The 55177-nt window shown below is 62.0% G+C and carries 57 protein-coding genes and 1 pseudogene (1 of these 58 cut by a window edge); 32 read left to right on the top strand and 26 right to left on the bottom strand.

Translation table 11 applies throughout. From position 1 onward, the window contains the following. Positions 1-747, bottom strand: the 5' portion of a protein-coding gene (locus tag C4S73_RS18560; protein ID WP_103874024.1) for an MFS transporter. Its footprint begins 483 nt before the window's first position; 747 of the gene's 1230 nt are visible here — the first part of the coding sequence; its start codon is at positions 745-747; the stop codon falls past the left edge of the window. Between the two features lie 374 nt (positions 748-1121). Between C4S73_RS18560 and C4S73_RS18555 the strand changes: the two genes are divergently transcribed. Next, positions 1122-1796: a spermidine synthase gene (locus C4S73_RS18555; RefSeq protein WP_103874023.1), complete on the top strand. Its 675-nt coding sequence runs from the start codon at positions 1122-1124 to the stop codon at positions 1794-1796. Between the two features lie 162 nt (positions 1797-1958). Here C4S73_RS18555 and C4S73_RS18550 read toward each other — a convergent pair whose 3' ends face one another. After that, positions 1959-2810, bottom strand: a complete 852-nt coding sequence (locus tag C4S73_RS18550) for a hypothetical protein (protein WP_146071410.1) — start codon at positions 2808-2810, stop codon at positions 1959-1961. After that, complete coding sequence (speB, locus tag C4S73_RS18545) at positions 2735-3787, bottom strand: agmatinase (RefSeq protein ID WP_103874250.1); 1053 nt, start codon at positions 3785-3787, stop codon at positions 2735-2737. The genes C4S73_RS18550 and speB overlap by 76 nt, the downstream gene beginning before the upstream one ends. Positions 3788-4131: 344 nt before the next feature. Here speB and C4S73_RS18540 point away from each other — a divergent pair, with 344 nt between their 5' ends. Together C4S73_RS18540 and C4S73_RS28475 are read left to right on the top strand one after the other, a co-directional pair. After that, complete coding sequence (locus C4S73_RS18540; protein WP_103874021.1) at positions 4132-5220, top strand: TRAP transporter substrate-binding protein; 1089 nt, start codon at positions 4132-4134, stop codon at positions 5218-5220. A 494-nt stretch (positions 5221-5714) separates the two neighbouring features. Then, the gene (locus C4S73_RS28475) at positions 5715-6110 is read left to right on the top strand and encodes a porin (RefSeq protein WP_200828048.1); all 396 of its coding nucleotides are present in this window, start codon (positions 5715-5717) and stop codon (positions 6108-6110) included. Positions 6111-6123: 13 nt separating this feature from the next. On the opposite strand, the gene C4S73_RS18530 is transcribed toward C4S73_RS28475, so the two are convergent. From C4S73_RS18530 to C4S73_RS18510, 5 genes are read right to left on the bottom strand one after another with little or no spacing between them, the layout of a single operon-like run. Further along, the gene (locus C4S73_RS18530; protein WP_103874020.1) at positions 6124-6765 is read right to left on the bottom strand and encodes a uracil-DNA glycosylase family protein; all 642 of its coding nucleotides are present in this window, start codon (positions 6763-6765) and stop codon (positions 6124-6126) included. Beyond that, a complete protein-coding gene (locus C4S73_RS18525) occupies positions 6762-7226 on the bottom strand; it encodes a hypothetical protein (protein ID WP_103874019.1) in 465 nt (154 codons plus the stop codon). The genes C4S73_RS18530 and C4S73_RS18525 overlap by 4 nt, the downstream gene beginning before the upstream one ends. Continuing rightward, entirely contained in the window at positions 7226-7696 is a 471-nt protein-coding gene (locus C4S73_RS18520; protein ID WP_103874018.1) for a hypothetical protein, read from the bottom strand. The genes C4S73_RS18525 and C4S73_RS18520 overlap by 1 nt, the downstream gene beginning before the upstream one ends. Further along, positions 7696-8364, bottom strand: a complete 669-nt coding sequence (locus tag C4S73_RS18515) for a glutathione S-transferase family protein (protein WP_342210581.1) — start codon at positions 8362-8364, stop codon at positions 7696-7698. Before C4S73_RS18515 ends, C4S73_RS18520 begins: the two co-directional genes overlap by 1 nt. 44 nt (positions 8365-8408) lie before the next feature. After that, positions 8409-8960 carry a thermonuclease family protein gene (locus C4S73_RS18510; RefSeq protein WP_160115830.1) on the bottom strand — a complete coding sequence of 184 codons (552 nt, stop codon included), beginning with the start codon at positions 8958-8960 and terminating at the stop codon, positions 8409-8411. Positions 8961-9045: 85 nt separating this feature from the next. Here C4S73_RS18510 and C4S73_RS18505 point away from each other — a divergent pair, with 85 nt between their 5' ends. The 3 genes from C4S73_RS18505 to C4S73_RS18495 all read left to right on the top strand — a co-directional run bounded on the left by C4S73_RS18505 (position 9046) and on the right by C4S73_RS18495 (position 12824). Continuing rightward, complete coding sequence (locus C4S73_RS18505; RefSeq protein WP_103874017.1) at positions 9046-10563, top strand: sensor histidine kinase; 1518 nt, start codon at positions 9046-9048, stop codon at positions 10561-10563. A gap of 143 nt (positions 10564-10706) precedes the next feature. Beyond that, positions 10707-12302, top strand: a complete 1596-nt coding sequence (locus C4S73_RS18500) for an SUMF1/EgtB/PvdO family nonheme iron enzyme (RefSeq protein WP_103874016.1) — start codon at positions 10707-10709, stop codon at positions 12300-12302. 12 nt (positions 12303-12314) lie between these two features. Continuing rightward, positions 12315-12824, top strand: a complete 510-nt coding sequence (locus tag C4S73_RS18495; protein ID WP_244595668.1) for a DUF4399 domain-containing protein — start codon at positions 12315-12317, stop codon at positions 12822-12824. A 102-nt stretch (positions 12825-12926) separates the two neighbouring features. Here the strand turns inward: C4S73_RS18495 and cobT are convergent, their stop codons facing one another. Then, on the bottom strand, positions 12927-13946 hold the full coding sequence (gene cobT / locus C4S73_RS18490; RefSeq protein WP_103874014.1) for a nicotinate-nucleotide--dimethylbenzimidazole phosphoribosyltransferase: 1020 nt from the start codon (positions 13944-13946) through the stop codon (positions 12927-12929). A 116-nt stretch (positions 13947-14062) separates the two neighbouring features. On the opposite strand from cobT, the gene C4S73_RS18485 reads away from it, so the two are divergent. Further along, positions 14063-14929: an adenosylcobinamide-GDP ribazoletransferase gene (locus C4S73_RS18485; RefSeq protein WP_103874013.1), complete on the top strand. Its 867-nt coding sequence runs from the start codon at positions 14063-14065 to the stop codon at positions 14927-14929. Next, the gene (locus tag C4S73_RS18480) at positions 14926-15102 is read left to right on the top strand and encodes a DUF1289 domain-containing protein (RefSeq protein ID WP_103874012.1); all 177 of its coding nucleotides are present in this window, start codon (positions 14926-14928) and stop codon (positions 15100-15102) included. The genes C4S73_RS18485 and C4S73_RS18480 overlap by 4 nt, the downstream gene beginning before the upstream one ends. Before the next feature lie 21 nt (positions 15103-15123). Here C4S73_RS18480 and C4S73_RS18475 read toward each other — a convergent pair whose 3' ends face one another. Beyond that, positions 15124-15957: a sulfite exporter TauE/SafE family protein gene (locus C4S73_RS18475; RefSeq protein ID WP_103874011.1), complete on the bottom strand. Its 834-nt coding sequence runs from the start codon at positions 15955-15957 to the stop codon at positions 15124-15126. 286 nt (positions 15958-16243) lie between these two features. Here C4S73_RS18475 and C4S73_RS18470 point away from each other — a divergent pair, with 286 nt between their 5' ends. Further along, positions 16244-17470 carry an SMP-30/gluconolactonase/LRE family protein gene (locus C4S73_RS18470; RefSeq protein WP_244595667.1) on the top strand — a complete coding sequence of 409 codons (1227 nt, stop codon included), beginning with the start codon at positions 16244-16246 and terminating at the stop codon, positions 17468-17470. Positions 17471-17755: 285 nt separating this feature from the next. Here C4S73_RS18470 and C4S73_RS18465 read toward each other — a convergent pair whose 3' ends face one another. The 5 genes from C4S73_RS18465 to C4S73_RS18445 form a co-directional block, all read right to left on the bottom strand. Beyond that, positions 17756-18469 (bottom strand): DUF1428 domain-containing protein, encoded by a 714-nt coding sequence (locus C4S73_RS18465; RefSeq protein ID WP_103874009.1) that lies wholly within the window; start codon positions 18467-18469, stop codon positions 17756-17758. A gap of 154 nt (positions 18470-18623) precedes the next feature. Beyond that, entirely contained in the window at positions 18624-19064 is a 441-nt protein-coding gene (locus C4S73_RS18460; protein ID WP_103874008.1) for an SRPBCC family protein, read from the bottom strand. Positions 19065-19093: 29 nt separating this feature from the next. Next, on the bottom strand, positions 19094-19438 hold the full coding sequence (locus C4S73_RS18455) for an ArsR/SmtB family transcription factor (RefSeq protein WP_103874007.1): 345 nt from the start codon (positions 19436-19438) through the stop codon (positions 19094-19096). Between the two features lie 337 nt (positions 19439-19775). Beyond that, on the bottom strand, positions 19776-20018 hold the full coding sequence (locus tag C4S73_RS18450) for a DUF3072 domain-containing protein (RefSeq protein WP_103874006.1): 243 nt from the start codon (positions 20016-20018) through the stop codon (positions 19776-19778). 495 nt (positions 20019-20513) lie between these two features. Beyond that, entirely contained in the window at positions 20514-21476 is a 963-nt protein-coding gene (locus tag C4S73_RS18445; RefSeq protein ID WP_425290356.1) for a S1C family serine protease, read from the bottom strand. Between the two features lie 569 nt (positions 21477-22045). Between C4S73_RS18445 and C4S73_RS18435 the strand changes: the two genes are divergently transcribed. From C4S73_RS18435 to C4S73_RS27965, 4 genes are all read left to right on the top strand, one after another. Continuing rightward, on the top strand, positions 22046-22525 hold the full coding sequence (locus C4S73_RS18435) for a hypothetical protein (protein ID WP_103874004.1): 480 nt from the start codon (positions 22046-22048) through the stop codon (positions 22523-22525). Between the two features lie 25 nt (positions 22526-22550). After that, positions 22551-23735: a DUF6161 domain-containing protein gene (locus C4S73_RS18430; protein WP_103874003.1), complete on the top strand. Its 1185-nt coding sequence runs from the start codon at positions 22551-22553 to the stop codon at positions 23733-23735. Positions 23736-23764: 29 nt separating this feature from the next. Then, positions 23765-24700: a hypothetical protein gene (locus C4S73_RS18425; RefSeq protein WP_146071409.1), complete on the top strand. Its 936-nt coding sequence runs from the start codon at positions 23765-23767 to the stop codon at positions 24698-24700. Between the two features lie 132 nt (positions 24701-24832). Continuing rightward, positions 24833-25582, top strand: a complete 750-nt coding sequence (locus C4S73_RS27965; RefSeq protein ID WP_146071408.1) for a hypothetical protein — start codon at positions 24833-24835, stop codon at positions 25580-25582. Between the two features lie 454 nt (positions 25583-26036). Here C4S73_RS27965 and C4S73_RS18415 read toward each other — a convergent pair whose 3' ends face one another. The 4 genes from C4S73_RS18415 to C4S73_RS18400 form a co-directional block, all read right to left on the bottom strand. Then, positions 26037-27560 carry a helix-turn-helix domain-containing protein gene (locus C4S73_RS18415; protein ID WP_146071407.1) on the bottom strand — a complete coding sequence of 508 codons (1524 nt, stop codon included), beginning with the start codon at positions 27558-27560 and terminating at the stop codon, positions 26037-26039. A gap of 43 nt (positions 27561-27603) precedes the next feature. Then, positions 27604-28887 carry a carbon-nitrogen hydrolase family protein gene (locus tag C4S73_RS18410; RefSeq protein WP_160115829.1) on the bottom strand — a complete coding sequence of 428 codons (1284 nt, stop codon included), beginning with the start codon at positions 28885-28887 and terminating at the stop codon, positions 27604-27606. A gap of 195 nt (positions 28888-29082) precedes the next feature. Then, the gene (locus C4S73_RS18405) at positions 29083-29310 is read right to left on the bottom strand and encodes a hypothetical protein (RefSeq protein WP_103873998.1); all 228 of its coding nucleotides are present in this window, start codon (positions 29308-29310) and stop codon (positions 29083-29085) included. Between the two features lie 104 nt (positions 29311-29414). After that, on the bottom strand, positions 29415-29804 hold the full coding sequence (locus C4S73_RS18400; protein WP_146071406.1) for a hypothetical protein: 390 nt from the start codon (positions 29802-29804) through the stop codon (positions 29415-29417). Between the two features lie 343 nt (positions 29805-30147). On the opposite strand from C4S73_RS18400, the gene C4S73_RS18395 reads away from it, so the two are divergent. The 4 genes and pseudogenes from C4S73_RS18395 (at position 30148) to C4S73_RS18385 (ending at position 31660) form a co-directional block, all read left to right on the top strand. Then, positions 30148-30375, top strand: coding sequence for a sensor histidine kinase (locus tag C4S73_RS18395; RefSeq protein ID WP_103873996.1), 228 nt, complete (start codon positions 30148-30150; stop codon positions 30373-30375). After that, positions 30318-30476, top strand: a pseudogene (locus tag C4S73_RS29080) (hypothetical protein); the annotation flags it as partial. The gene C4S73_RS18395 and the pseudogene C4S73_RS29080, both read left to right, overlap by 58 nt. A gap of 3 nt (positions 30477-30479) precedes the next feature. Then, a complete protein-coding gene (locus C4S73_RS18390; RefSeq protein ID WP_103873995.1) occupies positions 30480-30851 on the top strand; it encodes a sensor histidine kinase in 372 nt (123 codons plus the stop codon). 347 nt (positions 30852-31198) lie between these two features. Next, a complete protein-coding gene (locus C4S73_RS18385) occupies positions 31199-31660 on the top strand; it encodes a hypothetical protein (protein ID WP_244595666.1) in 462 nt (153 codons plus the stop codon). 163 nt (positions 31661-31823) lie between these two features. Here C4S73_RS18385 and C4S73_RS18380 read toward each other — a convergent pair whose 3' ends face one another. Next, positions 31824-32879, bottom strand: coding sequence for a LacI family DNA-binding transcriptional regulator (locus C4S73_RS18380; protein ID WP_103873993.1), 1056 nt, complete (start codon positions 32877-32879; stop codon positions 31824-31826). A 283-nt stretch (positions 32880-33162) separates the two neighbouring features. On the opposite strand from C4S73_RS18380, the gene C4S73_RS18375 reads away from it, so the two are divergent. From C4S73_RS18375 to C4S73_RS18350, 6 genes are all read left to right on the top strand, one after another. Beyond that, positions 33163-33918, top strand: coding sequence for an SDR family NAD(P)-dependent oxidoreductase (locus C4S73_RS18375; protein ID WP_103873992.1), 756 nt, complete (start codon positions 33163-33165; stop codon positions 33916-33918). Positions 33919-34119: 201 nt separating this feature from the next. Continuing rightward, positions 34120-35736 carry an ABC transporter permease gene (locus C4S73_RS18370; RefSeq protein WP_244595665.1) on the top strand — a complete coding sequence of 539 codons (1617 nt, stop codon included), beginning with the start codon at positions 34120-34122 and terminating at the stop codon, positions 35734-35736. A gap of 30 nt (positions 35737-35766) precedes the next feature. Continuing rightward, positions 35767-36840 carry an ABC transporter ATP-binding protein gene (locus C4S73_RS18365; protein ID WP_103873990.1) on the top strand — a complete coding sequence of 358 codons (1074 nt, stop codon included), beginning with the start codon at positions 35767-35769 and terminating at the stop codon, positions 36838-36840. Positions 36841-37054: 214 nt separating this feature from the next. Then, positions 37055-38011, top strand: a complete 957-nt coding sequence (locus C4S73_RS18360; RefSeq protein ID WP_244595664.1) for an ABC transporter substrate-binding protein — start codon at positions 37055-37057, stop codon at positions 38009-38011. Positions 38012-38067: 56 nt separating this feature from the next. After that, positions 38068-38919 (top strand): sugar phosphate isomerase/epimerase family protein, encoded by an 852-nt coding sequence (locus tag C4S73_RS18355; protein ID WP_103873988.1) that lies wholly within the window; start codon positions 38068-38070, stop codon positions 38917-38919. Positions 38920-38923: 4 nt separating this feature from the next. Beyond that, on the top strand, positions 38924-40609 hold the full coding sequence (locus C4S73_RS18350) for an FAD-dependent oxidoreductase (protein ID WP_103873987.1): 1686 nt from the start codon (positions 38924-38926) through the stop codon (positions 40607-40609). A gap of 668 nt (positions 40610-41277) precedes the next feature. On the opposite strand, the gene C4S73_RS18345 is transcribed toward C4S73_RS18350, so the two are convergent. From C4S73_RS18345 to C4S73_RS18330, 4 genes are all read right to left on the bottom strand, one after another. Further along, on the bottom strand, positions 41278-41550 hold the full coding sequence (locus tag C4S73_RS18345; RefSeq protein WP_103874246.1) for an HU family DNA-binding protein: 273 nt from the start codon (positions 41548-41550) through the stop codon (positions 41278-41280). 35 nt (positions 41551-41585) lie between these two features. Beyond that, positions 41586-42023 (bottom strand): Ros/MucR family transcriptional regulator, encoded by a 438-nt coding sequence (locus tag C4S73_RS18340; protein ID WP_103873986.1) that lies wholly within the window; start codon positions 42021-42023, stop codon positions 41586-41588. Positions 42024-42592: 569 nt separating this feature from the next. Further along, a complete protein-coding gene (locus tag C4S73_RS18335) occupies positions 42593-43030 on the bottom strand; it encodes an acyl-CoA thioesterase (RefSeq protein WP_160115828.1) in 438 nt (145 codons plus the stop codon). A 71-nt stretch (positions 43031-43101) separates the two neighbouring features. Continuing rightward, a complete protein-coding gene (locus C4S73_RS18330) occupies positions 43102-44007 on the bottom strand; it encodes a LysR substrate-binding domain-containing protein (protein ID WP_103873984.1) in 906 nt (301 codons plus the stop codon). 194 nt (positions 44008-44201) lie between these two features. Between C4S73_RS18330 and C4S73_RS18325 the strand changes: the two genes are divergently transcribed. From C4S73_RS18325 to C4S73_RS18290, 8 genes are all read left to right on the top strand, one after another. Then, positions 44202-45368 (top strand): thiolase C-terminal domain-containing protein, encoded by a 1167-nt coding sequence (locus C4S73_RS18325; protein ID WP_103873983.1) that lies wholly within the window; start codon positions 44202-44204, stop codon positions 45366-45368. Positions 45369-45375: 7 nt separating this feature from the next. Then, positions 45376-45774: a Zn-ribbon domain-containing OB-fold protein gene (locus tag C4S73_RS18320; RefSeq protein WP_103873982.1), complete on the top strand. Its 399-nt coding sequence runs from the start codon at positions 45376-45378 to the stop codon at positions 45772-45774. Positions 45775-45776: 2 nt separating this feature from the next. Continuing rightward, positions 45777-46229: a MaoC/PaaZ C-terminal domain-containing protein gene (locus C4S73_RS18315; protein WP_103874245.1), complete on the top strand. Its 453-nt coding sequence runs from the start codon at positions 45777-45779 to the stop codon at positions 46227-46229. Continuing rightward, complete coding sequence (locus C4S73_RS18310; protein WP_103873981.1) at positions 46226-46981, top strand: SDR family oxidoreductase; 756 nt, start codon at positions 46226-46228, stop codon at positions 46979-46981. The genes C4S73_RS18315 and C4S73_RS18310 overlap by 4 nt, the downstream gene beginning before the upstream one ends. A 50-nt stretch (positions 46982-47031) precedes the next feature. Then, a complete protein-coding gene (locus tag C4S73_RS18305) occupies positions 47032-48063 on the top strand; it encodes an ABC transporter substrate-binding protein (RefSeq protein WP_103873980.1) in 1032 nt (343 codons plus the stop codon). A 107-nt stretch (positions 48064-48170) separates the two neighbouring features. Further along, positions 48171-49925 carry an ABC transporter permease gene (locus tag C4S73_RS18300; protein WP_200828047.1) on the top strand — a complete coding sequence of 585 codons (1755 nt, stop codon included), beginning with the start codon at positions 48171-48173 and terminating at the stop codon, positions 49923-49925. After that, positions 49922-50986, top strand: coding sequence for an ABC transporter ATP-binding protein (locus C4S73_RS18295; RefSeq protein WP_103873979.1), 1065 nt, complete (start codon positions 49922-49924; stop codon positions 50984-50986). Before C4S73_RS18300 ends, C4S73_RS18295 begins: the two co-directional genes overlap by 4 nt. 34 nt (positions 50987-51020) lie before the next feature. Then, positions 51021-51821, top strand: coding sequence for an enoyl-CoA hydratase (locus C4S73_RS18290; RefSeq protein WP_103873978.1), 801 nt, complete (start codon positions 51021-51023; stop codon positions 51819-51821). 104 nt (positions 51822-51925) lie between these two features. On the opposite strand, the gene C4S73_RS18285 is transcribed toward C4S73_RS18290, so the two are convergent. Further along, positions 51926-53122, bottom strand: a complete 1197-nt coding sequence (locus tag C4S73_RS18285) for a CaiB/BaiF CoA transferase family protein (RefSeq protein ID WP_103873977.1) — start codon at positions 53120-53122, stop codon at positions 51926-51928. A 698-nt stretch (positions 53123-53820) separates the two neighbouring features. On the opposite strand from C4S73_RS18285, the gene C4S73_RS18280 reads away from it, so the two are divergent. Continuing rightward, positions 53821-54717, top strand: coding sequence for a LysR substrate-binding domain-containing protein (locus C4S73_RS18280; protein ID WP_103873976.1), 897 nt, complete (start codon positions 53821-53823; stop codon positions 54715-54717). Positions 54718-54856: 139 nt separating this feature from the next. Here the strand turns inward: C4S73_RS18280 and C4S73_RS18275 are convergent. After that, positions 54857-55177: integrase core domain-containing protein (locus tag C4S73_RS18275; protein ID WP_146071404.1), on the bottom strand; the 321-nt coding region annotated here is incomplete at its 5' end.

Raw genomic sequence — 55177 nt, 5'->3', positions numbered from 1 at the left:
CTCCATCAGCGTCGAGGCGACATAGGTGTAGACGGCGAACATGCCGCCAAAGCCGATCGCGCCGATGCCCAATGTCAGCCAGACCTGCCGGCGCTTCAGCGCGCCAAGTTCCCGCAGCGGACTGGCACCGGGCTGAAGCGTGTCGCGCGGCGCAAACAACGCCACCAGCAGCACCGTCAGCAGGGCCAGCAGCGCGACAATCGCAAACCCCCAGCGCCAGCCCAGCGCCTGCCCCATCAGATTGGCGGCGGGCACGCCGAGAATGGTGGCGATGGTCAGCCCGAGCATGACCCGCGCCACGGATTGCGCCCGGCGGTTCGGCGGCGACAGCGAAGCGGCGACCAGGGAGGCCACGCCGAAATAGGCGCCGTGCGGCAAACCACTGAGGAAACGAAAGGCCAGCATCCAGCCATAGGTCGGCGCGAGCGCGCTCATCAGATTTGCGATGGCAAAGACCACCATCAGGCCGATCAACAGCGTCCGGCGCGTCACCTTGGCCGCGAGCACTGCAATGATGGGCGCGCCGACGACGACGCCCAGCGCATAGGCGCTGATCACGTGACCGGCCATCGGCTCGTCGATGCCGAGCCCGACCGAGAAGAACGGCAGGAGGCTCATCGCGGCGAATTCGGTCGTGCCGATGGCGAAGCCGCCCATTGCCAGCGCAAAGAGCACGAGCCCGACATGCGCCGGACGGGAAGTCGTTGCCGCCTCCGGGAGGCAGCGGTCATCGGCGGCGAGCGTCATGGGTATTGTCCGAGAGAATCTGGCGGCGCAGCGATTACATTGCAGCGCAGCATTCTGACATAGTCATGTCACCCACGCCCTATCAACAGGGCGTGAAGCGCAAGCCCATGACCTCATTGCATGCCGCGCCGCCGAGATTGTTTGGAAACTCCAGCCCTCATCCTGAGGAGCGCCGCAGGCGCGTCTCGAAGGATTCTCCAGCTGGCATCGGAGCCTCCTGAAGCATCCTTCGAGACGCCATTCTTGCGGAATGGCTCCTCAGGATGAGGGCTCAGGACGTTTTCCAAACAGTTTCCTTGAGCTTTCGCCCTCGAAGCTTTGAGGCAGGAGCCTTATAGACTGGCTCCCCCGAGACCCGCCCGCCGAGATTGCCCGTGATACCCTGGACCCTGATCGACACTGCAACGCTGCCCGGAAAGGGCGGAGAACTGCGCCTGAAGCAGCGCGGCACCGAATTCTCGATCATGCTGGGAAGCAACGAGTTGATGAACAGCCGCCTCAGCGGCTCGGAGGAGGCTCTCGCGACACTGTCCTGCCAGCGGATCGAGGGGCAGCCGCAGCCACGCATCCTGATCGGCGGGCTTGGCATGGGCTTCACGCTGCGGGCGGCCCTGGCCGTTCTGGGGCCGCAGGCGCAGGTCGAGGTCGCGGAGCTCGTTCCCGCCGTCGTCGCCTGGGCGCGCGGTCCGATGGCATCCGTTTTCGCCGGCTGCCTCGACGACGCCCGCGTCAGCATCGTGGTCGGCGATGTCGGGCGGCAGATCGCAGCCGGCCCGGCGCGCTATGATGCGATCCTGCTCGATGTCGACAATGGCCCGGAAGGGCTGACCATCGCCGGCAACGACTCGCTCTATGACGATGCCGGCCTTCACGCGGCCCGCACGGCCCTGCGTCCTGGCGGCGTGCTTGCCGTCTGGTCCTCGGGCCCCGACCGCAGCTTCACGCAGCGCCTTCGCAAAGCGGGATTTACCGTCGAGGAGACCAAGGTGCGCGCCAGCAGGCATGGCGGCGGCGCGCGCCATGTGATCTGGCTGGCACTGCGCCGCTAGAGCATCGGCCCGAAAAGTGGAACGCGATTTTCGGGAAAAGTCGATGCAAAATCAAAGATTTAGATCACCGGCCCGGATATGATATTCGGTCCGATGATCTAGAGGATGGCGCCGGCCGACGGGAACCCGTCTGCGTCAGGCTCCCGCTGAACTCGCAGCGCATCATTCGAGCCGGCAGAGCCCGTCGCAGGGGGCAGCCGATACCGTCGCGGCAAAGCCGGAAATCGCTTTCTGGGCGTCCTGCTTCAAATTCGGCATAGCTGCCTGCAATGCGTCGATCACCGCTTTCCGGTCGAGCGGCGCGATCCCTGCCGCGAGCGCTGCGGCATTATCGGAGAAGCTGCGGGCCAGCATGAGTTGATTGGCCGGGCGCAGCGCGGGATTTCGCAATGCCAATGCCGAACCCGTCACGATTTCCATCAGGCCGAGGCGCATCTGCCGCAACCCCTGGAAGCGCGCATCGGTCTTCTCTTCCGCCGTGAGACGGGCGCCGAAATCGTTCATAGCCTGCAACGAGGCGGCAACAAGCTTCAGCCGGAATTCGTGTGAGCGTGTCAGTTCATCCTGAAACTCCACCGCGTTGCGCGCCGCGTCGGGCTTTTGCTTGGCAGGGTCCGGGGAAAACAGCAGGTAGGCTTGCAGCACCTGCGTCTGTTTCTGGATGATGCCCAGCAGAGCCTCGATGCTCGCCGCGGTGTAGGGCGCAGTGCCGAGAATGGCGGGAGCGTTCCAGACATCGGCCAGAATCCTGCCGTCCACCGGATCCGCCAGACGCGGCAGCGTCACCGTGCCCGGCTTTGCGCGCATCAGCGATTCGACTGCCCCATAGGCTGCATCCATGTAGACCGCCCCGTTTGCAGGCACTTCGGCCCGCCCGGGAAGGCTGGCCAGGCAAAGCCCGCCGAATACGGCAAGCCGCCCTATCGATCCGCGTAACGTCATGGTCTTCCTTTTCCTGCGGCGCGCGCTTCCGCGATCAGGCACAATTCGGTGAACAGCACCTGCGCCGCGCATTGGGCCGTATTGGTCGTGGCGTCATATTGCGGCGCGATCTCTACGACATCTGCGGCAACAATATCACGCCCCTTCAATCCACGCAGGATGGCGAGCGCCTCGCGCGGTGTCAGCCCTCCGATCTCTGGCGTGCCGGTGCCCGGCGCGAAGGCCGGATCGAGCGAATCGACGTCGAAGGAGACATAGGTCGGTCCGTCGCCGATGACGGAGAGCGCCTTTGCGATCACCGCGTCGAGCCCCATGCGATCGACCTCGTCGGCATGGATCACGGTCATCCCCGACTCGTAGGAGAATTCCCAGAGATATTCGGCCCCGCCCCTGATGCCGATCTGGATCGTACGCTGCGGGTCGAGCACCCCATCGAGGACCGCCTGCCTGAACGGGCCGCCATGGTGGAATTTCGACCCCTCATAGGGACCCGACGTGTCGCAATGCGCGTCGATATGGACCAGGCCGACGGGACGCTTGGCGCCGACCGCCTTCAGGATCGGATAGGTGATCGAATGGTCGCCACCGACGGCAAGCGTCGAGACGCCGGCCGCGACGATGGTCTTGAACGTCGCCTCGATGTCCTCATGGCAGCTTTCCAGCGAATAGCGCGAGCGGAACGGCACATCGCCGATATCGGCTACCTTGAGCATGCCGAGCGGCGCCGTGCCCAGCACATGGTCCATCGGGCCCATGCGCTCGACAGCGCGCACCGCGCGCGGGCCCAGCCGCGTGCCGGCGCGATTGGTCACGCCCAGATCCATCGGAAGGCCGATGATCGCAACGTCGAGCCCGCCGAGATCAGGCTGGCCCAACGCATCCGGGCGATACGGCGCGCTGATGAAGGTCGCGACATCGGAGAACGGCCATTTGCGCCTGTCGCCCTTGAACTGGTCGGCCGCGACCTTGGCAAAGCGCGGATCGTGGATGTCGGCGCCGCTGGCGCCGGCGTAGCGCGCCCTCAGTTTCGCCAGCCTGTCCTGATCCATGTCGCGCGCCTTTCGCATTTCATCGGCATCGAGTGCGTGTGAACTTGACCGCGCTGCGGAAAAGTAACATGCGCTTCAGGCGCAGTCGTGCCATGTCTCGGACGCAGCCGTCGAGATGCGTGCTTCGGCTCGCGATCAGGTCAAGGATGGAGAGCTCCGCCCGAAAAACTTGCAAATATCAGGCCGAAAGCACGGCCCTTTGCACCAAAGAACAATGGGCCGGGCCTTGAAGATTGGGCGCACTAGCCAGCATTGTCGTGCCAACACCGCAGTCCTGCCAACACCGCAGGACGGGCTCGAACCCGTCTGCATCATTTTGCTGAAATCCGAGGAGATGTTCCCCAATGAAGCGTCGTCAGTTTATCCAGACCGCAGCGGCAGGCGCCGCAGCGGCCACCGCCATTGCCATGCCCGCCGTCGCCCAGTCGGCGCCCGAGGTGAAATGGCGGCTGGCATCGAGCTTCCCGAAGTCGCTCGACACGATCTATGGCGGCGCCGAAGTCATGGCCAAGATGGTCTCCGACCTGACCGACGGCAAATTCCAGATCCAGGTCTTCGCTGCCGGTGAAATCGTACCCGCGCTGCAGGCCGCCGACGCCGTCACCAATGGCACGGTCGAGATGTGCCACACCGTGTCGTATTATTATGTCGGCAAGGACCCGACCTTCGCGATCGCGGCCTCGGTGCCGTTCGGCCTCAATGCACGCGGCCAGAACGCCTGGCTTTTCCAGGCCGGCGGCAACGACCTGTTCAACGAGTTCTACAAGAAGTTCAACATCCACGGCATTCCCTGCGGCAATACCGGTGCCCAGATGGGCGGCTGGTTCCGCAAGGAGATCAAGACGGTCGCCGATCTGCAGGGCCTGAAGATGCGTATCGGCGGCATCGCCGGCTCGGTGCTGCAGAAGCTTGGCGTCGTGCCGCAGCAAATCGGCGGCGGCGACATCTATCCGGCGCTGGAAAAGGGCACCATCGACGGCGCCGAGTGGGTCGGCCCCTATGATGACGAGAAGCTCGGCTTCTCGAAGGTCGCGCCGTATTACTACTATCCGGGCTTCTGGGAGGGCGGACCGACGGTTCACGCCTTCATCAACCTGGATAAGTGGAACGCCCTGCCCAAGCAGTATCAGGCTGCGCTGACCGCTGCTTGCACCTATGCCAACACCCAGATGGCAGCGAAGTACGACGTGGTGAACCCGCCCGCGCTGAAGCGCCTCGTCGGCGCCGGTACGCAGCTGCGCCCGTTCTCGCAGGAGATCCTGGAAGCCTGCCTCAAGGCCTCCAACGAGCTCTACGGCGAGATCTCGGCGAAGAACCCCGACTTCAAGAAGGCGATCGAGGCCATGGCCGCCTTCCGTTCGGACCAGTATCTCTGGTGGCAGGTGGCGGAGCTGAGCTTCGACGTCTTCCAGGTGCGTTCGCGCGCACGCTGAGAGCGCTGCTCCACAGTCGCCGCATTCTCAAAAGCCCGGCTCCGGCCGGGCTTTTTTGTTGCCGTCCCCGCATCATGTGATTTTCACATGGGCGGCATGCATTTTTCTCTTGCGTCCTCCGCCAGACCTGCTTTTCTGGTCGTCCGCGAATGATCGGGACAACCGGCGCGCGGAATGTCTTTGAGGGAGGACATGCCCAGACGACGCCAAGCGACGCTTACATAAGCCGCGCGCGGGCAATGAATCAGCTCTGAAGAGAGCGACCGGCCGCTAGGCGACCCAACTCGAAGACTATCGAACCCCGGCTGAAAAGCCGGGGTTTTTCATGAGAAGAGCCTCGGCTGAAAAGCGGGATTTTTCATGCGAGAGCCTCGGCTGAAAAGCCGGAGTTCAACCGGTTTTTCCCGGCCGGAAAACAGTTATGCTCGGGGGGCGCCATAGCCTTGCCTTGCTTGGCGGCTAACCGGACGATCAGCTCCTCGGGATACTTCGCAATGCTCCGCATCGCAGCCTCCGCGCTCGCCGCCCTGCTGGCCACCTCCGCTGCCATGGCGCAGTCGATCGGCGAACCGCTGCCCGGGCGCTCCACCGCCAAGGATAAGCTCAAGCCGGCCCGCTCCGACACAGCAGCACGCGCCTGTCCCGAATATGGTCCGGGCTTCGTGCGTGTCGAGGGCTCCTCGCTCTGTGTAAGAGCTGGCGGTGCGGTGCGCGTCGATTTCGGCAAGAGTTCGCGCAGTGGGTACAATTCGTCGGGCTACGGTTCGTCTGTTGGCGCGCTGGTCGATCTTGAAGCGCGCGGGGAGTCCAGCCTCGGACCGGTCCGGAGCGTCGTCAGGATGCGTGGACAGTCGGATCGCGGGCTGGAATCCGGACCTTTCCGTTACTGAACCGCGCGAAAGCCTAGCGGGTCAGCCTCGCCACCTCGGCGCGCAGGACCGGCACGAGCTCCGTATCGAACCAGGGATTCCGCTTGAGCCAGGCATTGTTGCGCCAGGATGGATGCGGCAGCGGCAGCACGCGCGGATGCGCGTTGCGGGCCAGGATCTCGCGCCAGTTCGCGACCGTTTCGGAGAGATTGGCGCCTTCGCTCGGGCCAAGATGCCAGGCTTGCGCATAGCGCCCTATGGCGAGGACCAGTTCGATCGAAGGAAGAGCCGCGAAGACACGCTCGCGCCAGATTGGCGCGCATTCGCGACGCGGCGGCCGGTCGCCCCCTTTGGCGTCGAGCCCCGGAAAACAGTGCCCCATCGGTACGATTGCAACCTTTTCGGGATCATAGAATGTCGCCTCATCAAGGCCGAGCCAGCCGCGCAGCCGCACGCCGGAAGGATCGGTGAAGGGCTGGCCGCTGGCGTGAACGCGGGTGCCGGGCGCCTGCCCCGCAATGCAGATGCGCGCGCTCGCAGATGCCTGGATGACCGGGCGGGGCTGATGCGGCAGTGCCGGCAGATAAAGCGGCGCATCCCGGCAGACCCGACAGGCACGGAGGTCGTGGAGAACGGCCTCGAGCGTTTCGGCGTCAGCGGCCCCTGCCCCGGTCATCGTCTCGCCAACCTGGCGCGACCGGGCGCCTGCGAGATCAGCCCGTCGCAGGTCCAATCCGCGGCTTTCCGGCTGAAATCATGGGGGTCGCCGGGTTCGATCCGGGCCATGCCGTTGATGCGCCCGCTGGGCCTGCTGCGCAGAACGTAAAGCTGGCCGCTGGTCTCGACCGTGAAGCAATAGGTGCGGCGCGTCTCGTGCGGTCCATAATAGTAGCAGACCGCATCGGCCGTCGTCGTCCAGCAGGCGTCGCGATTGGGCACATTGCGGTTGTGGCCGCTCGCCCGGCCATCAGGGTGGTGATACTCGCTGAAGGGCTGGTTGGTGCCGGAATAGCGGCCGCTGACCGTGTTGCCCTCGAAAACGCGCTTGATCGCGTCGCCGTCCAGCCTTTCGGCCGCCATGGCTGCGCCGCAAGCCAGAACCGCTGCCGCGAGCAGCGCCGATGGAAGGCCGCGCATCAGCGCGCCGCGAGACGCCGCCGCGACATCAGCGGCTCGGGCGCCCTGGAGATCAGGCCATCGCAATACCAAGGCGTGCCCTGGTCGCTGTGCTTGCGCGGATTGCCCAGCTCGATCGTCGCCAGCGCGTTGACCATGCCGTTGCTGGTATTGCGCAGAACATAGAGATCGCCGGAAACCTCGACGGTGAAGCAGTGGACCGTGCGGTCGCTCGGGGGGCCATAATAGTAGCAGACCTGATCCTCCTTGGTGATCCAGCAGGCGTCCTTGTTGGGCTGCCAGCCATTATTGCCGAGCGCCCGGCCATCGGCCTCATGATACTCCGTGAAGAAGCCGCCATTGGTGTAGCGGCCACTGACAGTGTTGCCCTCGAAGGCGCGCTTGATCGCCTCGCCGCTGAGACGCTCGACGGCGAAAGCCGGAGTCGACAGGCCAATCAGGGCCGCGAGAAACAGGGCAAATGCGCGCATCAAGCCTTCCAGCTCGGCCGGGCCGCGAGTTCGCCGTGCCAACGGCGGATATGAACGAATTCCTCCGGCAGGCGAATGCGCGAGGGCTTCATGAAATCGATCGCGATCCCCGCCGTGATATCGGCAACCGTCAGGCTGTCGCCGCAGACATAAGGGTTTCCCGCAAGCTGCAATTCGAGAATCCAGAGATGGTCGTCGACCTGCTCGCGATTCGCCTCGGCCCATTCGGGCACCTGCTCCTCAAGCTCGGCCATCGAGGGGTGGCTGTGGCGAAACACCGCCGATACGCTGGAAAACAACCCCAGCTCGACCCGCCGGTTCCACATCTCGATCAGGGCCTGCTCCTTCGGATCGCGCCCGAACAAAGGCGGCGTCGGATGCAGCCCTTCGAGATAGCGGCAGATCGCGATCGTCTCGGCCAGCGCAGTGCCGTCATCGAGTTCGAGCACGGGTAGCCGCTGCGCCGGATTCAGCTTCGTGAAGGCCTCGCTCTTGTGCTCTTTTTTGGTGATGTCGATCGGGATGAGCTCGGGCAAGGGCACGCCCTTCTCGGCGAAGAAAATACGCACTCGCCGCGGATTTGGCGCGCGCGCGCCGTCATAGAGCTTCATCGAGACCTCTCCCATTCGCGCAGACCCGACCATGCCGAAGGAGGCGAGGTCAACCATGTCGATCTTCTTCATGATGGTTATGTGGCGATCGTCGCCGCTGCTCACCGCGCGTGCCCGCGCCGCCAGGTCTCGGGCCGCTCGAATTTCAGCGCCCAGAGCCCGCGCCCAGCGGCTTTCGCCTGCTCTTCCTCGCTGCGGTAGTCGCCATAGGCAACCGCCTGGCCGTCGCGGACGAGCGTGGCGTTGATGTCGGTCTCGCCCTGGCGGCAGCGGGCAAGGCCGCGCCCATAGCGGTCGATCTTGCCGATCTCGCAGGTGACCAGCCCGCGCGCGAGCAGGCCCTGCAAGGCCCGACGCGCCGCACGGCCACAATCGACCTGACGGCCGACCTGATCCGCGCAGCTCTGGCGGTATTCGGGCGCATCGAGCCCTTCCAGCCGCAGCTCCTCGCCAGACAGCCTGAGCGAATCGCCGTCGATCGCCTGCGCGGCGCCGACAAGCGTGCGCGCGGGGCCAAGCCGGTATTGCAGGACGGCGCCTGCTATCGCCAGCAAACCAATGATTCCAAGGGCAACGACGAAATCGACCGGCCGGCTGACGCGTCGCCAGCCCAGCGGTCCGTATCGGGAAGGGGTGAATCCAAAGCGCGCCATCAGGAAGAGCTTAACGATTTGCTGTCCATGATGGCGAGCCGATTGCGCATTCCGCGTGACGGGAAGAGGAAACACGTCCCTCATCATGGCGGAAGTGACGGCCGAACAGGTGCAGCGCGGGCGCGGGCCCGACCCGGCCGCTTTGGCGCGCCGCAAGCTCATCACGCGCGAGGTCAAATCCGTGCGCGAGCGCCTGACCTCGTCGACCGGTCTGGAACGCGCCTTCGACGTCGAGTTGCTCCGCCTGTTCGCGCAATACCGCATGACCGGCTCGGTCGGCACGCTGGTGCTGGCCATGGGCGTCGCGGCGGCTGCCTGCCTGTGGATTCCCGTCTACATGGTGATGCCATGGCTCGGCGGCGTCCTGCTAAGCTCGATGGTCATCGTGCTGTTGTCCCGGCGCTATCTCAACCAATCCACCAGCGAATTCGGCATCCGGCTCTGGCGCAGGCTGTTTACGCTGGCGGAAGGGCTGCACGGCCTGTCCTGGTCCCTCATCCTTTTGCTGTTCGCGCTGGTCGACGCGCCCGGCGCCAAGGTGTTCGTCACGACGACGCTGCTCATCGTCAGCGCTCTGACCGTGATGCTCTCGGCCTCGATCCCGATTGCCGTCTATGCCGGACTTGCGCCGATCGCGGCCGGGATCGGGCTGTTCTTCTGGGGACGGTCCGACATCGACAGCGTCACCATGGCGCTGATGGCGGCCTCGGCGCAGCTCTTCTTCGTCTTCCTGGCAAACCGGCTTTACGCGAGCTCGGTCTCGACCATCGAGTTCCGGGCCGAGAAGGATGCGCTGATCGCGGAACTCGAGACCGCCACCGCCAATTCCGACGAAGCCCGCCGCAAGGCCGAGGAAGCCAATCTCGCCAAATCGCGCTTCCTCGCCACGATGAGCCACGAGCTGCGCACCCCTCTCAACGCGATCCTCGGCTTCTCCGAGGTGATGAAGAACGAGGTTTTCGGCGGGCATGCCAATGCGGCCTATAAGGAATACTCCGCCGACATCCACGGTTCGGGCCAGCATCTGCTCAACCTGATCAACGAGATTCTCGACCTGTCGCGCATCGAGGCCGGCAAATACGAGCTGAACGAAGAGGCGCTGTCACTCGCCGGCATCGTCGACGACTGCCATCACATGCTGAACCTGCGCGCCAAGGCCAAGGGCCAGACGATCCGCGAAGCGGTCGAGCCCGATCTGCCGAAGGTCTGGGCCGATGAGCGGGCGATCCGGCAGGCCGTCCTGAACATCCTGTCGAACGCGATCAAATTCACGCCCCAGGGCGGAGAGATTTCGATCAAGGTCGGCTGGACCGCCAATGGCGGGCAATATGTTTCGATTGCCGATACCGGCCCCGGCATTCCCGAGGACGAGATCCCGATCGTGCTGCAGACCTTCGGGCGCGGGTCGCTGGCGATCAAGACGGCCGAACAAGGCTCGGGGCTTGGCCTGCCGATCGTCAAGGGCCTGCTCGACCTGCACAATGGCGGCTTCCATCTGAAATCGAAACCGCGGGCGGGCACCGAAGTCACGATCACCCTGCCGGCGGAGCGCGTGATGGATACGCTGGCTGCATTGCCGGAGCCGAAGACAAGGGCGGCGTAGAGCTTGGATGTGCCGGGGCTGCGCGTCGCGCGGGTAAGCTTAGGCGGAGAAATGAGGGCAAGGTAACGGACGGCAAATTCGACGCTGGGCGCGTTAGCTGATATGGAGAGGTCGAGGGCCGTCTGATCACTCGTGGTGTTGTGATGCGCGAAGAGCTTTCAACTCATCCGCATGCTCATCGTAGGCTCGCTGCTATTCTCGCGGCGGACATCGCTGGCTACAGCCAGATGATGGGCCGCGACGAGGAAGGGACCGTTCGCCGGCTCAAGCATGTGCGCCGCGAGATCGTCGATCCCACGCTTGAGGAGCACTACGGCAGGCTTGTGAAGAACACCGGCGATGGCTTCCTCGCCATGTTCGATAGCCCGCTCGAAGCCGTGAGATGCTCGATTGTCATTCAGCAGTCAGTGGCAGCAAGAAACACCGGTCTGCCACGGGACTATTGGCTGCAGTACCGGATCGGGGTGAATCTGGGCGACGTTATCGTTGAACCGGACGATGTATTCGGCGACGGCGTCAACATCGCCGCCCGCCTGGAGGCTCTCGCGACACCAGGCGGCGTCTACATCTCAGGCGGCGTCTATGAGCAGATTAAGAACAAACTCGTCTGCGGTTATCAGCCGCTCGGCGACGAGAAGCTGAAGAACATCACTGATCCTGTTCGCATCTATCGTGTGCTTCCCGACCCTGCTTCGTTCAGCGGCGCGGCGAGAAAAAGATGGCCCTTTTGGCTCCCAGTCGGCATCGCGGCAGCCTTTGCGCTGGTTGCCGCCGGACTCTATTCCACCGGCCACTGGCCGGTCGGCGGAAGGGCAAATCTGGTGTCGGCCGAACGCTTGCCCCAAGCGGTACCCGTCCCGCTGACCTCCGCGACCAACGATCCGGCAAGGCCCCCGGCCGCTGCTCCGCCTGCCGGCGATACTGCAAATGCGGCCAAGCCTTTGGCGCCGCCTGCCGATCCTGCACCAGGCGTCCCCACTTCAGCTCCGCAGGTCGCGATCTTGGCCCCGAACCCTCCTGCCGCGCGAATGATCCAAACCGCGTCCGGCTTCCGCGACTGCGAAACCTGCCCCGAAATGATCCGAATACCCGGCGGGTCCTTTCGGATGGGCAGCGACGAGGACCCGTCGGAACAACCGATCCGGACTGTGACCATCGCGCCATTCGCAATCGGTCTGTCTCCCCTCTCCGTCGCCGAGTGGAACCGATGCGCGGCGGCAAAGGGCTGCTCCTTCGTCCTCGACGGAAGCGACAGCGCACCGGCCCGCAATCTGAGCTGGCTCGATGCCAAGCAATATGCGGACTGGCTCATGCAAGTGACCGGTAAGCCTTACCGTTTACCGAGCGAAGCGGAGTGGGAATACGCCGCCAGGGCGGGTACCTCGACCCGCTTCTGGTGGGGCCGTGAACTCGAACCCGGCAAGGCCAATTGCAGGGACTGCGGCGCGACGCAGGACCCGAAGGCTCCGATGCCGGTCGGCAGTTTCGCACGCAATGCGTTCGGCGGCGCGGATTTCGGAGGCGGGGTTGCGCAGTGGGTGGCCGATTGCTGGCTGGCCAACTACCGCGATGCGCCCTCGGATGGCTCCCCTAGAACGACCGAGAATTGCCGCGAGAACGTCTTGAGAGGTGGCTCCTGGCGAAGCAACGCGGCCTCCGTGAGGCCAGCGAGCCGAACCCATTACGATACGGGAGTCCGTTACCCGGCACACGGATTCAGGATAGCTCGTTCGCTCTGACAGGAGGGTTCCATGGGCCGATCAGCCAGCAGTATTTGGTTTGCTTTTGCTGTCACGGGCCTTCTACCTATGGGAGCCCTGGCGCAGACGGCGCCAACCCCTAAGCCCCCCACACCGCAACGTGCGCCGGCTCCGGATGCCCGCCTGTACATCATCTATCCGTGGGACGGCGCGCAGATCCGCGGGGAGTTCTGGGTGCGGTTTGGCCTCCGAAACATGGGTGTGACGCAGGCCGGCAGCTCAGCTGCAAATGCCGGACATCACCACCTTCTGGTCGATGTCACCGACGAGATCGATCCCGAGGAGCCGCTTCCGACCGACAACAAGCATCTTCACTTCGGTGCGGGCCAGACGGAGGCGAGGCTTGAGCTGCCGCCGGGAAAGCACACACTCCAATTGGTGCTGGGCGACCCCGAGCACCGGCCGTTCAAACCGATGCTCATCTCGAAGAAGGTGACCATAACCGTGTTGACAGCGGCACCGGCGAGAACGTCGAAGAAAGTTAGTGGGAAGGGCGCCTAACGCGAAGAAAAGCGGTCCCCCAAGGGTAGCTAGGGGGTCGGCAGCCCCCATTCGCCAATGCCCGAGATGGCCGCAAGTATTCGTTGAGGGCGCAAGCTCGCATCACCCCTTCCCAGCTACCCCCGCCTGCGCGAAGGTCGCCATGCCCGAATGGATCGCGGCCGCGGCCTTGACGAGGCTGGCGGCGAGTGCTGCGCCTGTGCCCTCCCCCAGCCGCATGTCGAGCGCCAGCAAGGGCTGCTTGCCGAGATGCGCGAGCACCTGCGCATGGGCGCCCTCGGCCGAGAGATGGCCGGCGAGGCAATGGTCGATCGAGGATGGATCGAGCGCGTGCAGGATCGCCGCGGCGGCCGTCACGACATAGCCGTCGAGGATGACCGGGATGCGCTGCGAGCGCGCAGCGATGATCGCGCCGCAGATCGCGGCGATCTCGCGGCCGCCGAGCCGACGCAACACTTCGAGCGGGTCCTTCAGATGGGACGCATGCAGGGCAAGGCCGGCTTCGACGGCGGCGATCTTGCGCTTCAGCCCGTCATCGTCGACCCCGGTGCCGCGCCCGCACCATAGCGCGGCGTCGCCGCCATAGAGCGCGGCATAGATCGCAGCCGCCGAGGTGGTGTTGCCGATGCCCATCTCGCCGAGGCAGAGCAGATCGGTCCCGCCGACAAGCGCCTCCATGCCGAAGGCCATGGTGGCGACGCAGGCGCGTTCGTCGAGCGCATCGCCTTGGGTGAAATCACCGGTCGGCAGATCGAGCGCGAGATCGAAGACCTTGAAGCCGAGATCGAAGGCGGCGCAGATCTGGTTGATCGCCGCGCCGCCCGCGGCGAAGTTCTCCAGCATCTGGCGCGTCACAGCCTGCGGAAAGGCCGAGACGCCCTGCGCGACGACGCCGTGATTGCCAGCGAAAACGCACACCAGCGGCCTGTCCACAGTGGGTTTGGCCTTGCCCTGCCAGGCTGCAAGCCATTCGGCGATCTCCTCCATGCGGCCGAGACTGCCGGCCGGCTTGGTGAGATCCTTGTCGCGGGCGCGCACGGCGTTGGCGGCGGCCATGTCGGGCCCCGGCATGGCGGCAATGAGTTCGCGGATATCGTCGAAGGGCAGTCCTGAGGCAGACATTACAGGCGTCTCGTCGGGCGGTCCGGGATGAGCGCCGGTGCTTCGCCATGGCGGCCGGCTCGCCGCTGCTGCTATAGGCTCGGGGACCGGAAGACAATCGAGGACGGCGACGCAGCATGGCCGATGCGCAGAACGATATCGCGAGCGCGACGCCGGCCGAGCCGCCAAATCCGCCCGCCTGGCCGGGCTGGTTGATCGCGACTGCGATCTGCATCCGCTTCTATTCACGCCTGCCTGTCCCCGCCCTGCCCGGCGAAACCGACCTTCACGCCCTGCCCGACTTCCGCCGCGTGCCGCGTGCGCTGCCTTTTGCCGCCATCGTCATCGCCCTGCCGGCTGCGCTGGTCCTGCTGGGCGCAGGATTCGCCGGGCTGGGCTCGACGCTCGCGGCCTCATTGGCCGTGACAGCCTCGGTGCTCACGACCGGGGCGTTTCACGAGGACGGTCTCGCCGACACGGCCGATGGGTTGTTCGGCGGGCATACGGTCGAGCGGCGGCTCGAGATCATGAAGGATAGCCGCGTCGGCTCCTATGGCGCGCTCGCGCTCGGGCTCTCGGTGCTGCTCAGGGTGACGGCGCTGGGCTCGGTGCTCGACGTGGCCGGCATGTGGGCGGCCGTTGTCATGCTCGTCATCGCCGCCCCCTGGTCGCGCGCCGAAGGCTTGCGCCTGCTGGCCACGCAACCGCAGGCGCGCAGCACCGGAGCAGCCGCTGCGGTGGGGCAGCCTTCGCGTGACACCGCCTTGTTCGCTCTCGCGCTTTCGGGAGGGCTCGCCCTCCTCTGCATGATGACGACGACGCTGCCGCTCGCGGGCCTCTTGCTCGGACTTCTGCTGGCGAACCTGGCGGCAAGCGGCCTTGCACGCCTGTCTCGTCGTTTGATCGGGGGCCAAACCGGCGACATCCTCGGCGCGGCCCAGCAAATCGCCGAGATTGCAATCTATCTCGGCTTTGCGCTCGCCTTGGGAAGTGGCGCGGCATGAGCGGCGCGTCGACGCCCTGCATCAAGATCTGCGTGATCGATCCTGCCAGCAAGCTCTGCCAGGGCTGCGGCCGCACCCTTGCCGAAATCGCGCAATGGAGCGGGATGAGCGAGGTGCAGCGGCTTGCGGTGATGGCGAAATTGCCGAAGCGGCTGGCGGAACGCCCGGTCTAGGCGCTCAGCCGCAAACGCCCGTCAGGTCAGCAGCGACCAGATGAAGCGCGAGGCGACGGCCAGCAGGAACAGGCCGAAGACGACCTCAAGCTTGCGCTTCGACAACCTGTGCGCCAGCCGCGCGCCGATCGGCGCCGTCCAGATGCTGGTCGGGATGAACAGCAGGAAGCCGATGAACGAGACATAGCCGAGCGAGAGCGGCGGCAGCACGTCCATTTTCGGCCAGCCGGCATAGATGTAGCCGAGCGCGCCGGGGATCGAGACCAGCACGCCCAGCCCCGACGAGGTCGCGACCGCCTGATGGATCGGGCGGCCGTAGAAGGTCATGAACAGGCTGGAGAGCTGCCCGCCGCCGATGCCCATCAGCGCCGAGAGCACGCCGATGATGGCGCCATAGATGTTCATGAGGACGGCGCCCGGCATTTCGTCGCCAAGCTTCCAGCGGTCGGAGGCGAAGAGCAGCCGCAGCGCGCTCGCAACCGCGACGACAACGAAGACGATCTTGAACAGGTCAGCCGGCGCATAGCGCGCGATGACGCTGCCGGCGATGACGCCCAGCACGGCGGGGACCGCCCAGACCTTGAGGATCGACATGTCCACCATTCCCTTGGCACGATGCGCCTGGAAGGAGCGGATCGAAGTCGGGATGATGACCGCAAGCGATGTGCCGACGCAGAGCGGCATGCGCACATCCTCGGGCACGCCGATGACGCGGAAGACCTCGTAGAGGATCGGCACGATGACCGCGCCACCGCCGACGCCGAAAACGCCCGCCAGCAGGCCGGTTACGGCGCCCGCCGCGATAAGCGAGACGGCGAGGAAGGCGAGGTCGCCGAGAGGAATGCCTGCAAGCATGAGATCGGTCCGGGTGGGGCAACGCAGACCCTGTGGGCGATTTCGCCAGCCGGAGCAAGCCGCTCGCGGCAGGACAGGCATGCCCGGGCTGGTCACGGAACCGTGGCGAGGCAGCTCTTTCGCCCAATTCGGCGCTCGCCTGCTTGGTGGATGTCGATGCGGGATCGCGTGCTAGTATCCCCCTGCACAGCAGCAACGGCCAAAGGGCGAAGAGGAGCGCAACGACACCGGACAGGCCGCAAAATCGGGAAAATCGTCTCAACCATAACAATTCAGGGAGGCTATGATGACAGACCCAACAGCTGAGACATTTGAAGAGAGCAGGCTCTCGCGGCGAACGCTTATCGCCGCGGCAGGGCTCGGCGCCCTCAGCGCCGCTGCCAGTCCCGCGCTGGCGCAAACCGCAACGGGAGCGGCCGCACCTCCGAGCACGATCACCAATCCACCGCGCGATTTCAGCCGCAGGGGCGCGCCGACGACCTATTTCTGGGACCCCGACATCATCGCGGTCGATCCCTCCTTCAACGGCCTTGCCCAGCCCAATAGCGCGATCCAGCGGCTCTGGACCGGCGCGCTCTGGTCGGAAGGGCCGGCCTGGAGCGCGCAGGGGCGCTATCTCCTCTGGAGCGACATCCCCAACAACCGGCAATTGCGCTGGCTCGAGGATGACGGACATGTCAGCGTCTTCCGCTCGCCATCGGGCAACAGCAACGGCAACAGCTTCGATTTCCAGGGCCGGCAGCTTTCCTGCGAGCACCTGAACCGTCGCGTCGTGCGCTATGAGCTCGACGGCTCGGCGACCGTGCTTGCCGACAGCTTCGAAGGCAAGAAGCTGAATTCACCCAACGATATCGTGGCCCATCCCGATGGCAGCTACTGGTTCACCGACCCGCCCTATGGCGGCCAGCTCTACGAGGGCGCGCCCGATGCACCCGGCGGCCCCAGCAACGCCAACGGCAAGCTCAACCCGCGACTGGGCCAGCCGCCGGGCATCGGGCTGGCCAAGCGCGAATTGCCGACGAACTGCTACCGCATCGACCCGAGCGGGCGCATCGATCTCGTGGTCTCCGAAGCCCAGGTGCCGGACCCCAACGGCCTGTGCTTCTCGCCTGACTACAAGAAGCTCTATGTCGCCTCGACCGGGAAAGGCCCGGGCGATACCGGGCCGGGCGGCAAGGGCGACATTCACGTCTTCGACATCGGTGCGGACAACAAGACCTCGAACGGAAAACGGTTCTCCGACTGCATGATCGACGGGATCAATTGCGGGCCCGATGGCCTGCGCTGCGATGTCGAAGGCAATCTCTGGGCATCGTCCAATGCCGGGCGCAATGTCGGCTATAACGGCGTCACTGTGTTCAACCCAGCAGCCAAGATCATCGGCCGCATCCGCCTGCCGGAGGTCTGCGGCAACATCACCTTCGGCGGCCCGAAGCGCAACCGGCTGTTCATGGCGGCAAGCCAATCGCTCTACGCCGTCTATCTCGGCACGCAGGGAGCCGGACCGGGCTGAAGCGATCTGCAAAAACACGCGCCCCGGAGCGGTAGTTCCGCTCCGGGGCGTCCTGCGAGCCTCTCGGCAAGCTCCGGGTCGAGGACCTAGGAGCCTGCTGCGTTTTCGTGGAAGCGCGGGTCATCCCGGCCGGAGCCCTCGGGTCCGACCTTCGGTCGGCCCAAGGATAAACTCCGCGCAGAGCCGGTATCCATGCCTGAACGATGACCGCAAACGCTCCGGCATGAATCCCGGGTCAAGCCCGGGATGACCCAGTGTTTCCGAGTAAAATCGGCATGCTCCGGCCTACGCGTCGAGGATGGGCGCGAAGCCGCCATGGACCAGGCGCTTGCCGTCAAAGGGCATTGGCCGATCGCGCATGCGCGGATCCTCCATCATCTTGGCCCAGGCTGCGTCGCGAACCTCCTTCGAGGGCCACTCGATCCAGGAATAGACGATGGCCTCGTCGCCTGTCGCCTTCACCGCGCCCTTATAGTCTGTGACCTTGCCGTCGGGCACATCGTCGCCCCAGGCGTCGACGATCCGCAGCGCGCCATGTTCCTTGCACAGGACCGCGTGCTCGGCTGCAAACTCGCGATAGGCCGCTTTGCTCTGGGTGGGCACCGGAACCAGCATGCCGTCGGTATAGCCCATCTTGCCGCGCGCGCCCTCGTCGACGATCGACGAGAAGCCGCCATAGATCATGCGCTGACCGTCGAACGGCATGTTCGTGCCCATCTCCTTCATGCGCGGATCGCTCATCATCTTCTCGTTGGCCGCATCGGCGACATCCTTGCTGGGATATTCGAGCCAGGAGAACACGATCACTTCATCCGGCTTGGCCTTCACCGCCCCCTTGAAGTCCGTGACCTTGCCGTCGGGCACATCATCGCCCCAGGCCTCGACCATCCGCGTGGCGCCGAACTCCTTGAAAACCCCCACGGCGTCGGCGGCGTGCTTGCGGTAGGCCTCCTTGTTCGCGGCCGGCACGGCAACGACAAACCCTTGCACATACATCATGGCTTCACTCCTGCCTGTTGGATGCCGGCCACCCGCCGGCGGGTCGAATGTCGGAAAATGTTGATATCAACTCACTGTCATGGAGCCCCGCCGACGCAAGGCCTCCACCCTCGCCCCGGCAGCCCCCCGTTTACGGGGCGCCGCGACCGCACGATCAGGCGAACAGTGCCTCCAGCTTGACCATCGAGCCGGTCCAGCCATGGGTGTGACCCCGCACCGCCTGCTCGTCGAAGAGCTTTTCGTGAAGCAGCGTCAGGATCGTCTCCTCGCCGTCGGGCTTCAGCGTCACCGTCACGCGCGAGACCCGTTCGGGCGTCGTGACCCAGGCCCAGCTGAAAACCAGCCGCTCATTCGCAACGACCTCGTGATAAACGCCCGAGACCTGATGTCGTTCACCGGTATTTTCGAGCATCACGATGCGATAGACGCCGCCGATGCGAGGATCGACCTCGGCCTCGATCGTTTCGACATTCTCGGGCCCGAACCAGCGGGCCAACAGCTTCGGATCGGTCCAGGCCCGATACACCTCGGCAGGGCTGGCGTTCAACCGGCGCTTCATCGTCAGGCTCGGGGTCGCCTCGACTTTCTTGTCCATGACGTTGCCTTTCCCCGTCTGCAGCCTGTTCAGGCTTCGCTGCGCCGTTGTTCATTGAACATGGCTTCCAGCGCGTCGAGACGCTGCGTCCAGAAACGCTGGTAATGTGCAAGCCAGCCCATCGCTTCCTCCATCGGCCCGGCATTGAGGCGACAGGACACCGTGCGCCCCGTCTTCGACCGTGTGATGAGGCCCGCATCCGAGAGCACGTCGAGATGCTTCATGATTGCCGGCAGCGAGACCGGGAAAGGCTGCGCCAGTTCGCTGACCGAGAGCCCGTCCTCCGCGTCCAGCCGCGCCAGAAGCGCCCGCCGCGTCGGGTCCGACAGTGCTGAAAAGGTGCGATCCAGCTGCGTCTCTTGAAACTTAACCATGGAGTTAACTTACGCGCGGATGGCAGCAACCGTCAAGCCCTGTCGGGCGACTGGTAGGCGACTGGTGTAGGGAAAACCGAAGTTTGCCGCAGTTGAACAAAACTGCCGCAAAACGGGCCCGTCAGCGCATCGTTGCCAGCACCTAGCCAGCGGAGCCCGTAGGCCCTGCCCATCTACGATGAGCGAGAATGGCGCTTGCGATGCGCAACAGGTTTGTGGCCAATATTGGCGTGGCGCGAGCATCGCTCGGGTCATCCGGTTAGAGAGGCGCGCCCGGTCGAAAGAACGGCCGCTTCAGACCATCGCCGCCATCCTTGAGCCAGCCGCCGACATGGGCTCAGCCATTCAATGCCGCTTTAAGGGCGTCGATCCGCATCGACGCCTCGGCCTTGGAAAGGGCGTTGTCGAACTGCTCGGGCTGCTTAGCCTGCTCCGACAACGTCTTTAGGTAGGACGTCTGGGCGCCGGTCATCGGATCGTCGCCGGACACCCAGTTTTCCGGTGGCTTCTCCGTATTGTCGGCAGGATGGGGATCGAGCTTGGGGTTGTCGGGTTCAACGTCGCGGTCGATGCGGTTCATGGGTCACCTGTCTGTTTCTGTTTTGTTCTACCAACGTGTCGACCTCACTGTTGGTTCCCTGGATGTCGGGGGGCGATCCATCGGGCGAATGAAGTCCGCCACGTTTATGAAAGGCGATTAGACGACCGCCTGGAGGACGCCATTTCCTGGGCGAAGTCCGGACGAGTCGTTCGGACTTATGTCGGCTCAGTACGCTTCGCCAGGTCAGCGAGGCTTGGCGTCCCGATGCCGTCCTGCTTGGCGCGGTCCCCGATCGACTCCTCGCTGCGGGTCATCGCCCTCGAAATCGCCTTCAGCGCCATCCCCTTCCCGGCAAGCAGCCTGAGCTTCTGTAGCTCTTCGCTGGTCCACGGTGCGGTGCCGCTCGGATCGTTCGCTCAAATTCTACTCCTCCTGCGCCGATCATGGCCGCGTGTTCGGGCGCTTCACAAGATGCCTGCCGAGTGGTGGCGCTATGACGAACCGCGGCAGGCGCATGTATCCCGTTTGCTTCGACTACTGCAGCTGCGGCTTCTTCAGGAAGGAGTTGCGATCGGACGACCTGACCCGAAGCCAGGCTTCACGGCCATTACGGACAACCCGGATCGGAACCTCGGACCCGGCGGGCCCGATCGCCCAGAGCTTTCTATAGAAGTCTGCCAGATCTTCGACCTCACCGTCCTGGACGTCCGAGATCACGTCGCCGGGGCGCATGCCAGCCTTTGCCGCCGGCCCGCCTTCCGTCACGCTCATCACCACGACCTTGCCGTTGTCCTCGGCCGAGAAGGCGCCGAGCCATGGCCGAGGGGGCTTCTCGACCCGGCCCTTGCGGAGCAGATCGTCCAGGATTGGAGGCAACAAGTCCACCGGTACACTCATGTTGACCTCGGAGGTCTCGTTCCCCTGCGTCACGTGCAAATGCAGCGAGCCGATGCCCAGAAGCTTGCCGTCCCGTCCGACGAGTGCCGCGCCGCCCCATGACGGATGGGCAGGGGCGGTGAAGATCGCCTTGTCCAGGAGGTACTCCCAGTAGCCGGCGAATTCCTGTCGGGCCACGATATTCGCCTGCACGACTTGACCCATGCCGTCGGCGAGCACGACCGCGTCGCCTTCGGAGGCGGCCGTGGCGTTGCCGAACTCGACGGCGGGCAGGTTGAGTTGATCCAGCGCCAGCACCAGTCCGAAGCCTGTCTCCTGATCATAGGCGAGGGCGTGGGCGGGTACGACACGGCCACCTTGCGTCGTCAGCCAGACTTCCTCCGCCTCGGTGATGAGATAGCCGATCGTCAGAACCAGCCCGTCGTCCCGGATCACCACGCCACTGCCTTCCCTGCGGGTGCCCAACGCGGCCGCCGTGAACGCATCCTCTGGGATGGAGCAGCGGACGCCGACGACGGACTTGAGTGCGAGGGAAATATCCACGGCTAGTTCCTGGAGAGCCAGTCGGCACGGGGCGGCGGCGGCCGATCGATCCTCCATGAAATATGACCCAGCTCAATCAGCGCAAGATCCCCACGCACGGTTAGGCAAAGCGATCTCGGTGCCCTCCTGCCATAGCGTCGCGCCTTCAGCCCCTGCCGCGATTAGCAGCGACACACGAGAAGAGCCGGCAGGCGAACAATGGCCCTTAGCTGACGTAACGAAGGTCTGCTCCTGGGCGATGCAATGAGATCGGCAACGGCGGCCCGGCTGCGTCGGCACCGAGAGCGGCCGTGGCCTTGCCGAAGCGCAACCATCAGCAGGCCAGGCGATTAAGTGTCGATTCGTCGTCCTGATCCGAATCAGAGGTGGACAACCCCCGTGAACGATCCGGGAACATCATTGGCAATTGACCGCTTTTCGGCGAAATTTGCCTGTCCGAATCGCAAGAGGCCGCCTCGGTATTCCGAAACGGCCTCCCGTGACGAGGATCGGGGAGAAGCTGACCCACGGCCTGTGCAAGCGCGACCTTACCCGTCGCGATGATCGTGTCCAGCTGCTCGTCGGCGCTCTGAGCCCTTTTCCACGATCGTGCGAAGGGCCGCCGTTGAAGCGACACGAGATGTCTCATGACCGATTTGAAGAAGACCGCTAGCCCACTGATCATTCGCGACCTGCCGGGCATCTTGGCAGTTGAGGACGCCACTTGGCTCCATAACGACGAGCGCGTCGAGAAGGAGGCAGACGTTTTCACCGAAAAGCATTTCGGAGTGAGCCTTGGAGATCTCGGCTTTGCGCGCCCAGACGATGGCACCGAGATAGACTTGGATGAGCTCGACGCGGAAAGGCAGGTTCATCCGACCCGCCTTCTCCTCGATTACATGTTCGAGGAGACTGCCGTTCCCTACCTGCTCGGCCTGGGAGCGGATCTGAGGACAAAGCACGGTCCTCCGTTCCGCTCCGCCATGGCGCTGGCTCCGGTTGTTGAAGCCGTCCTCCGAGGCATCGCCGGCCACTTGTCAGAGCCGGAGAGCGCCAACGTCGCCGGATTCGAATCTTGGATTGCGAAGGAAGCGAAGTCGTTCCGCCGCTCCGGTCCTCGCCGTTGAACTGAGCGCAGGGAGCACATCGATCATGCCAATCAAGCGGCGTACCCCGCTGATTACTGTCGATCTCGGCGAGAACGGCGGAACTCGCCTCTTCTACAGCCTTGATGAGGTAGACGAATTTATCGACAGCGAAAGCGAGGCCACGCCTGGGAGGCTGGTTAGATCAACCCTCGGTGGTCCAGCTTGGCAAAGAATTGCCGAAGCTCAGAGCATGGTCGGCAATGCCCGAAGCAGCCCAGACTATCTGGAGCAGCTAAACCAGTTGCTCGTCCTCGCTTTTGGCGACACATCTCCCTTTAGCTTTCCGACATCGGTCGGGCCCAGAGGCAAGCTCGTAACCGAAATCGCCGAGGCGCGCGGCGATGGTGTTGCCGCCGGCGCAGTTGGGTATTTTACCAACCAGATTGGCAGCCTGACGCAGAATAGCGAGACGATCCAAGGTGCTCATCTCGCGGCGGCTTTTGACATTGGCATCGATGCTAACAGCGCGAAAAGCTATCGGGCAGCCTTCAAAACGATTGCGGAACAGGGCACGCGGCACCACCGCAAATTTGCGGAGGACAGCGCTACGCTCCTCGGCGATATCGAGGAAAGGCGAGATGCTGCGACAGCCCGGCTTCGTCGAGCTGCCATCCGTTGGGTGAAACGGCAGAACAGACGCCTAGACGAAGCCAAGGAACGGTTCGATACCGCGGAGAAAGACATCCGCGTCGTCGAGGAAACCTACAAGGTCCAGATGGCTCTTCAGGCCCCGGTAGAATACTGGGAGCAGAAGAAAGCTCGCCACCAGGGCAAAGCGGTCTTCCTGCGGAGAGCGCTGTGTCTCTTTGGCATTGGAGCCACCTTGGTTCTCGGGTGGCTGCTTTACAGCGTTGCCGGTCGGATTGTCGTCGAAGCCGCAAAGGGAACAGGTGCCGGCGCGATCGCATATGCCGGCATCGGCGTGTTTGTCACGACGATCGCATTCTGGGCTGCCCGGATTATGGTGCGCCTCTTCATGAGCGAGCATCACCTCGCAATCGACGCCGAAGAGCGGGCAATCATGGTTCAAACCTACCTGGCCTTGAAATTGAAAGAGCAGGTCGGCCCTGAGGATTTGAAGATCATCCTGACGGGCCTCTTTAGATCGACGTCTGATGGCATCGTGAAGGACGATGGAGCGCCCGATATCGGGATTGCCTCTCTGCTGTCGAAAGCCGCTTCGAAATGAGCCTCCGGCGTGGAATAGGCGCGCTGTTCTTGACGGTGTGGAAGCGCATCAAGCCATCCCTCCAGAGCGCGAAGTTCTACGCGCTATGGCTCCCAGTGATGATAGCGTTCAAGCTCCGGGAACGCCGTGCGTATAACGAGATATCCCCTAAGCTGTGGCTATCTTCAGGCGAACTAATTTACAGAGACCTGGAGATGTACGATGAAGTCGATGGGCACAAGCTCGACAAGTCTTTTCTAGATGAATTAGTGAAAACTAGAACAGATCTGCATGACAAAATTGCAAAGAGGCTTATTTTGACGCTCTGTGTCTTCTCATTTCTGTTCGCTAATTTCCTTTCACTGAAAATTGATTTTAAAGTTGGTGGGTTTGACTTAAAGTATAGCCCAGCTATCGCTCAAGGCCTTCTGCTTGTGACCAACATGATCGCGGTCCATACTCTTATGATGCAGAACAGTCTTCATATCCTGGATTCGACCATTAAGTTTATTGTTATAAAGTCGATACCGCCCGAGTTACATCAGATTTATTTTGCTAAGATATTTAACCGCGAACATTACCCCTCATATACACCCTACAATTTGCCTCACATTACTTTTAATCCGCTAAACACTTTTATGGGTAAATACACGGCAGTTGCGTTTTTAACTCTGCTATGTGGAAGCGGCCTGATTTACGTGGCATGCAATATTTGGATGATATATGATATGATATTCAACCCTAAATTTGGGTGGATCAGCATTTCTATTGGGGCATACATTGTAATAACCGGAATTTTTGCGTTTCTATACATGATCATAACTCGCTTCAAGCTGCCATACACAGATTATACTCATAACCAAGAGCTTGAATTGCTTGGACAAATAGACCCAGATAGACGAGCGCTGCGCAGCTCCGAAATCTATGACAAGCTGATCTCGCTCCGCCGCGAAATGGTAGAGCGAGGCTATTTGAAGAAGGTTTGATTGTCGGGCACACTGCCGGCTGGCGCCTGGAACACGGGTCGCTAGATTAGGCCCAAACCGCCGCCGAAGCATCGCCACATCTCGGCGATCTGTACGGGCTTGCAGCAGGTTCATCGTGTCAGGCATCTCGCCATGTTCAATCTGGCGACCGACGCAAGTTGCGCGGTTTTGATCTGGTTCGTCTGTGCCGCTATTCGAACTCCCCAAACGGCGGCGCTGGATGACGAGGATATCGATGTCGGAACTGGTTCAGGCGCTGGAACGCTTCAATCGCAAGGAGCGCAACTGGCTTGTCCGCGATGCGTTGGGATCACGCTCACGTTGCCTTTCCTTGGACTTCTTGGCTCGGCTAACGCGATCGATCCGGATGTTCGATGCCCACGTCGAGGTTCCAGCCGAGGCTTGGTGGGTAACCGATTTCACATCGATTGGCTGATCGCGGCGCTCACGCTTCGTAAGGGAGGAGAAAGTGCGGTTTCCGTCTCCCAAGTAAATGAGGATGACATCATCCGGGGGACGCAGCAGGACATCGACCTGGTCATCGCGTGGGGGACGACGCTGCTGCTTGTCGAGGCGAAGGGAGTAGGTTCTTGGCGCGGCTCAGGAACCCGCGACAAGCTCCTACGCCTCTCCCAGCTGCCCGCAGCAGTTTTTACCGGGATCGAGGTCTACATGCTCTTCTGCTCGCCAGCAGCCGGCGACCTACCTGAGGGGCCGCTTCCATCCTGGGTGCGAAACCACGTGCATCCGCTGCATATCGCGTTGGAGCCGCCCCGTGTCGCATCCGGGTTCCTGCGCGTCGAACGGTGCAGCACGGTCGGCAAGTTTAGCACAGCGGATGCAAAGGGCCGCCACTGGCGCATTGTTCCCGCGCCTATCTGATGCCAAGCAGCTCGACCCTCGCCCCATCCTATAAATGGGCGGAGATCAGCCGGGGTCTGCACTGCGAGGACTTGGGCATATAGCGACTATCGCAATTCGCGCGATGTCGAGACTGCGGGCGTCTCGTATAACTGCGGCAAACGTCGCTTCCCCTACAGAAGAGGTCGATTTCGCCCGCGGCGTGCGTCGCTGCGAAGGTCTGCTTTCCGGCAACTGCCCAATGTCCGGAAATGGCGTATGCGTGCTGCGGACAAGCCAGCCCGCACAGGAGGGCTTAGGTTGGGTCCGTCGCGGCTTTTAACGCCTAGTCGGTGAAGGACAGGACGGCTTCGCTCGTTCGGTGCTGGGACCTATGAGCAATGTAAAGACGTATCCCGGGCTTTACCTCGCCGCTCTCGACTCGTGCTCGCTTCGTTGAGTCTCGACCCTAGCGACGCCTGCATCTTAGGAATGACTAGCCGAATTTGCCCAAGATTGGCGCGACAATCTCAATGGGAGCTAGCTCGCCCTCTTCGTCATCGATTGAAGCACCGGTCTCGGTGCCCCACGTCTCGAAGTCGCAGCTCCATAACGACACTTTGCTCGAACGGAAGGGATGCCCTCCCTCTGGCAGTCCTACAAAGACGAAGCAGTTATCACGCTGTTTGACACTCAACTCCTTAAATTCAACGCCAATGGCTGCCCACTTTTTGAAGGCGCCAATTACATTGTCAGGAATAATATCCAGATCGGGAAGAGGGCCACTTTTGACGGCCATGAGCTTATCCTTCGCAAAGAAGCTCGTTAGCGCTACGACCTCATCAAAAACCTTCTGAACACTAACCCCATGCGGCTGATTGTGTGTGATCGAATATGGCGGGTTGTCCAGAACCACAGATTGCACCCCAGCTAGCTCTTTCAAAAAGCCTGTCGCTTGCGAAGCGACTGCCTCCGGCGTTCCTGCAATTGCTGCGCTTCTTGTAAGGTCGAATATTCGCGTACCTACCCGCCGTCCAAGAGCGCTATGAAACGCCCAATATTCCTTCTGCTGAGCGACAAGCGCTTGCCGGCTTGCTTGAACTGCAGCGAGTTCAGCCTCTAGTGCGGTAACAGCCTGCTCGGCTCGATCCGCAGCGTTCTTGAGGTCGCTCACGTCGACCCACATCGTCGCGGATCTACCCTCCTCAGAGGGCAGCGCAATGCAGCGCATCCACCGACTGTCGTCTGTCTGAATGTCGGTATCGAACGCATTGAGATGGGCCGCCGAAAGCTCGGTTGCCGCCGCGCCGGGAAGCCCAACCACCCGATCGAAATTCTCGCTATAGAAGAGGCGATGCTCCTCGTCAGTCACGGTAAACGCGATACCAGTCGCACTTTGAAGTTGTGCGCCGACCGCAGAAAATACATCCTGGAGTGGCTTGGGCTCAGGCACGGCACGGCGCCCCTCGGTCGTTAGCGCAATCGTGGACTCACGGCCTGCGGTCTTGCGAACTAGGAGACCGCCTGCCTCCAGCATTGAGATGAGGCGGGATAGGTTTGCCTCCTCGACCGCCAAACGACGCTTCAGCTCCTTGCGGGGCATCTGACCGTTGGCTCTTGCCAGGTGTTCTAGGAGTGGCAGCACATGGCGCCGTCCAAGAGCGCTGTCGGGCGGCTGCAAGTCCGCGTATCGCGCGGTACGAGCCACCATGTCTCCAAGCACCTCGATCTGACGGGCGGCGTCAACGAGCCCCTTTTTCTCGAAAAGACGCTCACTGAAACGATATACGTCGATCCAATCGTCAAGATCCTCAGGCGCTGATCGCGCTCGAATGAAGCGCCAAGCAATCTCCTGCAAGGCTGGATAGGTCTTGCGGGCAGCAGTCTCAGGCGAATGACCGACGATTTCGCCGATCAGCGACTTTGCTTCGGCTGCGCCGACCTCGCCTATCGCGAGCTCCCGCATACGAAGGACAAATCCATTATCTGACATTCTGACAACCTTCAGATTGTTCAGCAAACTTCAACATTCGATATAAGCATGCCCCCCAACCCGTTGCAAATCATGTAACGGCCCGAATGCTGAAATGTTGCTGAACAAAAGTGTCTTTTTCGACCAGGCCTCGGATCCCGCCCGTAGCCGGCAGGACATAACCGATCACGTCGTCATCACGCGGTGGATATGATTGTTGAGCGACAAACGGACGCGAGCTGAAACGATCGTGAAGGCGCTGCGCAGCCCCAACGTGCTCCCTGATCGTTTTGGCATCGCCGCATGACGGCGTCAGCATGAAATCAACGTCCAGCTCGCTGAACGGCGTGTCATGCGAATGGCAAAGATCTTTGCAGATTGGAAAAGCGATCAAGCCTATCGCTGTCACCATGACGGGGATCGACCTCCCCGGCTGAATATCTTCGTGCCGTTTGTCTGGATCGGAATAGACAACGATCTTGCGGTACTCGAACAACGGCTTTCCGCTGCCCGAGTACACGTACCCCCGGTTAGTGAACGCGCCTGCAACCTCGTCGTGGAATGAGCCGCCAACGACGATGACTGGGGATGGCAAAGTCCGCTCGCTTAGCGCCAAAAGCTCGTCGGAGATTACGCTTCTCATAGCGGGGTCGATGGTCAGTTCGGGGAACACGTGCGCAAAGCTGTTGTTTTGCCCCGCCTCGGCCAGCTGTTGTCGAACCATCGTTTCTGTGGGGCCTTCGACGCCAGCAACAAGAAAGCAGCCGTCTCGCACTCCGTCGGCCTCTGGAAATTTAACCTCCGAGAAAGTGGTGGCGCTGAACGAAAATTCAGCCAGACCACGCCCCAACTCGCGATGATCCTTGAGGAAGATTTGGTGTCCGCGCGCGTCGCAGCGGAGCACTCGCATATGTGTTACGCCGCGGCGGGAAAAAGGGCGCTGATCTTTCGCTTTATCAACTGGCGAAGCCTTCGAACTCCGTCTCGGCGCGGGGATCAGAAAGAAACTCTTACCGCCCGCCGAAACGATCCACTCCTCAGGATCGACGGATCGGCCTGTCTCGGCTTCCAGATACTGATTCTCAGCCGCGCGCAGTAGCCCTCCGATAATCCTACAGGCTTCTCTGTCCGGAGTGTCAGGATCAGGAACGGCGAGCAGAGCGCTAGGCCGGATACATGAATCGGCCTCGTGTAAGATCTCCCTTTCGCTGACCTCCTCGTACTTACCGCGAAGACCGGAGGGAGCAATTCGGAGAAGGCGCCAAAGGCCAACAACGACCTCGGGCGTAACATGCCCGCTGCGCACCGGCTCAAACAGCGCCGGGAGAGCCGCTGAGACCTCAGCGTACCACTCGTCATAAGCAAGCTCTTCCATGATACCGCCAAGGTAATCCACACGGCTTCGTTTATGGATCCCTGCGACGATTCTCTAGGATCGGGAAGCGATTCCTTCGGTCAGCGGCGAGCCTTGAAAGCCGGGAACAGAGGAATTCAGCTCATAGCGTGGTGATTATGACTTCTTGGGCGATAGATCAAATAGATAGAGCTGACCCTATGGGCGAGGCTCCTTTCAACTGGTTGTGTAGCCGATGCGCAGAGTGCGGAGAGAAAAGGTGCCGAGGATATTGCCTTGCCTGCGGGCTCCGAAGTCACTCCTCGGGCTCAAGTCCAGCATCAAGCCTGGGCAATCTTCATAGCCGAAGGCCGCAATGCAGCGAGAAGCCAGCACGATCTTGTCAGACGGGGTATCGAGCAAATGTCGCACCGGATCGGCGACGAAGTCCGCCAGAGGTATCATCTGAAGGGGAACTGCGTTCCCTGCGCGAGGAGCCGATGACGCGCAAGATCGACGCGTACGACCGCTTCTCCGATCGCTGCCGAGCGAAACCGGACGTTCTTTTATCAGTCGGATGCCCGGTTGATTGGAATTGCTACCGTCCCTCCCACGCGCCAGACATTCTTCAACGAGCTGGCCGGCAATGTCCGCTTGCTGGCAGCCGCCCAATGTCCGGAAGTGGCGCACATTAGGCCGAGCGAGCCGTCCGCCCGGCAGACGTATAATTCACGCCCTAACTCGGATTCCACAGATACAGAGTGGACCGCGTCAGGCTTGACGTCGTCGATCTCGCGGCGAAGACTCTGGAAGTCCGGGCGCGGCCGGTCCTGCGCCACCGACTTGAAGGCCTTGGGAGTCCTGGGCTCGCGCGGCACGCGGCGCATCCTGGCCGCGACATCGTCCTGCAAGATCGTCTCATGGAAGCGTTTGAGCGTGGCTTGCGGCGCCTGCTTCAACGGCTCGAAGCTCGTCGCCTCGCCTGAGCAATCGCCCTCGCCAAGATCGTCTGAGATGTTTGGGCGGTCGCACAGGATGTGAACGCGAGCATGGCATGAGACGGCGCCAGTTTGCTTCACTGCTCGGTGGCACCGCGCTGCCGATGTCGCCGGACTCGCTCGACAGCAGCGGGCGTTCCGGTAGCGCCATGACGCTTCAGCGGCCTTCGCTGTCATCGTCGCGTGGAACCGCCGTCGAGCCCATCCAAATGTGACCTCGTGGCGGCAAGCAGGCTTGCCTCGACGTCTTCGACGGGCTTTTTCGCAAGAATTCGGGAGGCCTGTAATTCGGGAGGCCTGTAAGATGTCGGCGCCGGGACCTGTCAGGCCTTCACGAAGCGATATCCGCGACGAACATGGAGCGATCGTCGGGGCGTCGAAGATCGCGCGCGACATCAGTGAACGGATCCAGGCTCAGGCGCGCCAGACACTGTTGATGCGCGAGATGAACCACCGCATCAAAAATCTCTTCGCATTGACGGGCGGGCTCATTTCACTGAGCGCCCGATCAGCCGGCTCCGTCGAAGACTGACGCAGAAACTTCGCGAACGGGTAACAGCTCTCGCTCGGGCGCACGCGCTCACCATATCGGATGAGGCAGAAGGCAAGAGCTCCTCCACGGATCTCCTTAGCCTCGTGAAAGCAATCCTGTCGCCCTATGAGCGGCAGTCGCTGGAGATCACTGGGCCGGAGGTTACCGTTACGGGATCCGCCTTAACTGCCCTTGCTTTGGTTCTGCACGAACTTGCGACAAATGCCGCCAAGTACGGCGCTTTGTCTTCTCCAGGAGGACGGTTGTCGATAAACCTCGCTCGCGACGATGACATCCTGACGCTTCAGTGGAGCGAACGCGGAGGCCCCGAGATCAGTGCCGCGCCCTCCCCATCCAGCTTTGGAAGCAAGCTCGAGAAGGCAACACTGGGCGGTCTCGGGGCAACGATCGAACGGGAATGGAAAAGCGAGGGTTTGGTCCTTTCACTCACCCTGCCCTTTGATCGGCTGACTTAAACGCAAAATGCCGGGAGAGCTCTCTTGTTTCCCGAAGCGACCTCGGTGGATGATACCAAACCCCATCTTCCGAGCGGCTCTGCACAGCGACTGGTTCACGGCCGGCATTTTAGGCGTCAGGCACTGATCTCCCAGGAACTCGCCTAGGCAAACCTGGTTACTCGCTTATGCGCAAATATGAGCGCCCACGTGCCATGACATCGCTAGCCGCAATGACAACCGAGTGGTCAATTCCCTCGACAGTGACTCTTGGATCTTCCGTCCGGGCCAAGGGGATCGAGCGCGAACTGCGACGCAGGCTACCTTGGACCATGCGGAAATTCCTCCGAGTCGAGGCAGGGAGAGCTGTGCTGCACCTGCCGGATGCAAAGGAGCACGATTTCGAGGCCGCATCCGCATCAATCTCCCAAGCAATGCTTGGTCTGGCTGACCTACCGGTGCTTCCCAAGGAGGCCGAGGATATCCTCTCGATGTCTTCCCGCGAGCGCCATAAGTGGATGAAGGCCGGTCGCTTAAAAAGCGCTGGAACGCGAACTGTTAAGTTGCGCGGGCGATCGAAGGCGGTGACCTTCCACATCTTCGAGCCGGCGCACATTGAGCATATCCTCAACGGCGATTTGACGGAGATCTGGCGCGAGGAAGATGCTGTTGCGCTAGCCGAGAACCGCAGCCGAGGTGCTGGCAAGGCTGCCCTGACGCGTGCGGCAAAAGGAAAGGCCAAATCCACGTCCGCCCCCACGGCATCGCAAGAGGCCGAAGTTCCGCTTGAAGGCTGGGAGGAATTCGCCACCAAGGGGTTTCTACGCTGAATGATCGAGCCGATTGTGGCTGCGATGCAGCGCTTCGCTGGAAAGCCGGCGACGATTACATTTCTAATTTGCAGATACCTGAGACATTTCAAAGCAATTGAAACAACAAAGCGACGGCGACCCAAACCATTCCAACGATCGGCGTACCTGTCTTTTACTCTGCCTAGATCAATGGGACGGTCTCTACCGGGACAATAGTCGGGCGCGCGCCACCTGTGGACGCAGCATAAGTGCTTTGGCGCTCGCGAAGCGTGAACCCAACATCGATCTTTTTGTGAGGCGCGGCTTCGCCAGCGAGCCTCTGCAGCAGCACCTGTCCAGCCTGCCTGCCCATCTCGAAACGATCGACGCTCACGGTCGTCAACGCAGGGTTGATCGACGTGGCGATTGGTAGATCGTCAAAGCCACAGATCGCAAGCTGATCCGGCATCGACACGCCGCGCCTTTGGCATTCGAAGATGGCGCCAACAGCCATTACGTCGGTGGAACAGACAAGCAGGTCGATCGGCTTCGGCAGGTTTAAAGCATGACCGACAGCCTCGCCCCCACCCAGAAAGCTATTCTGGTAACGAAAGACGAGGTCGTCCATGTCCAGACCAAGTTCGCGCGACGCAGCCAGATAGCCCTCGAGACGATCCGCCATGCGGTCGTTGGGCTCGACGGCGTTGGTGACAATGGCCATACGTCGGTGCCCTCGCCTGTGAAGCAGGTGCACCATCTGCCGTGCGGCTTCGTAGTTGTCGTAACCGACGACGGAATCGATCGGGTTATCGGTCAGGTTCGAACACTCAACCACTGGAAGACCGCTGGCTTCGATCAAGCGCCGCGTCTGCGGGGTATGCCAGGCTCCCGTGAGATAGAACGCGTCTGGCCGTCGCTCCAGAAAGTCGGTCACGATCTGCTCTTCGCGCTCGATCGAGTAGCCGCAGTGGCCGATCATCAGCTGGATGCCGTTCTCATGCAGGACGTCACTAAGACCCTGCATGACCTCAGCGTGCTGGGTGTAACCGATGGCTGGAATGATCGCGCTGATCATACCGGTCCTGTTTGCAGCCAACCCACGGGCGACGAGGTTGGGCATGTAGCCTAACTCGCGGATGCAAGCCTCGACCTTCTCGCGGGTCTCCGGCGAGACGTTCCTGGAGCCGTTTAGGACGCGCGAAACAGTACCGGCACCAACATTCGCCAATCTTGCAACATCGGCGATTTTTACGCGCACGGAACTCTCCCACGGACATCTGCCGAAGCTGATTCCTATTTCAGCCGACGATCGCGGCCAAGTCCAAATTTTACGATTGACACTCTTATCTACCCGACATAGTCAATATGGAAGCGCTTCCAATTTAAGAAGAGGCGCCTGAAATCGAATGGAAGAACACGAAGCTGCGTTTGCTCGCAGCACTGTTTCCAGCCGAATCGTATTTCGCGACCGTGCGCATCGCCGTTCGTTATCGATCAACTGTGCCTATACTTAAACACCGGCAAAGCGAGAACGAAAGCGTATGTCCATCTCCGGCAAACTCACAGATCTCGCCGGCCAAACGGCCATCGTGACCGGCGGTGCGCGAGGCTTGGGTCTGGGCATCGCCCAGAGATTGGCCGTCGCCGGCTGCCGCGTGGCGCTGTGGGACGTCAATTTCAGCAGCTTCGATGAAGACAATGCCGGTTTTGCCCCTATCCTGAAGCAGAAGGTCGATGTCTCGGACGCTGCGGCTGTCGATGTCGCCTTTACCGAAGTCGTCGCCAAGGCTGGCCGGGTCGAGATCCTGGTGAACAACGCCGGAATCAACGGCCCTATCCACGCGGTGTCGGACTACCCGATTGAAGCGTGGCAGAGGGTACTGGCGATTGATCTCAACGGCGTCTTTCATGGCTGCCGGAGCGCCGTCCCCCATATGCGTGAAAGGGGATATGGCCGGATCATCAATGTGGCATCGATCGCTGGCAAGGAAGGCAACCCCGGAGGCAGCGCTTACGCTGCCGCAAAGGGCGGCGTTATCGCGTTCAGCAAATCTCTCGCCAAGGAGCTCGCCACGTCGGGCGTCCTGGTGAACTGCATCGCGCCGACCATGGCCGAGACCGAGCTCCTCCAGGAGATGACGCCCGAATTCATCGCGAGCATCCGCTCGAAGATCCCGATGGCCAGGTTCCTCCGGATCGAAGAGGTGGCCGAGATGGTCGCCTGGATCGCAAGCCCCGCCTGCAGCTTCACGACCGGCTTCACATTCGACCTGACGGGCGGCCGCGCGACGTACTGAGAGTGACCAATCCCGACGCGGCGGCAGCCGTCTCGCGACAAGGCAAGAGCCAACAAGGTCTCGGCGAAAAGCACGATGGGAGGTGTCATGTCGACTGAAACGACCGCTCACGTGGGGCCGCCCCAGGGAGAGATGCCGTCGCTCTTTAAGCGTTCCCCGTCGCGGTCGCTCAGGCAGGCCGGTTGGCTGACACTCGCGTGCATGGTCCTGGCTGTCTTCTCCCTGTTCCCCTTAATCGCTCTCGTTGTCCGCGGCTTCGTCGAGACCGAGGGCGGGCGCCTTATCCTCACATTCAGCGCCGTCAAGACGGTCATGAGCCAATCCGGCTATTGGTTCGCCGCTTGGAACACGGTCGTCGTCTCGATCGGATCGATGATCCTCGCCGCCGTCATCGGTGTCATCTTGGCCTGGTGCTTGGTGCGCACCAACGTGCCTTTCGCGCGGCTGCTGGAACAGCTCGCGACGATGCCGATCTTCATCCCGCCCTTCATCGGCGCCTTCGCATGGGTCTTGATCGGCGCCCCGCGGATCGGCTTGTTCAATCTGCCGGCCAAGGGGCTTGGGTTCGGTGAGCCGCTCGATATCTACACCTATACGGGCCTCATCTGGACGATTGGTATCTACATCGCGCCCTATGTGATGATGATTGTCGCTTCGGCGCTGCGCAACATGGATCCCAGCCTCGAGGAGGCGGCGCAGGTCGCCGGCCTCAGCCGTGTGCAGACCATGTTCCGGATCACGCTTCCCGTCGTTGCGCCATCAATCCTGTCGGGCTCGGTGCTCGCCTTCGTGATCAGCATCGGTCTGTTCGGCACGCCCGTCCTCCTCGGGATGACGAAGGAAATCTACCTCGTCACGGCGCGGATCTATCTCGAACTGCAACAGTTTCCACCGAGCTTCGGCATCGTCGCCGTTCTAGCGATCTACCTGATGATCCTCTCCGTCATCGCCAACCTACTCCAGGGCTGGGCTTTGCGCGGGCGGTCCTTCGTCACCGTGACAGGCAAGGGCTTTCGACCGCGCATCATTCAGCTGGCCGCAGGGCGGTATGTCGTAGCGAGCATCATCTGGCTCTACCTACTGCTGACGGTGATCGGGCCGATCATCATCATCGTTGCGGCTTCCGTCTCGACCTACACTTGGTCGGGGAAGTTCACGTGGAACAACATCGCCTTCCTTTGGGAATCCCAGGACGTGCGCTCCACGCTCTGGAACAGCCTGATCATCACGATACTCGCGGCGAGCGCGACCACGGTTCTCGGCTTGATCGTGTCGTGGATCACGGCACGGACGCGCATGCGCGGCAGGCAGTTCCTCGAGCACGTCGTCCTTCTGCCGATGTCGGTGCCGAGCCTCGCATTCGCGCTGGGAGTCAGCTTCTTCTGGCTATGGGTGCCGTGGAGCGTCTACGGCACGGTCTGGATTATCATCATCGGCTTGATCGGGCGCTACATCAGCTACTCCGTGCGATCGATCACCAGCAGCCTGATCCAGATTCATCCCGAGCTTGAAGAGAGCGCTCGCATATCGGGCTTCGGCTGGGGAAGCACGATGTGGCGCGTGACGCTGCCGCTCGTCCTGCCCGCGATCATCTCCAGTTGGGTGATGGTCTACTCGATCTTCATCTCCGAGCTGTCGATGGTCCTCCCGCTCTACACGACGAGCTCTCGCACGCTGTCGATCTTAAGTTTCGACACCTGGGCGGTTGGGGAATTCTCCCTCGTCGCCTCGCTTTCGCTGCTGCAACTGCTGCTGGGCGTGGGCGTCATGTGGTTCGTCACGCACATCACCAAACAGCGGCAGATCGCGGCAACTTGAGCCGAGCGTGCAGCGCCAGGAGAGACTGACATGAGCGTTCGAGTTGAAGGACTGACCAAAACATTCGGGCACCTGCGCGCGATCGATGATCTCAGCGTGACGTTTCAGTCCGGCAAGATTTCCGTGCTGCTGGGGGCCAGCGGCTGCGGCAAGACAACGACATTGCGCTGCATCGCGGGGCTCGAAACCCCCGACGGCGGCGAGATCCTGATCGAGAACGAGGCGGTCTACGCTTCGGCGCGCGGCGTGGACCAGCCGCCCGAGAAGCGTCGGCTGGGCATGGTCTTCCAGTCCTACGCGATCTGGCCGCATTTGACCGTAGCGGGCAATGTCTCGATGCCGCTTCAGGCGCATAAGGTGCCGAAGGATGAGATCGCCAGGCGCGTCAAGGAGACGCTCGCGATCGTCGGCCTCAGCGACCAGGCCGAGAAGAGTGCGATGAAACTGTCCGGCGGACAGCAGCAGCGCGTCTCGATCGCGCGCTGTCTCGTCGGCAATCCGCGTCTCATCCTGATGGACGAGCCTCTCAGCAACCTCGATGCCAAGCTGCGTGTCGAAATGCGTCAGGAGATCCGGCATCTCCAGGAGCGGATTAGCGCCACGATTCTGTTCGTGACCCACGACCAGGAAGAGGCGATGTCGTTGGGTGATGAGATCTTTCTCTTCGATAAGGGGCGCGTCGTCCAAAAGGGGCCCCCAGAAGATCTCTACTTCCGCCCGGTCGTTCGTTACGTGGCCGAGTTCCTCGGAAAGGCCAATCTCTTCAATGTTGAGATTCGGCCTGACAAGGATGGCGCCAGCGTTGCAGCCTTGCCTTCCGGCGAGGTCATCACGCGAGGCAGCATCCAGGGCGGCGCCACGGAGCGAGAGGCCCTCTGCATGGTTCGTCCCGAATCGTGGAGGGTTTCTGGTCAAGGGGAAGCAGGCCTGCCGGCCCTCGTCCGCGAGGTGATGTTTGTCGGAGATCGCCGCGAACTCCGCGTCGACACTCCCATCGGGCCCCAGATCGTCGTGACCTATGGATACCAGCGCTTCTCAGTCGGCGATCGGCTGTCGCTGACCGTCGCGCCTGACTTGGCCCACCTTTTCGAGGGGCAGGCCTGAAGACCTCGGCGCTCCATGCAACCGCGGTGGAGCGTTCGGATGCAGGACGTGCGCGGGCTCACAACAGACTTCGTCAGAAGCCAAATTCGGAGGGAATACGATGACATCCACCAAAACCCGGCGCGGAGTCCTGCGCGGACTTGCCACCGCGAGCACGCTTGCCCTGCTAGCGTCCTTGTCCGTCACGCAGTCGGCGAGGGCCGCCGATGCCGCCTTGATCGCTGCTGCCGAAAAGGAAGGACAGATCGTCGTTTATGGCGACCCGTTCACCGTCCCGTTGCTGCTGAAAGCATTCGGCGCCAAATATCCCAAGATCAAGGTCACATCAGCGACTGGCGACGGGTGGCAGATATATAACCGCTTCGTGGCCGAGAATGGGGCCAACCGGCCACTGATGGACGTCATGTACCAGGCGGAAGACACCGTTATCACCGCAAAGACGTCCGGGTATCTCGCCAATTTCACCAGCAGCGAAGTGGGCAGTCTGACCAAGCTCGGCCTTCCTGCTGGTGGTGGCTACGTTCGCGGCAACGGCAACCTTATCATGTTCGCCTACAACCATGAGGCCATGGCCAAGAAGCCACTGCCCAAGGACTGGACTGACTACATCACCCCGCCAGCGGAATGGGAGGGTCTCGGCGCGATGTCGAATCCCGGCTCGTCCTCAGCGACATTCGCCACGATCGCTGCGCTCTACCAAACCTATGGTGCGGAAAAAGGAGGCGCTATCCTGAAAGGCTTCCGAAGCGCCAAAGGCGAACTGAACCCGTCGATGGGCGTCATGGCGACGAAACTTCAGACGGGCGAACGACCGCTCGATTTCTTCAACATCACCACGGCGGTCTCGGGCATCATCGCCAAGGGGGCGCCCGTCACGATGGCCGTGCCGGCATCTGGTGGCGTCGCGCAGTTCAACGCCATCGGCATCAGCGCCAAAGCCCCCAACCCGAACGCGGCCCGTCTGCTGGCGGACTTCGCACTGACAGCCGAGATGCAGGCGGTCTTCTCCGAAGCAGGCGTTTATCCGGTGAGGACCGGCGTCGCGTCGCCTAAGGGCTTGCCCGTCCTGACCGAGGTCAAGCTGATGGATCTGGATCTCGAAAAGGCTCTGAAGGACCGCGAGACCATCCTGAACTGGTGGGCGACCAGTACGGGCTTCAGCTACCGCTGAGCCCATTCGCTACCAGGAGATGACGACCGGGACCCTAAATAGAGAAAGTCCATGCGATGAGAAAAGCCATCGATCTGCGCCAAGTCTCGGTTGCGAACCTCACGATCGGGCGCATCAGCCCGGTCGAGTTCATCGAGAAGGCCGCTGCAGCCGGGTTCGGTGCGGTCGGCCTGCTCATGATGAGCGCGACGGCGCAACCGCTTCAGCACGAGGTGGTTGGCCGCCCCGACATGATGAGGGCGGTGAAGGCGGCGTTGGCCGCTCACGACATGCGCGTCTTTGACATCGAAGCCTTCATCCTGTCCCCGCAGACGGATTTCGAGCGGATGCGCCCTGCTCTCGCCGCCGGTGCAGAACTGGGGGCGACCCATATTTCGTGTATTGGCACCGAATTCATCGGCAACACTGTGTTTCTGGAACCCGCGCAGCGCGTTGATCTCTTCGGTCGCCTCTGCGACGAGGCGGCGCAGTTTAACCTCCATGTTGGCGTCGAGTTCATGCTCTACCGCGACATCCGGACGTATGACGAGGCCCTTTCCATGATCGAGGCGGCCGGTCGATCCAATGCCGGCCTCATCCTCGACCTGCTGCACATCCAGCGTGCGAGGACGACGCCGGCCGATCTCGCCAAGATTCCGGCACACCGCGTGGCTTACGCCCAGTTGTGCGATGCCCCCGACCGCTCTCCCGCGCTCGAAGAGCTGCCTGTCGAGGCACGCACCTCACGGCTTCATCTGGGTGACGGGATTATACCGCTCGGCGAGATTCTTGACATCTTGCCAGACGGCACGCCGCTTGTGATCGAAACGCCCGTCGCGGCTGAGGCTGCCTGGTCGGTCGAGGCGCGACTCATGGCTGCCGCCAATAACGCCGAGACCTTCTTCCAGGAACAGCTGGCGCAGGCCTGACATTATGAACGTAGAGGAGTGCGATGTTCTGGTGATCGGCTCCGGTGCCGGCGGCCTGTCTGCCGCTGTCACAGCTGCCTGGCACGGTCTCAAGGTCATTGTGGCCGAGAAGGAGCCTGTCTTCGGCGGCACTACCGCGTGGTCAGGTGGCTGGATATGGGCGCCGCTCAACCCGCTGGCCAAACGCGCCGGTATCGTCGAGGACATCGACGCACCGCGAACCTACCTCCGGAATGTCCTCGGCAATAATTTCAACGAGGTGCGCGTCGAGGCCTTCCTCACCGCCGGGCCGGAGATGGTGGCCTTCTTCGCGGAGAACACTGCTCTGCAATTCGAAGACGGCAACAGGATATGCGACACCTACGGCGCTGTTCCGGGTGCCGGCACGGGCGGGCGCTCGATCATCGCCGCTCCCTATGACGCCCGTGGCCTCGGGGACTTAATCAAGCGTCTCCGCCATCCGCTGCGCGAGACGACCTTCCTGGGCATGACCATCCAGGCCGGTTCGGATCTGGCTGCCTTCATGAACGTGACGCGATCGCCGAAAGCTCTGGTTCATGTTGCCCGGCGCTTCGTCCGGCACGTCATCGACCTCGCCCTCCATCGCAGAGGCATGCAACTTCGCAATGGCCTGGCGCTCGTTGGCCGGCTGCTCCGGTCAGCCGCCGATCTCGGTGTGGATCTGCGTGAAGCGTCCCCCGCGACCAAGCTGTTGATCGAGGGCGGTGTAGTTCGAGGCGCGCTCTTGAACAGACGGGACGGCGAGCTTGAAGTCAGGGCGCGCCGTGGTGTCGTTCTCGCAGCCGGCGGGTTCCCGCACGATGCTGCGCGACGCCGCGACACCTTTCCGGCCGATGGGCAGCATTGGACGCTTGCCGTTCCATCCGCGACGGGCGACGGTTTGCGGCTGGGCGAGTCGGCTGGCGGTACCGTCGACACCATGCTCGCTGCGCCCGGTGCTTGGTGCCCGGTCTCGCTCGTTCCTTTTCCCGACGGCACGACTGGTCGCTTTCCCCACATCATCGAGCGCGGCAAGCCGGGGATCATCGGGGTGCTCGGCAATGGCAGACGCTTTTGTAACGAGGGCGATGGCTACCACGATTATGTCGCCGCCATGCTCGCAGCCGTGCCGGATGGAGAGGAGATTGCATCCTGGCTGGTCTGCACGCGCGCCTTCCAGCGCCGGTATGGGCTGGGCATCGCCCGACCGACACCGCTGCCGGTCGAGCCCTACATCAAGTCCGGCTACATCAAGGTCGGTGCGACGATCGCCGAGCTCGCAAAGGCCTGCGGCATCGATCCCACGGGTCTCGAAAAAACCCTCGCAGAATTCAACAGACATGCGCGAGAGGGAGCTGACCCTGAGTTCGGCCGAGGCTCTACGCCATACAACCGACTTCAGGGCGATGCCGCCAACAAGCCGAACCCTTGCGTCGCTCCAATCGATCAAGGGCCATTCTATGCGGTCAAAGTCCTGCCCGGCAGCTTCGGCACGTTCGCGGGGCTCAAGACGGACGGCAGCGGGCGGGTGCTCAGTGCATCCGCTGAGCCCATCCCAGGCCTGTACGCGGCTGGTACCGACATGGCGAGTGTGATGGGTGGTCACTATCCGGCCGGCGGAATCAATCTCGGTCCCGCCATGACGTTCGGCTTCATCGCAGGTCGGCATTTGGCCAGTCATCAAAATTAGGAGGCGCGGTCAAACCCAAGCCACTCGTCGAAGATGCGATCTTTCGAAGGCCCAAGAACTCGCGAGACAGGACGAAACTCTTTACGTAGCCGCAGACGGCACGACCGTTCCAAAACGGAAACTCAATTGCCGCCTTCGTCTCCGAAACGACGTAGCGCTTCGGCATTAGCGACTGTGATCGAGCCATAAATGTAGACCTGGACAAATCGTCTGGCTCGTCGTCCGGCCAAGCCGCGGCGAACCTATGCTGGCCGTCGAGACAGCGGCCGTCGACGTAGCAGATCGTATCGTCGGCGACCGTTACAGTCGGGTCGACGGCCGCCCCGGGTGACCTTGATCCAGTCTGAGCACTTGGACGCGATCGCTGGCCATTTGGGTCGCTCACGCGTAGCGCCCCATGAGTTGACTGCTCTTCTGCCAGGCGCGGATGGTAATCCCCATCAGGTGAGGCCTTGCTGGAACGAAACCCGTCACTATCTGGTTGTCCGCGCGGTGCCATTCTGGCCCCTGCCCGCTCTTCAGTTGGATGCGTTGCCGCGGACGTACCGGCCGCAACCGACAGGAGGCAAAAACCAGTTTTCCGGCGACGGCCGGATCCGCCTAGTCCTGACAGAAGTCAGAGGCCCGCCGTTTGCCAACGGCGGGCTTAATATTTTGGAGCTCAGGCCTCAGGCGACAGTCTCGGCGAGGTCCTTTGCAACCTTGAATTTCACGACGGTCTTCGCGGGAACCTCGATCGTAGCGCCAGTCGATGGATTGCGGGCCTGTCGAGCTTCGCGCTTAGCTGACGACAGCTTCCCAACACCACTTAGCGTTACATTTGCTCCCGACTTGAGAGCCTTAGCAACGACGCCTGAAAGCGAAGCCAAAACTGCCGAGACATCCGCCTTCGATTTTGCGGCGTCTTCGGCGATTGCCGCAATAAGCTCGTTCTTCGTCATCATTTCCTCCAGCACTTCCACGGATCAGTTGATGATCAGTTGGCCTTGGCAGCCTTACTGCGGACAGGAGTCTTCCGGCGCTGCTGGCCCAGACCCATCCGCTTGGCGAGTGAGGAGCGAGCCTCTGCATATGAAGGAGCAACCATTGGATAATCGGCTGGAAGGCCCCATCGAGCGCGATATTCCTCGGGAGACAAATTGTAGGCCGAGCGCAAATGCCGCTTCAGCGACTTGAACTTTTTACCGTCCTCAAGGCAGATGAGGAAATCGGGCGTGATCGACTTCTTAACTGCCACCGCAGGCGTCGGGCGCTCCTCACCGACGGGCGCAGGCGGAGCGCCCAGGCCCGAAATCGCGGCGTGCGTCGTTGCAATGAGCCCAGGAAGATCGACCATCGGCACGCTGTTGTTCGAGACGTAAGCGGACACGATATCGGCCACCAATTCGATGAGGTTGTCGCTGGTTTCGGCCATGATGCTCTCCGAAGATTCGATCCGATTATCGAATCGCCGAGACAATCGGGAATCAAGTGCTCTTCACGTCGACTAGGCCGCTCGAATTTGCGAATCAAGGCTCTGGACGATAGCCATCCAAACGAAGTGCATGATGAAGACTTCAATTCGTCGAATTCGATTGATTGACGGTAGAGCGCATTTCGCGCTTTGATGCCTCGTTCCCGTACAGCTCAATAAGTGGCGTACTCCATCGATGCAGAGTTCTTGGATTTTTTCGACACGAACGCGAGCCGTCTGGCTGAGAACGTTGGCCCTCCTGGCGTTGGCGGCAGTGATACTTGCGCCGGCGCTGCTTTTCCGCTGACCTCCCGGCACCATTCGGGGCGAGGTAACTCCAACTCCAGCGAAAATGCCAGCGATCGGTGAAAGCGGTTTAGATTGAGCCGACTCCTGTGCCCTCAAGCTATGTTCAGCGCCGGCAACGTCCTCGCTGCCGTCTGCATCGCCGCGACCGTCAGCTATTCGTTAGGTCTCGACCTAAACGATCGGAAATCGTAGCTTTGCAAAGCGCATCGTCTCGACCGACATCATGCCCGAGCTTCCGGCGAAAGCTTGTAAGGGCTGAGAACCTCGTCCAGCTCGGCTGGAAAGGCTGCCGCCCGCCGCGTAGCCAGACTGACATTGACAGCGAGTTGGTCCATCGTCGCGGCAACGAAGCCGTGTTCCGAATGCCGCATTTCGAGACTGGTCCACAGCCTCTTGTCGTCAGCCTTGTCGATTGTCAGACTGACCGTGAGTGGCGCGTTGGCCGTGACTTCCCTGAGATAGGCAATGGTCGCCGTCACGGTGAATAGTCCGAAGCCGAACCTTCGCGTATAGGCTTCCCCAAGCCCGAACTCGGCTAGAATGTCATGCCCCAGGTCATCGAAGAGTTTGACGTAATAGGCCATGTTCATGTGGCCGTAGATATCGACCCAAGATGGATCGACATGGGCGCTGCGGATACTGGCCGGCGACCTCAACATGGTGCTCATAATCAGACGATACGCGGCCAGTGGCAGGCCAACCAGCAGCTAAATGGTTCGGGTCTGGTGCGTTATTCGTTCGTGACAGCGTGATTGTCCGGAAAGGTCTGGAGCAGCCATTTGCGGAGTGCCGCAATCGAATTTTCGTTCCAGCGCCGCGCCTGCGTGATGAAGTAGTATCCTCCCATGCGAATATTGGTGGGCACCATTTCCTCAAGTTCTCCCCGCAGCAGGAGCTCCCCCGCCATGAGATCGCTGACGAGGGCGACGCCCTGCCCGAGAAGCGCGGCCTCGACAGCCAAGTGGCCATGCCAGAGCCGCGGCCCGCGGAGCCGAGGTGTCTCCGTGATGCCGGCATGATCGAACCAGTTCTCCCACTGCCTCGTCGACCGCTCATGGATCAGCGGCAGCTCGGTTAAGCTAGCGACGCTGACCGCCTCGGGATGCTGCGCCTTGAACGAGGGGCTGGCGACGGCAAGAATCCGGGGGCGGAAGAATATCTCGCCGCGAAGCTCGTCGGGAAAGCTCGGGTTTTCCAGATAGTTGATCTCGGCATCGACATCGCCCTGACTGAAATCAGGCCGGGATGAAATGGGCTGTAGAATGATCTCGCGACCGCCCAGGAACTCTTCGATCTCGTGCAGCCGGGCGAGCAGGCGCTGCGATGCGAGACCAGCCATACAACAAATGTGGAGAGCGTCACTGCTGCCGCTCCACAACTCGCCTGTCGCATCCGCGATGAGATCCAGCGCATGCCGCATCTGGACGGCATAGCGCTTGCCTTCCCGCGTCAACGCCAAGCCTCGCCCCGACTTCTGGACGAGTTTGATCCCGATCGACAATTCGAGGTTCTGGATGTGACGCGAGACGACGGTATGCGAGACAGCCAACTCGTCGGCCGCGCCCCTCACCGTACCCGTCCGCCCGAACGTCTCGAATGCACGCAATGCCAGCAACGGTGGAAGACGGCGGCGCATCGCGAACTCCCCTGACCGCCTGCTGCACCAGACAGCAATCGCAAATACCGATTTGCCTCTTAAATCAAGCGAGTCCAGGGTGGTCGTCAAGCACAATTCGGTGCGCCTCATGCACCAATAAGGGCATTTCAAACTGCTTGTTGAGTTGAGGGAACGCCATACGCTCCAGGTTTCTGAAACCGGGGTAACCATGAGTGAGCGACACATCGGCAAAAACCTCGATCGTCGGTGCGTACGAGTCGCCTCGCAGGCAAGCGCCCCGTCTGCATCCCTTCGCGTTGCAGATGGAGTGCATCTCGGGTGCGCTCGCGGATGCCGGCCTCGCCCTGTCAGACGTTGACGGCCTGTGCGTGGCTGCAGGCGATTGGGCTGAAGGCGGTGGCGTTAGCAGCCTGACCGAGTTCGCCGAATATGCCGGCATCAAGCCGACATATTTTGACAGCACGGATGTCGGCGGATGCTCCTACATCGTTCACGCCGGCCATGCTGCCGCAGCTATCGCAGCCGGGCTCGCCGATGTGGTCGTCATCAGCTACGCGTCCTGTCCGCGCTGGTGGCCGCTCACCACGCCGTCCTTCGACCCCTTCGTATTGCCAGCCGGTCCCGGCCAGTTCGAGCTGCCCTATGGGCCGACATTGATCTCCGCCTACGCCATGTTCGCGCAGCGCCACATGGCCCTCTACGGTACGACGTCCGAGCAGCTGGCGAAGGTCGCGGTCACCTTCCGGCAGCATGCCGCGAATAATCCCGACGCGCGCTTTCGCACCCCTTTGACGATCGATGACGTTCTCGGCTCTGCGATGATCGCGACGCCGCTGCGCAAGCTCGACTGCTGCGTGGTCACGGATGGCGGGGGCGCAATCGTCATGACCAGTCGGGAAAGGGCGCGCGATTGCCGGTCCAAGGCCGTTCACTTGGCGGGCTTCGGAACAGCCGTCGCTAGGACGCAAATTAGCCAGATCGACCATGATCTCACCACGCCGGCGGCAATTTCAGGCCCGCGCGCCTTTGCCATGGCAGGCGTCGGCCATGCCGATATCGACGTCGCCCAGCTCTACGATGCCTTCACGATCACGCCCATGCTGGCGCTCGAAGATCTCGGATTCTGCGCGAAGGGCGAAAGTGGCGCTTTTGTCGATGACGGGCATCTGACGCTGGGCGGCATGCTTCCCTGCAACACGGATGGCGGCGGCCTGTCCTCCAACCATCCCGGCAAGCGCGGCATCTTCGCCATGATCGAAGGTGTGAGGCAGTTGCGGGGAGAAGGGCCTGGCGTTCAGGTCCCCGATGCCGAAGTAGCCCTCGTGCACGGTCTGGGTGGGACCTTCTGCGCTGCCGCGACAGCAATCCTGACAGTCTAGGGGAACCATGACAGCGCTGAGTTCTCCCATCACCGATATCGTGTCCGATCCATTCTGGCTGGCCACGCAAGCCGGCAAGCTCATGATCCAGCGCTGTCCGGTAACGGGACGTCACCAATGGTATCCCCGCGCGCACTCGATCTACGCACCCGAGGCGACGCCGGAATGGGTCGAGGCCAGCGGGCGCGGCACGGTCTTTTCCTTTTCCACCATCCATCGCGGGAACGGGCCTATCGACGCTCCCTACACCTGCGCCCTGATCATGCTCGAGGAGGGCGTGCTCATGCTGTCGCGGCTGGACGGAATCGCCGAGGCCGAGTTGCAGGTCGGCATGCCGGTCGCCGTCGCCTTTTCGCCATTGCCGGACGGCATCTCCCTCCCGGTCTTTCGCCGTCGGGAGACATGACGATGCCCGTCCCTTTCCTTGAAATCGAGACGGGCCGAACCGCCATATCGGCCCGGATTACCGTGACGGAGACGCATATCGTGCTCTTCGCTGGCCTGACAGGCGACTTTAACCCGCTGCACATGGATGCCGCGTTCATGGCCGAGAGCGCCTATGGCAAGCGCATCGCCCATGGCATGCTCGGCCACTCGCTCAGCACCGGCCTGCGCTCCGTCATCGACGACTGGGCAATCGAGGCATTCCTCGAGACGCAGCGCCGCTTCGTCGGCCCCATCTTCGCCGGGGACACGATCCATTACGAGGCGAAGGTCAAGGAGACCCGCGAGAGTCGCTCCAAGCCGGGTCGCGGGATCGTCCGGGTCGCCATGACGCTCAAGAACCAGCGCGGCGAAACCGTTCAGGAGGGCGAGGACGTGTTGCTTGTCGGCCCCAGCGAACAGGGACGCGCACCGTGATATCGGGCCGTCTCGAAGGTCATACCGCGTTCGTCACTGGCGGCGCCGGCGGGATCGGCTCCGCGATCTGCGAGCGCTTCGCCAGCGAGGGCGCACGTGTCGTTGTCGCCGATCTGGTCCTCGACCAGGCGGTCGAGGTTGCCCAGCGACTGATCGCAAAAGGCCATTCCGCCTGTGCGGTCGCGATCGATGTCGCGACCCGCGACAGCTGGAACACGGCGATAACCTCCCTGCCGACTGCATTCGGCGAGGTCGATATCATGGCGAATGTCGCCGGTATCGTCCGCGACCGGTCGTTGACGAAAATGACCGACCACGAATGGGACCAGGTCATCAACGTCAGCCTGCGCGGCACATGGCTCGGCTGTCAGACCGCTTTCGCCTTGATCGGAAAGAAGGGTTGGGGCCGGATCATCAACACCGCCTCGACAGCGATCCTCGGATCCTTCGGCCAGTCCAACTACTCATCTGCGAAGGCTGGCATCGTGGGACTGACCCATACTGTGGCGCTTGAGGGCGCCAAACGCGGAATTCTCGCGAACGCCATCGCTCCCGGGATTGTCGAGACCGCTATTCTGGCGGATGTGCCGGCCGCGCTCCGGGAGAGCTGGATCGAGAAGATGCCGCTGGGCCGGACTGCTCAGCCTTCCGAGATCGCTTCGGTCGCCGCGTTCCTGGCCTCGGATGATGCAAGCTACGTCACCGGCCAGGTGATCGTCGTCGATGGAGGCGCGACCACGGGCGACTACTGATCAAGCCTTCAAAGCAATGCTTCAAAAAAACCTAACAGGGGAACCAGCCGATGACGACGCTCAACAGAAGACATGTCCTGCTTGCCGGTGCTGCAGGTATCGCCGCCTCCGCGGCTCGCATCGTGCCCGCCAGCGCAGCTGACGACGCCCTCTACGCGGCCGCAAAAAAGGAAGGCGCGCTCAACCTCTACTGGGGTTCATATGAGCAGAAGACGATCGAGGAAATTCGCGATGCTTTCAAGGCGAAGTACCCTGGAATCGAGGTGAACCTGCTGCGGCAGGCGTCTCAGACGGTCTACACGCGCCTGCGCCTGGAGATCCAGAACGATGCGGTCCAGTGTGACTCGCTAGGTACGACCAACCTGCTCCACTACATCGACCTGAAGAAGATCGGTGCGATCCAGCCGCACAAGCCGGCCAATATCGAGATGGTGCCGGCGGATTTCCGCAACCTGGATCCGGGCAACGCCTTCCATGTCGGTGCTATCAGCCTGACGACCATCAACCAGTCATCGAAGGTCACCTCCCCGCCGAAATCCTGGCAGGCGCTGCTCGACGCGCCCTGGGCCGGCAAGATCACGACGGGCAGCCCCGCCTTCTCTGGCGACGTTGCAAGCTGGGTCGTCGCAATCCGGAAGAAATACGGCGACGACTTCCTGAAGGCCTTCGCCAAGCAGAAGCCCAAGGTCGGCCAGTCGAACGTCGATACCGTGACTGACATTCTATCGGGCGAACGATCCGTCGGTTCGGGGGCTCCCTTCAGCTACTCGCTCGCGCAGAAGGTTGCCGGAAACCCGATCGATGTCACCGTGCCGGAAGATGGCGCAATTCTGAATCTCGGATTGGTGGCTGTCCCGACCAAAGCGCCCCACCCGAATGCCGGCAAGCTCTTCACAGACTTCCTGTACTCGGTCGAGGTGTCCCAGATCCTGTCTAAAAACTTCTGGCCGACACTTCGCACCGATGTGCCCTGGGCCGAGGGCCGCACGCTCCAGTCGATCAAGTGGTATCGCAACCCGGTCGACAATCTCGCCGCAGAGGTTACCGAGGGCATCGCCAAGTGGAAGGAGATCGTCGTCTGACGATCTCCTTCCACTCGCAGCGCCTGAGTTCTCGACGGAAATCTATCTGCGGCAGGTGCGCCTCGCCCGGGCGCGGCTGGCTTTGATCAGTGTTCAAAAGAGCTTCCATGACCCTGTCGATCCCGACGATGCCGACCCGGTCAGCGTCCATTGGCCATCTACGCCATCACGTGCTGCGCTGGGTCGTTCTGGCGGTACTCCTCGTGGCGCTGTTTCTGCTGGTGGTCCAGCCGCTCGGCTGGATCCTCTACAACAGCCTGCATGACGACGACACCGGCCTGTGGACCCTGGGCAATTACCGCCAGATCTTCGCCTCGGCGGCGTTGATTAAGCCTGTCCTCAACTCGCTTCTGCTTGCGAGCGCCGTTGCCGTTCTCTCGACGCTTCTTGGGGTGCCCCTGGCCTGGCTCGTGGCACGGACCGATCTGCCGGGCCGCGGGGTGATCCGCGTGCTCACTCTGGCCGCCTTCGTGACCCCGTCCTTCATCGGTGCGCTCGGCTGGATTCTGCTCGCCGCACCGAATTCGGGATGGCTCAATGTCGGCTGGCGGTCCGTCACAGGCGCGCAGACGCCGTTGATGAACATCTACACGATGATCGGCACGATCTTCGTCTGTGCGATCTATACCGTGCCCTATACCTTTACCATGGTCTCGAGCGCGCTCGACGAAATGGCGGTCGAGCTCGAGGATGCCGCGACAACGCTCGGCTCCGGCGTCATGCGGACGATGATCACCGTGACCATCCCCTTAGTGATGCCGGCCGTGCTGGTCAGCTTCATTCTGTCCTTCATTCAGGGAATGACGTTGTTCGGCGTGCCCGCGTTCCTGCTGACCCCAAGTGGCACGCTCGTGGTCACAACGAAGCTCGCAGAATTCTACCAGCTCTTCCCCCCTGCCCTGTTCTTGTCGGCGGCTTACTGCCTGCCCCTCGTCATTGTCACGGGCGGACTTTTCTATGCGCGACACAAGATCCTAGGCCGGCGACAGTTTGTGACCGTGGGAGGAAAGGGCCGCGCCGGCCGACTGATCAGGCTGAAAAAATGGCGCCTGCCGGCACTGGCCTTCGCTCTCATCGTGCCGGTCACCGCCGTGTTGCTGCCCTATGTCGCGATCGTGCTCGTTTCCCTCAGCAAAGCATGGGGTCTGGGGCCCGTGCCGAGCAATCTGACATTACACTGGTATCGTTGGGCAATAACCGAGAACCCCGAAACCCAGCGCGCGATCGTCAACTCACTGCTCTATGCCGGAGTCGCGGCGAGCTTCTGCGTGCTGCTGGGGGTAATCGTCGCTTACATCGTCGAGCGGCGGCTGCTTCGCGGCGCAGGCTTGCTCGCCGTGCTGGTCACTATCCCGATCATCATTCCGGGCATCGTGCTCTCGGTCGGCTTCTTCTCCGCCTATACCCGCCCACCGCTGAATTTCTACGGCACCGGCACCATCGTCATCGCCGCCTTCGTCGCGACTTTCCTGCCTATCGCCTATTCGCAAGCCGGCTCGATCCTCAAGGGCATCAGCCCCGAAATGGAGCGGGCCGCGCGTAGCGTCGGCGCCAGCGAAAGCCGCGCCTTCGCCGCGATCACGGTGCCGCTCATGCGTGGCGGGCTCGTTGCAGGATGGCTCCTCGTCTTCATCCCGATCATGCGGGAACTTTCGGTGGCCATCTTTCTCGTGTCGACGAAGACCAACGTCATGACCACCCTGATCTACAACTACAAGGATGGCGGCAATTACGAAGCCGTCTGTGCTGCGAGCACCCTGCTCCTCGCCGCCACCCTCATGATCGTACTGCTCGCTCGTTTCATCACGGAGGGAGCCGCTCGCCGGAGGCGCAACGCAGCCAGCCTCGGAGAAGTCACATGAGCGAAATCCACATCAGGCAACTTAGTAGATCCTATGGCACCTACCAGGCACTGAAATCCTGCGATCTGATCATCCCGGACGGAGCCTTGCTTGCGCTGCTCGGCCCGTCGGGCTGCGGGAAGTCGACGACGCTGCAGCTTCTGGCGGGATTCGATACACCGAGTTCTGGCGAGATCTGGGCCGACAAGGAGTTACTTTCCAGCCCTCAGAAGGTGATCCCGCCCGAACATCGCGGGATTTCGCTGGTCTTCCAGAATTATGCGGTCTGGCCGCATAAGACCGTGGCCGAGAATGTCGCCTTTGGTTTGAAGCTGCGAAAGCTGAGCAGGTCGGAAGTCGAGACCCGGTTGAACCGGGCACTGGACATGGTCCGCCTCGGCGCCTTTCGTGATCGCTATCCGTTCGAGTTGTCCGGCGGCCAGCAGCAGCGCGTCGCGCTGGCGCGGGCGCTGGCGGTCGAGCCGAAGATCCTGCTTCTCGATGAACCCCTCTCCAATCTCGATGCGCATCTGCGCGAGGAGATGCGCTTCGAGATCCGGCGCGTCCATGACGAACTCGGCATCACCACCGTCTATGTGACACACGACCAGGGTGAAGCGCTGGTCACGGCCGATAAGGTCGCGGTGATGAGAGCGGGCGTCGTTCAGCAGTTCGGCTCGCCCGAGGACATCTTCGAAAAGCCTGCGAACACCTTCGTCGCGTCGTTCATCGGCAGCAACAACGAGATCAAGGGCGTCAAAGATGCCGGCGGCGCGCTCCGGGTGGGCGCAACGCCGCTGCGCGCAGAGGATCGCAGCAGCGTCGCGCCCGGCGAGCCGGCGATCCTGTGTATCCGCCCGTCGCGAGTGCAGCTGTGCGACCCGACTACGCCCGGCAACCGATTGGACGGCACCGTGAAGCGCAGCGCCTATCTCGGCGAGTATCGCGATGTCCTGATCGACCTTGCCGACGGCGGAACGTTGAGAGCCTTCGTCGCGCCCCATCTTCGGCCCTCGATCGGAGACCCTGTCTCCGTGCATCTGCCGCCCACCGCCTGCCAGATTCTGGATGCGCCCCAATAAGGGCCAGCCCAGTCAAGATCGATCGGATTCCTGCATGACCACGCATCAACAAGACGCGCCCCTCTTGAGGCAGCGCAAGGGCGACGTGGAGTGGCTGATTTTCAATCGCCCCCGGGTTCGCAACGCACTGTCCTCGGATATGGAGCAAGCCTTGTTCGAGGCGGTCAAGGCCATCGCGCAGGACGGCAGTGCCAAGGCGGTGGTCTTTACCGGCATGCGCGGCGAAAAGCCGGCTTTCATGGCGGGCGCGGATATGGGCGCACTGGCCAAGGCCGCCGATCCAGAGGAGGCGATCGCGATCGAGCGCGAGGCGGAGACATTGATCGTGGCGATCGAGGCGCTCCGGATCCCGACCGTTGCAGCCATGGCTGGCGCCTGTGTCGGTCAGGGCGCCTTGCTGGCCTCGGCCTGCGATGTCCGCATCGCTGCGCCTTCGTTGCGTTTCGGTTTCCCCATCGCCCGCACAGTCGGCAACTGCCTGAGCCTGATGAATTATGCTCGCCTGATCTCGATGCTGGGCGAGGCTGCAACCAAGGAGATGATCTTTAGTGCCAGGCTGCTCGGCGCCGACGATCTCCTGGCCACTCGCTCGATCCGCGCCATCGTGGCTGACGATGAGATCGACGATCGGGCTCAGGAGGTTGCCGAGGCCCTGACCAGGCTCGCTCCGCTTACGCTTTGGGCCACGCGCCAGGCCCTGCTGAGACTGCGCGACCACGGCGTCCCATCGGATGGCGACGATGACATTCTCACCGCCTGCTACGGATCCCGGGACATGCAGGAGGCGATCTCCGCCTTCCTCGCCAAGCGAGAGCCGCAATGGCTCGGCCGCTAGGTTTTGACAACGGAAGCCCGTGAAAATGAAGAGGCCGGACATGATGTCCGGCCTCTTTCGTACGATGGCACGATGCCCGAGCGAATAGCTTTTTTGCGTGAACGTCAGATCACCGCCTCGGCACGCAGCGCCTCGATTTCCTCCAGCGAGAACCCCAGGTCTTGCAGGATTATGTCGCTATGCTCGCCCAGCTCCGGTGGCGCCGTCTCTTCGGGAAGCGGCGTTTTCGGCATTTGGATGGGAACGCCGACGAAGCGGCGGCCCGATCCGACAGGAACCTCGGCGACCATTTTGCGCGAAATAACCTGCGGATCGGCGAGCGCCTCAGGAACGGAATTGATGGCGCTGGCAGGCACATCCGCATCGTCCAAGATGGCGAGCCATTGCTCTCGGCCGCGCTTTGCGAAGATCTCGGTGAGCACGGGCTCTAGTTGAGCGTGGTTGGCTGCCCGGGTAGAGCCGTCGGGAAAGCGGGAATCGTTCAGAAGGTCGGGGCGTTCGAGCGCACCACAGAGTCTTTGCCATTGCTCGTCGGTATCGACACAAACTGCGATGGGCTCGTCTGCCGTGGCGAAGGCTTGAAACGGTGCGATCAGCGGATGGCGACTACCCAGCCGGCGCGGCTCCTCGCCAGCGTTCAGGTAGCGCGCGATCGCGTTCTCCATCAGCGCGAGCTGGCAGTCCAGCATGGCGACATCGACGAAGGTGCCGCACCCCGTCCGCTCGCGCTGCTGCAGCGCCGACAGCACGCCGATCGTGGCGAAAAGGCTCGATCCGATATCGCCGATCGAAGCGCCGACGCGTGCGGGCGGTCCCGCTTCTTCCCCCGTGATGCTCATCATGCCCGACAGGGCCTGCGCGATGGCGTCGAATGACGGCTTGTGCTTGTAGGGCCCGGTCTGGCCGAAGCCCGAGATCGACGCATAGACCAGCCGAGGGTTGATCTTCGCGGCGGCATCATAGCCGAAGCCGAGCCTGTCCATGACGCCGGCGCGGTTGTTCTCGACGAACACGTCGGCGCCGGCCAGCAGCTTCGCGAAGATTTCCTTCCCGCGCGGGCTCTTGAGGTCGAGCGTCAGGCTCCGCTTGTTGCGGTTGACGCTCATGAAATAGATGCTCTTCTCGTCCCGGAACGGAGCGATAATGCGTGTGAAATCGCCCGCCCCGCGCCGCTCGATCTTGATCACGTCGGCGCCCAAGGCTCCCAGCAGCCAGGTACAATAGGGGCCGGCGAGCATATGCGTCGCGTCGATCACGCGAATGCCGGATAACGGGCCGCGCGAAGCGTCGTCTGCGCTCATGGTGGCAAAGCTCCTTGGATCAATCTGTCGCCGTTTCGGCAGCGTGACTGTCTTGGAATGCGCCGATCGGAACAATCAGCAATTTGGGACGCATCAGATGCTGAAAATGCACCAATTGGAGGCGCAGACAGGAGATCTGCTCGCGGCATTGCGTTGGCCGCGCTTCACGTCGCCTGTCCGCGCCAGCTCGCCTCTGCATTTACATTCCAGACGTTCGGAAAATCAGACAGGATCGGCTGGGCAGAGCCGCCGGTGCGCGACGTATAGGCATCACTCGTGCATCAATCAGACCAATCGCTGCGATAAAATCGGCTCCTTTTGAGTTAGACTGCCACGACAGCCGCTATGCAACGCCGATGCCGGGTGTAGGGGCCGTCCACCCCATCAACGGGCGCTTCCACAGCGAGTTCATAACACGCACTGGTTGCTGACACTTCCAGATGGGGCCATCGACAACAAGCCACCGAGCCTGCCGCAGACCCGGCGGAGCACCCAGCCCACCGCCGTGATCAAAGTCCGGGAAGTCCAACCTCCGGCGGTCCAGCAAATGGTCTCGGATCAAAGAAATCCAGGACTTTCCCTCAGGCCGGACGAGAAAAGGGTCTCAGGTAAGATTTCAGCGCACGCCCTTAGCGTCAAAGTTTTCGATTATTGATGCAAGTCTGGCATACGTGGGGTTGCGTTCGGAGGCAGGTCGTATGGGTCGTCACTTGAATAGCCGCCAGATTGAAGCATTTCGCGCAGTCATGCTCACGGGCACGACAACCGGGGCCGCTCAAATCCTCAATACGACGCAACCGGCCGTGAGTCGTACGTTGGCACAATTGCAAGCTGCCACGGGCATCAAGCTTTTCGAAATAAACAGAGGTCGTCTCACCCCCACCCCAGAGGCCAAGGAACTCTTCGATTCCGTCCAGCGGCACTTCCTTGGACTCGAGAAGATCGAACAGACCGTCACCGCGTTGCGTCAAAGCGGAACCGGCTTGCTGCGAGTGGCATGTACGCCGGTGCTCGGAATTTCCGTGATTCCGGCTGCGGCTCAACGTTTTAAAAACGATTTTCCCAGCGTTCGCGTGAGCCTTCATACGATTGAAACTCATCAGATGCAGGATGGACTTCTGAGCGGCATGTACGACATGGCCGTTTCGACCAGCCGGCTCAATTCGACGGGCCTTGATCCGCAACTAATTCATCAATCGCACGCTGTTTGCGTGATGGGAAAGTCCCACGCGCTAGCGACCAAAGCGCGGATAGATGTCGACGACCTCAGCGAATTTCCACTGCTCGCCCACCATCAAGACGATACGCTCCAACGTCGATTGGATTCGCTGTTGGAAAAAAAGGGGATCAGGCCGCCATCGATCATCGAAACCAATTATTCGGCGACTATCTGCATGTTGGCCGCTTCAAACCTCGGAGTTGGAGTGATCAGCCCCTATGCAGCGACCGTCTTCGCCAATGTCGTCCACATTGCCCAATTCCATCCGAGGATATCCATACAGACGGAAATGACATTTCCGCCAAACATCGCCCAGTCGAAACTAACTATAGCGTTCGCTGGGCATCTACGCGATGCGTTCACACAGCTCGGCTGAAAGCCGATCTCGATCGGGGGCTCGGTTCCCTCACGGACGCGCCCAATTCGGGTTTCGAATCCTTTTGATTGATGAGACAAATGAGCGCGCAATCGCCTCGCAAGTGTGGTCTGCCCCCATTGGGTGGCCCGGTTTCAGTCTAATGCATGGTCGGCTTCGCGGCCATGTCTGGCGATGGGTTTGGCGGCTGCACAATGGCGGTCGGTGCCGGAGCACGGTATCCGAGCGATGAGTGGGGCCGCACGGTGTTGTAGTGCTTTCGCCAGCTTTCGATGACAGCTTTGGCCTCGGCGAGGCTGTAGAAGACCTCGCCGTTGAGGAGCTCGTCGCGAAGTTTGGAGTTGAAGCTCTCGCAATAGCCGTTCTCCCAAGGCGAGCCTGGCTCGATGAAGGCCGTCTTCGCGCCGACCGCTGTGATCCACTCCCGCACTGCTTTGGCGACGAACTCGGGACCATTGTC

The sequence above is a fragment of the Allobosea lathyri genome, assembly GCF_900108245.1.
Classification (GTDB): Bacteria; Pseudomonadota; Alphaproteobacteria; order Rhizobiales; family Beijerinckiaceae; genus Allobosea; species Allobosea lathyri.
Note: the sequence above shows the minus strand (reverse complement) of the source record. Positions and strands in the feature narration are given on the sequence as shown.

What these genes read in the sequence shown, in the direction of transcription:
- C4S73_RS18550 (WP_146071410.1), bottom strand. Translation starts at nt 2,810, where the DNA reads ATGCGCGGCGCAGGTGCTGTTCACCGAATTGTGCCTGATCGCGGAAGC.
- speB (WP_103874250.1), bottom strand. Translation starts at nt 3,787, where the DNA reads ATGGATCAGGACAGGCTGGCGAAACTGAGGGCGCGCTACGCCGGCGCC.
- C4S73_RS18540 (WP_103874021.1), top strand. Translation starts at nt 4,132, where the DNA reads ATGAAGCGTCGTCAGTTTATCCAGACCGCAGCGGCAGGCGCCGCAGCG.
- C4S73_RS28475 (WP_200828048.1), top strand. Translation starts at nt 5,715, where the DNA reads ATGCTCCGCATCGCAGCCTCCGCGCTCGCCGCCCTGCTGGCCACCTCC.
- C4S73_RS18530 (WP_103874020.1), bottom strand. Translation starts at nt 6,765, where the DNA reads ATGACCGGGGCAGGGGCCGCTGACGCCGAAACGCTCGAGGCCGTTCTC.
- C4S73_RS18525 (WP_103874019.1), bottom strand. Translation starts at nt 7,226, where the DNA reads ATGCGCGGCCTTCCATCGGCGCTGCTCGCGGCAGCGGTTCTGGCTTGC.
- C4S73_RS18520 (WP_103874018.1), bottom strand. Translation starts at nt 7,696, where the DNA reads ATGCGCGCATTTGCCCTGTTTCTCGCGGCCCTGATTGGCCTGTCGACT.
- C4S73_RS18515 (WP_342210581.1), bottom strand. Translation starts at nt 8,364, where the DNA reads ATGGTTGACCTCGCCTCCTTCGGCATGGTCGGGTCTGCGCGAATGGGA.
- C4S73_RS18510 (WP_160115830.1), bottom strand. Translation starts at nt 8,960, where the DNA reads ATGGCGCGCTTTGGATTCACCCCTTCCCGATACGGACCGCTGGGCTGG.
- C4S73_RS18505 (WP_103874017.1), top strand. Translation starts at nt 9,046, where the DNA reads ATGGCGGAAGTGACGGCCGAACAGGTGCAGCGCGGGCGCGGGCCCGAC.
- C4S73_RS18500 (WP_103874016.1), top strand. Translation starts at nt 10,707, where the DNA reads ATGCGCGAAGAGCTTTCAACTCATCCGCATGCTCATCGTAGGCTCGCT.
- C4S73_RS18495 (WP_244595668.1), top strand. Translation starts at nt 12,315, where the DNA reads ATGGGCCGATCAGCCAGCAGTATTTGGTTTGCTTTTGCTGTCACGGGC.
- cobT (WP_103874014.1), bottom strand. Translation starts at nt 13,946, where the DNA reads ATGTCTGCCTCAGGACTGCCCTTCGACGATATCCGCGAACTCATTGCC.
- C4S73_RS18485 (WP_103874013.1), top strand. Translation starts at nt 14,063, where the DNA reads ATGGCCGATGCGCAGAACGATATCGCGAGCGCGACGCCGGCCGAGCCG.
- C4S73_RS18480 (WP_103874012.1), top strand. Translation starts at nt 14,926, where the DNA reads ATGAGCGGCGCGTCGACGCCCTGCATCAAGATCTGCGTGATCGATCCT.
- C4S73_RS18475 (WP_103874011.1), bottom strand. Translation starts at nt 15,957, where the DNA reads ATGCTTGCAGGCATTCCTCTCGGCGACCTCGCCTTCCTCGCCGTCTCG.
- C4S73_RS18470 (WP_244595667.1), top strand. Translation starts at nt 16,244, where the DNA reads ATGACAGACCCAACAGCTGAGACATTTGAAGAGAGCAGGCTCTCGCGG.
- C4S73_RS18465 (WP_103874009.1), bottom strand. Translation starts at nt 18,469, where the DNA reads ATGATGTATGTGCAAGGGTTTGTCGTTGCCGTGCCGGCCGCGAACAAG.
- C4S73_RS18460 (WP_103874008.1), bottom strand. Translation starts at nt 19,064, where the DNA reads ATGGACAAGAAAGTCGAGGCGACCCCGAGCCTGACGATGAAGCGCCGG.
- C4S73_RS18455 (WP_103874007.1), bottom strand. Translation starts at nt 19,438, where the DNA reads ATGGTTAAGTTTCAAGAGACGCAGCTGGATCGCACCTTTTCAGCACTG.
- C4S73_RS18450 (WP_103874006.1), bottom strand. Translation starts at nt 20,018, where the DNA reads ATGAACCGCATCGACCGCGACGTTGAACCCGACAACCCCAAGCTCGAT.
- C4S73_RS18445 (WP_425290356.1), bottom strand. Translation starts at nt 21,476, where the DNA reads ATGGAGGATCGATCGGCCGCCGCCGCCCCGTGCCGACTGGCTCTCCAG.
- C4S73_RS18435 (WP_103874004.1), top strand. Translation starts at nt 22,046, where the DNA reads ATGACCGATTTGAAGAAGACCGCTAGCCCACTGATCATTCGCGACCTG.
- C4S73_RS18430 (WP_103874003.1), top strand. Translation starts at nt 22,551, where the DNA reads ATGCCAATCAAGCGGCGTACCCCGCTGATTACTGTCGATCTCGGCGAG.
- C4S73_RS27965 (WP_146071408.1), top strand. Translation starts at nt 24,833, where the DNA reads ATGTTCAATCTGGCGACCGACGCAAGTTGCGCGGTTTTGATCTGGTTC.
- C4S73_RS18410 (WP_160115829.1), bottom strand. Translation starts at nt 28,887, where the DNA reads ATGGAAGAGCTTGCTTATGACGAGTGGTACGCTGAGGTCTCAGCGGCT.
- C4S73_RS18405 (WP_103873998.1), bottom strand. Translation starts at nt 29,310, where the DNA reads ATGATACCTCTGGCGGACTTCGTCGCCGATCCGGTGCGACATTTGCTC.
- C4S73_RS18395 (WP_103873996.1), top strand. Translation starts at nt 30,148, where the DNA reads ATGTCGGCGCCGGGACCTGTCAGGCCTTCACGAAGCGATATCCGCGAC.
- C4S73_RS18375 (WP_103873992.1), top strand. Translation starts at nt 33,163, where the DNA reads ATGTCCATCTCCGGCAAACTCACAGATCTCGCCGGCCAAACGGCCATC.
- C4S73_RS18370 (WP_244595665.1), top strand. Translation starts at nt 34,120, where the DNA reads ATGGTCCTGGCTGTCTTCTCCCTGTTCCCCTTAATCGCTCTCGTTGTC.
- C4S73_RS18365 (WP_103873990.1), top strand. Translation starts at nt 35,767, where the DNA reads ATGAGCGTTCGAGTTGAAGGACTGACCAAAACATTCGGGCACCTGCGC.
- C4S73_RS18355 (WP_103873988.1), top strand. Translation starts at nt 38,068, where the DNA reads ATGAGAAAAGCCATCGATCTGCGCCAAGTCTCGGTTGCGAACCTCACG.
- C4S73_RS18350 (WP_103873987.1), top strand. Translation starts at nt 38,924, where the DNA reads ATGAACGTAGAGGAGTGCGATGTTCTGGTGATCGGCTCCGGTGCCGGC.
- C4S73_RS18345 (WP_103874246.1), bottom strand. Translation starts at nt 41,550, where the DNA reads ATGACGAAGAACGAGCTTATTGCGGCAATCGCCGAAGACGCCGCAAAA.
- C4S73_RS18340 (WP_103873986.1), bottom strand. Translation starts at nt 42,023, where the DNA reads ATGGCCGAAACCAGCGACAACCTCATCGAATTGGTGGCCGATATCGTG.
- C4S73_RS18335 (WP_160115828.1), bottom strand. Translation starts at nt 43,030, where the DNA reads ATGTTGAGGTCGCCGGCCAGTATCCGCAGCGCCCATGTCGATCCATCT.
- C4S73_RS18330 (WP_103873984.1), bottom strand. Translation starts at nt 44,007, where the DNA reads ATGCGCCGCCGTCTTCCACCGTTGCTGGCATTGCGTGCATTCGAGACG.
- C4S73_RS18320 (WP_103873982.1), top strand. Translation starts at nt 45,376, where the DNA reads ATGACAGCGCTGAGTTCTCCCATCACCGATATCGTGTCCGATCCATTC.
- C4S73_RS18315 (WP_103874245.1), top strand. Translation starts at nt 45,777, where the DNA reads ATGCCCGTCCCTTTCCTTGAAATCGAGACGGGCCGAACCGCCATATCG.
- C4S73_RS18305 (WP_103873980.1), top strand. Translation starts at nt 47,032, where the DNA reads ATGACGACGCTCAACAGAAGACATGTCCTGCTTGCCGGTGCTGCAGGT.
- C4S73_RS18300 (WP_200828047.1), top strand. Translation starts at nt 48,171, where the DNA reads ATGACCCTGTCGATCCCGACGATGCCGACCCGGTCAGCGTCCATTGGC.
- C4S73_RS18295 (WP_103873979.1), top strand. Translation starts at nt 49,922, where the DNA reads ATGAGCGAAATCCACATCAGGCAACTTAGTAGATCCTATGGCACCTAC.
- C4S73_RS18290 (WP_103873978.1), top strand. Translation starts at nt 51,021, where the DNA reads ATGACCACGCATCAACAAGACGCGCCCCTCTTGAGGCAGCGCAAGGGC.
- C4S73_RS18285 (WP_103873977.1), bottom strand. Translation starts at nt 53,122, where the DNA reads ATGAGCGCAGACGACGCTTCGCGCGGCCCGTTATCCGGCATTCGCGTG.
- C4S73_RS18280 (WP_103873976.1), top strand. Translation starts at nt 53,821, where the DNA reads ATGGGTCGTCACTTGAATAGCCGCCAGATTGAAGCATTTCGCGCAGTC.